We start from the raw sequence: 55726 nt of genomic DNA, 5'->3' as shown, positions 1-55726 counted from the left end.
GCGATTCGAGCGCGTAGCACTTGACCTGAGTGTCGTCGTCGAGCACGAATTTCGCGTACTGCTGGTCGAAGTTGCGCCAGTCGTGACGCGTGCCGAGCACCGTCAGGTAGTCGTTGCGCATGCGATCGGCGATCGCCTGGCCGTCGTACTTCTGCAGGAACGCGAGCACGGGCGCGTCCGGCGCGTCGATGCGCGCATGGCCGGTCGAATCGAACAGCTGCGGCTTGATCTGGAAGTACTCCAGATACGAGGGCGCCGGATAATTCGGGATCATGCTCGCGAGCTGGGCTGCGCGCGCCGCGTCGTTAGTACGCGAGGCTTCGCGAAGCTGGACGAAAATCTGGTCGTCGTTCGTGAGTTGCGAGATCGGAAGGGGCTTGACGGCCGAGGCAGTGCTGCAGGCCACGAGTGCCGCTGCGGCAAGCGCGATACTGGCCGCGCGATATACTCGAAAAAGGCGTTTTGACATCGTTGTTTCTGGAGCGCGAATTGGACCCAAGCATAGCATGCAACCCTGTCCCGGCAACGAAAAAGGCGCTGCGCCGGAGGTTGCTGGAAAGCCGTCTGCAAGCGGCTTCCGAGCCGGCGAAGAATGCCGCGCTCGGGCGTCGGATGCTCGACGCGCTGAAGCACTACGCGGTACGCAGCGCGGGATTCTACTGGCCGCTTGCCGGCGAGTTCGACGCGCGCGGCGCGATTGCGCTCTGGCTTGCCGCGGACTCGCACCACGAAGCCAGTCTGCCAATCATTAAAGAACGTGGCATGGCGCTCGAATTCCATGCCTGGACGCCCGCGACGCCGATGAAAGTCGGCCATCACAAGATTGCCGAGCCCACCTCGGGGCGCGTGGTGCTGCCCGAGCTGCTGTTCGTGCCCTGCGTGGGTTTCGACTCGGACGGCTACCGCCTCGGCTACGGCGGCGGCTATTACGACCGCACGCTGGCCGGCTGGCCGGCGGCGCACAAGCCGATCACGGTCGGCATCGCCTACGAAGCGTGCCGCACCGACACGCTGGAACGCGAGGCGCATGACATTGCGCTCGATCTGATCGTCACGGAGGCGGGGTTTCATCCGGCGCTGCCGGGCTGAACGCGCGATGCGCGGCGTGTGACGCGCCGGCGCTTGCGCGGTGTTTCGTCGTTACAGTGAAGCCGCCGCGCGCGCCGCCGTGTCGTACAGGCCCGACGCATTGCGCATCAACTGCGCGGCCTCGCCGATCTGCTGGTTGGTCAGGCCGCTTTCCTTGAGCGTCGAGATCAGGCAGTTTTCGCGCACCTCGCGATACTTCAGGCATAGTTCGCGGCCCGCGTCGGTTGCGGAAAAGAACACTTCCTTGCCGGTCTTTTCGCTTTTTACGTACCCTCTAGCTACGAGCTTTTTCAACGCGTACGTCGCGACGTGCGTGTCCTCGATGTTCAGCACGAAGCAGATGTCCGCGAGCTTCTTGCGGCGTTCGCGATGGCTCACGTGGTGCAGCAGCGACACTTCGATCGCGGTCATGTCCTTGTCGCCCGCCGCCGACATGCAGCGCACCATCCAGCGGTTGAACGCATTGCCTGCCATGATCAGCGCGTATTCGAGTTCCGAGAGTTCCGCGCTGCTCTCGGAGACGAGATGTTCCGACGAAACGATCTTGGTGGGATGACGCGTCATACGAGGTTCCCGTGACGAAAATGGGCTGGAAAAGTGTCGCAAGTGTACGACGATGCTCGCCACCGACGAGCCTGGCAAAAACGCTTATTGGTAAATCGTCAATATTTTATTGATAATGTACGCTCCAAACGTCGCCGACTCCGCGCCGGGCATGCGCCAACGCACCGCGCTGTCCGCCTCATCCTCCGACTCGATCCGGGCCGCCCAGTCATGAGCCAACCACGAATTTTTCCCCTCGGCGATGCCGCGCTCGTCTGCGAAGCGCCGCCGCCCGCCACGCTGGAGTGCCAGCAGCGCGTGTGGGCTGCGGCCGAAGCCGCGCGCGACTGGCCGCAGGTGCTCGAGGTCGTGCCCGGCATGAACAATCTGACGCTCGTGTTCGACCCGCTCTCGACCGACGCCGACTCGCTCGGCGAGCAGTTGCTGACGGCCTGGAACGCAGCGGCCAAAGCCGTCGCGCCCGGGCGCGACGTCGAGATTGCAGTGCAGTACGGCGGCGCATTCGGCCCCGATCTGCAGGCGGTCGCCGAACATACGGGCTTGAGCGCGCGCGAGGTCGTCGAACGTCATGCGGGCGGCGTCTACGTGGTGTTCTTTCTCGGCTTCCAGCCCGGCTTCGCCTATATGGGTGGGCTCGACACCGCGCTGCACACGCCGCGCCGCGCGTCGCCGCGGCTCGAGGTGCCGGCGGGATCGGTCGGCATCGGCGGCGAGCAGACTGGCATCTATCCGGCGGTGTCGCCGGGCGGCTGGCAGTTGATCGGCCGCACCGAGGTGCCGCTGTTCGATCCGGCGCGCCGTCCGCCCACGCTGCTGCAGCCCGGCGACCGGGTGCGCTTCACGATCGCGGGGATGCACGCATGATCGACGTGATCCGCGCGGGTCTCCAGACCACGATCCAGGACCTCGGCCGCCACGGCTATCGGCATCTCGGCGTCGCGATGGGGGGGGCGCTCGACCGGCTGTCGCTCGAAGTCGGCAACCGGCTGGTCGGCAACCGCCCCGACGCGGCCGGCCTCGAAATCACCTTCGGCCCGACCGCGCTGCGCTTTTTGCGCGCGACGCGCGTCGCGATCACGGGCACCGAGTTCGGCGCGACGCTCGACGGCAAACCCGTCTATTCGTTTTGGAGTCTGCCCGTGCAGGCCGGCCAGGAGCTCGTGCTGCACGCGGCGAAGCGCGGCATGCGCGGCTATGTCTGCGTGGCGGGCGGCATCGACGTGCTGCCGATGCTCGGCTCGCGCAGCACCGACCTTGCCGGCCATTTCGGCGGACTCGGCGGCCGCGCGCTCAACGACGGCGACCGTCTGCCGGTCGGCGCGCCGCAGCAGCGCGGCCACCTCGGCTTCACGCCCGAGGCGCCCGAGTTCGGCGTGAAGGCGCCCGCCTGGTGCAAGTTCGTGCTGGTCAACGAGCCGCTGCGGCGCGGTCGTCATCCGTCGGGCGTGCCGTGGGCCATACCGATCCGCGTGCTGCGCGGCCCCGAATACGACAGCTTCACCGCGGATGCACAGCAGTCGTTCTGGTCCGACGAGTGGCTCGTGACGCCGAACAGCAACCGCATGGGCTATCGCCTTGCCGGCACCGAGCTGAAGCGCACGCACAAGACTGACCTGCTGTCGCACGCGGTGCTGCCCGGCACGATCCAGGTGCCCCCGAACGGTCAGCCGATCGTGCTGATGAGCGACGCGCAGACCACCGGCGGCTATCCGAAGATCGGCGCGGTGATACAGGCCGATCTGTGGAAGCTCGCGCAGGTGCGCCTGAACGGTGCTGTCCGTTTCATCCCGACGACGCCCTACGAAGCGCGCCAGGCTTTGCTGGAAGAACGCACGTATCTGCGGCAGATCGATGCCGCGATCGCGATGCACGAAGAGCGTTGCGCGCGCCGCGTGGCGCTCGCGCCGCTGTGACACTAAGTAAAGGAATCCCCATGGAAATCGATCTGAACGCCGATCTCGGCGAAGGCTGCGGCTCCGACGAGGCGCTGCTCGACCTCGTGAGTTCGGCCAACATCGCATGCGGCTGGCATGCGGGCAGCCCCAACGCGATGCGCGACTGCGTGCGCTGGGCCGTGCAGAAAGGCGTGTCGATCGGCGCGCATCCGAGCTTCAACGATCCCGAGAATTTCGGCCGCAAGGAAATGGAGCTGCCGGCGGGCGAGATCTACGCGGGCGTGCTGTATCAGCTCGGCGCGCTGTCGGCGATCGCGCAGGCCGAGGGCGGGCGCATCGCGCACGTGAAGCCGCACGGCGCACTGTACAACCAGGCCGCGCGCGACGCGAAGATCGCTGACGCGATCGTCTCCGCGGTGCACGATTTCGATCCGTCCGTGGCGGTGTTCGCGCTCGCCAACAGCGGGCTCGTGAGCGCCGCGCGCAACGCGGGCCTGACCGCGATCGAGGAAGTGTTCGCCGACCGCGGCTATCGCGCCGACGGCTCGCTCGTGCCGCGCAAGGAGCCGGGCGCGCTGCTCGACGACGAGGACGAAGTGCTCGCGCGCACGCTCGTGATGATCCGCGAGCAGCGCGTGAAAGCCGTCGACGGACAGTGGGTGCCGTTGAACGCGCAGACCATCTGCCTGCACGGCGACGGCCCGCATGCGCTGGCGTTCGCGCGACGCATTCGCGGCGCGCTCGCCGACGCCGGCATCGAAGTGCATGCGGCGGCCGCCGCGCGCGTCTGAGCGTTCGCCTCACCGTCCTAGCCACTGCGCGCGTCGCTCCGATCCGGCGCGCGTGACCGATCCAGCGCCCCGCACCCATGCGGGGCGATTGCCAGCCGCGGCATCAATCGCGATGCCCGCTGCAAACCCACGGATGCCGACGCGCATTCACGGGGCAGGTAAAGAGAGTTCGACGCGGCCGCAGAGCCGCGGCAGCACGCCGGCGCATGAGGCCGCATGCACCAGTTCACGTCAGCCGCCACCCGCGGCGAAGTTGAATAGCCTCTTTGGAGATCCTGATGCAGACAACTGTCAGTCTATGGCCGCTCATCGGTGTGGCCGTCATCATCGTTGGCTTTCTGTTGCGCTTCAATCCGATGCTGATCGTGGCCGTCGCCGCGATCGTCACCGGTTTCGCGGCGCACTTCCCGCCGGAAAAAATCCTCGCGCTGATCGGCACCGGCTTCATCAAGACGCGCAACATCCCGCTGATCATCCTGCTGCCGCTCGCGGTGATCGGCCTGCTCGAACGACACGGCCTGCGCGAGCGCGCGCAGGCGTGGATCAGCAGCATCAAGGCGGCGACCGCCGGACGTCTGTTGATCGTCTATCTGCTCGTGCGCGAGCTGACCGCCGCGGTCGGCCTGACCGGGCTCGGCGGCCATCCGCAGATGGTGCGTCCGCTGATCGCGCCGATGGCCGAGGGCGCGACCGAGAACCGCTTCGGCAAGATCGGCGACGCGGTGCGCTTCCGGCTGCGCGCATTCTCGGCCGCAACCGACAACGTCGGCCTCTTTTTCGGCGAGGACATCTTCGTCGCGTTCGGCGCGATCGTGCTGATGACGACTTTCCTGAAGGAAGCGGGCATCGTCGTCGAGCCGATTCACGTCGCCGTGTGGGGCATTCCGACCGCGATCAGCGCGTTCATCGTGCATGGCTTCCGGCTCTGGCTGCTCGACCGCCGGCTCGAGCGTGAATTGCGCGGCAAGGCGCCGGGCGGCACTTCGACCGCGAAGGCGACCGCCGCATCGACGCCGCCGTCGGCCACGCGTGCTACCGGAGACGAAGCATGACCTTCACGATCACCTATCTGTTCTGGTTGCTCGGCATCGTGCTGCTGATCGTCGGCGGCATGATCGTCACGGACCGCGAGCATCCGCGCCGCCTCACCGCGGGCGGCTTCTGGATTCTTTACGCGCTGATCTTCCTGATCGGCGACCGGCTGCCGCCGGCCGTGGTCGGCGGCGCGGTAATCGCGATGGCGCTGATCGCGGGCTTCGGCGGCGTCACCGCGGGCAAGCCGAAGACGCTGTCGCTCGAAGCACGTCAGGCGAGCGCCGCGCGACTGCGCAACAAACTGTTCGTGCCCGCGCTGACGATTCCGGTCGTCACCGTGATCATCACGCTCGCGGCAAGCCATCTCGTGTTCGGCGGTGTGCCGTTGATCGAGAAGGCCAACGTCACGCTGATCGGCTTCGGTCTGGGCTGCGTGATCGCGCTCGCGATCGCCTGTGTGATCACGCGCGACACGGTCGGCCAGTCGATGAAGGAAGCGCGCCGCCTCGTCGATGCGCTCTCGTGGGCCGCGGTGCTGCCGCAGATGCTCGGCATGCTCGGTCTGGTGTTCTCGGACGCGGGCGTCGGCAAGGCGGTCGCGCACGTGACCACGTCGTATATCAGCCTCGAGTACCGCTTCGTCGCGGTGGCCGTGTACTGCATCGGCATGGCGCTGTTCACGATGGTGATGGGCAACGGCTTCGCCGCGTTTCCGGTGATGACGGGCGGCGTCGGCGTGCCGATCCTCGTCGGCGTGTTCCACGGCAACCCGGCCGTGATGGCCGCGATCGGCATGTTCTCCGGCTACTGCGGCACGCTGATGACGCCGATGGCCGCGAACTTCAACATGGTGCCGGCTGCGCTGCTCGAATTACCCGACAAGAATGCGGTGATCAAGGTGCAGATTCCGACGGCGTTGATGCTGCTGGTGATCAATATCTTTCTGTTGAATTTCTTGATGTTTTTGTAGGGCTGCTGACAAGCGCGTCGTTTTGACAACCGGGATGTGAGCAGACGCAGACGGTCTTGCGCCGATCAACTCGCCTCGACCACGAAGCCGTGCTGCCGCAATAGCTGCAGCACGCCCTTCGATCCGCCCAGATGCAATGCGCCGATCGCGACGAACAGCGGCTTGTTCGGCGCGGCGAGCTGCAACATTCTCGCGACGAAGCGGCGATTGCGCTCGTAGACGATCCGGTTGTCGATCGAATTGGAGACGCGCGGGTCGCGCGCGAGCTTCTCCGATTTGGCAGCCTGCCACGCGGCGATCGCATCGGCATCGCCGACCCGCCACAGCCGGTGCAGCGTGCGCACGTCCTCGACGTTCTGCGCGGGCGTCTGCACCAGATCCTGCGCGAGCATCTCCCGCTGCTGCGCGGCCGACAGTCCGGTGAACGCGCGCATCTGTTGCGCGAGCGTTTCGAGTCCGACGATCTTGCCGCGCGTCTTCAGATAGACGTTCTGCAACTGCGCTTCGGTGCCGTATTCCGTTTGCAGACCCGCAGACAGCGAGTCGTAGGTCTCGACCACCAGCGACGCGAGCCACGGCCGCATCTTTTTGATCGCATCGAGCGCGGCCGGGTTGCCGCGCAGCCGCAACGCGAGCTTGTGCCACAGCGGCTCGGGCAGCAAACCCGGCAGGCAGTCGTGCTTGCACACGCCGTACTTCGACACGTCGTCCTGCGACACCAGCAGCTCGTCGGGCGACAGTTCGAGCGCGAGCGTCGGCGACGCGGCGAGCGCCGCGAGGATCGGCGCGCGGAACGGCTGCCCCGCCGGATAGTCGGCGGGATCGCCGACGTGCAGCGTGCCGAGCACGTAGATCGTCGTACTGCCGCGCGTCGCGACATAGAACGGCATGCGCGCCGGTTGCTGGCGCACCGGGCCGCTCGCCGTGGTGCCGGGGACCGGGGGCGGCGCAATTGACGGCGGTGGCGGGCTTGGCGCCGTGACGGCAGGACGGGCCGCCTGGGCTGGCGCCTTGGCCGCCGCGCCGGCCGCGTGAGCGATGCAGGGTACGGCCGCGCCGACCGACAGCGCGCAGCCTACGCGAAATAAAGCGGACAGCGACGCGGGAAGAAATACGGAGAAAAAGGCGCGCGCGAGCGCATGAACAAACGCGCAGAGAAACGGGCGAAAAAACTTGCCGGCGAACCTTCCAGCAAATGCGCCGCAGGGCGCGGCGCCTCCCAGCGCACGCGCCCCGCGGCGCCGCGCGAAGGCGGCTATCCGGCCGCCCTCACACAAGCGGCGCGCAAGACGACGCGCCGCCACCACATCAGGCATCCACGTCCCCCACCTCTTCAGCGCGGTGACAGGAGACCAGGCGGCCATCCACTTCTCGCAGCTTCGGCTCCTCGCTGCGGCAGCGGTCGATCACGTACGGGCAGCGCTGATGGAAGGTACAGCCCGACGGCGGATTCAGCGGCGACGGCATTTCGCCTTGCAGCTTGATCTTGATCGTGCGGTCGGCCTCGAAGATCGACGGGGTCGCCGACATCAGCGCGCGCGTGTACGGATGACGCGGCTTCGAGAAGATGCGCTGCTTGTCGCCGAGTTCAGCGACGCCGCCGAAGTACATGACCATCACGTCGTCGGCGATATGCTCGACCACCGACAGGTTGTGAGAGATGAACACGTAGCTCGTCTTGAACTCGTCCTGCAGGTCCATGAACAGGTTCAGGATCTGCGCCTGGATTGAGACGTCGAGCGCCGAGACCGGTTCGTCGGCGACCACGATCTGCGGATCGAGGATCATCGCGCGCGCGATCGCCACACGCTGACGCTGGCCGCCGGAGAACATGTGCGGATAGCGCTTCGCGTGCTCGGGCCGCAGGCCGACCGTGCGCATCATCTGCGCGATGCGCTCGGCGCGCTCGGTCGCGCTCATCTGCGTGTTGATCGCGAGCGGTTCGCCGAGCGTCTGCTCGACGGTCTTGCGCGGATTGAGCGACGCAAACGGGTTCTGGAACACCATCTGCACGCGGCGCCTGAGCGCCGCGATCTTCTCGTGATTCGCGCCGGCCACGTCCTCGCCGTCGATCAGCAGGCGGCCCGCGCTCGGCGTTTCGATCATCGTCAGCTGACGCGCGAGCGTCGACTTGCCGCAGCCGGACTCGCCGACTACCGCCAGCGTCTTGCCGCGGTCGAGCGCGAACGACACGCCGTTCAGCGCCTTCACCGTGCCGTGCGCGAACATGCCGCGCTTGACCGTGTAGTAGCGCGCGAGCTGGTCGGCGACGAGCACGTGATCGCCAGTACGATCCGACTGGCGACGGGTTTCGGGTACTGCGCTCATCGGGCGCCTCCTTGCGTGTGAACGTTGGCGTCCTTCTCGAGGTTCAGCGGCTTGATGCAACGCACGCGCGTGAGCTCGGCGTGCGCGGGCAGCGGCGCGAGCGCGGGGCGGGCCTTCATGCAGTCGTCGACCACGTACTTGCAGCGCGGCGCGAACAGGCACCCCTTGGGCCGGTCGTCGCGGCCCGGCACCATGCCCGGCAGCGCCGCGAGCCGCACCGCGCCGACGTTGTGCTCGGGAATCGCGGCCAACAGCGCTTCGGTGTACGGATGATGAGGCGCGGCGAAGATGTCCGGCACCTTGTTCGTCTCGATCACCTCGCCCGCATACATCACGGCGACGCGCTGCGCGACCTCGGACACCACGGCCAGATCGTGCGAAATCAGCACGAGCGCCATGCCGCGTTCCTTCTGCAGGCGCATCAGCAATTCCATGATCTGCGCCTGGATCGTCACGTCGAGCGCGGTGGTCGGCTCATCGGCGATCAGCAGCTTCGGGTTGCAGGCGATCGCCATCGCGATCATCACGCGCTGGTTCATGCCGCCCGACATCTGATGCGGAAACGAGCCGATACGGTTCTTCGCGTCCGGAATGCCGACCTGATCGAGGAGTTCGAGCGCGCGTTTGTCTAGCGCGCTGCCGCGCAGGCCCTCGTGCAGCTTCAGCACTTCCTTGATCTGATAGCCGACCGTGTAGCTCGGGTTCAGGCTCGTCAGCGCGTCCTGGAACACCATCGCGATGTCCTTGCCGATGATCTTGCGGCGTTCCCTCGCGGAAGCCTTCAGCAGGTTCTTGCCGTCGAACGTGATTTCGTCGGCGGAGACCTTGCCGGGCGCGTCGATCAGGCCCATCAGCGCCATCATCGTCACGCTCTTGCCCGAGCCCGATTCGCCGACCACGCCGACCACTTCGCCCGGCGCGACGTCGAGATTGATGCGGTCGACCGCGGGCAGGCCACCGAAGTTGACCGCGAGATTGCGGATGGTCAGTAGATTGCTCATGGTCAGGCCATCCGTTTCAGTTTGGGGTCGAGCGCGTCACGCAGCCCGTCGCCGAGCAGGTTGATCGCAAGCACCGAGATCAGGATGGACAGGCCGGGCATCGTGACGATCCACCATGCGCTGTCGATGTAATCGCGCGCCGACGCGAGCATCGCGCCCCACTCCGCCGACGGCGGCTGCACGCCGAGGCCGAGGAAGCCGAGCGCGGCGGCATCGAGAATCGCCGACGAAAAGCCAAGGGTTGCCTGCACGATCAGCGGCGCGGTGCAGTTCGGCAGCACCTGCGAGAACATCAGCCGCAACGTGCTCGCACCCGCGACGCGTGAAGCGGTCACATACTCCTTCTGCAACTCGCCCTGGGCGGACGCGCGCGTCAGACGCACATAGCCCGGCAGCGCGACGATCGCGATCGCGAGCATCGTGTTGACGAGACCCGGACCGATGATCGCGACCACCGCGACCGCGAGCAGCAGCGACGGCAGCGCGAGCAGCACGTCCATGATGCGCATGATCGGCGTGTCGGCCCATTTCTCGAAGAACGCGGCGACGAGGCCGAGCACGACGCCCGGAATCAGCGCGAGGACCACCGAGACGAAGCCGATCCAGAACGACAGCCGCGCGCCGTACATCAGACGCGAAAGGATGTCGCGGCCCGCTTCGTCGGTGCCGAGAATGAACTTCCAGTTGCCGCCGTCGAGCCACGCCGGCGGGATCTTCACGGAGTCGCGGTATTGCTCGATCGGGCTGTGCGGCGCGATCAGCGGCGCGAAGATCGCGATGAAGACCAGCACCAGCACGATGATGCCCGCGCCGACCGCACCGCGGTTGCGCGAGAAGTTCGCCCAGAATTCGCGTGCCGCGATGCCGCGGCCGCTCGGCGGGGTAACCGCTTGGGGGACGGTGTTTTGAATGTCAGCCATCGTGATTTACCTCGTATGGCGAATGCGCGGGTTGAGCACGCCGTACAGCAGATCGACGACGAGGTTCACGACGATCACCAGCGTGGCGATCAACAGGATACCGCCCTGCACGACCGGATAATCGCGCCGGCCGATCGCGTCGATCAGCCACTTGCCGATGCCCGGCCATGAAAACAGCGTTTCGGTCAGCACCGCGCCCGCAAGCAGTGTGCCGACCTGCAGGCCGATCACGGTGACGACCGGAATCAGCGCATTGCGCAGCGCATGCACGACGATCACGCGTCCCGGCGACAGCCCCTTCGCGCGCGCGGTGCGGATGTAGTCCTCGCGCAGCACTTCGAGCATCGACGAGCGCGTCATGCGCGCGACGACCGCGAGCGGAATCGTGCCGAGCACGATCGCGGGTAGGATCAGGTGACTGAGTGCGGATTTGAACGCGCCTTCGTCGGTGGACATCAGCGAGTCGATCAGCATGAAGCCGGTCACGTGCGGAATGTCGTATTCGACCGCGATGCGGCCCGACACCGGCGTCAAGCCGAGCTTGACCGAGAACACCATGATGAGGATCAAGCCCCACCAGAAGATCGGCATCGAGTAGCCGGTCAGGGCGGTGCCCATCACGCCGTGATCGACCACCGTGCCGCGCCTCAGCGCCGCGAACACGCCCGCCGGCAGGCCGACGATCAGCGCGAACAGCATCGCGCAGAACGACAGTTCGACGGTGGCGGGAAAGCGCGCGAGGAATTCGCCCATCACGCTCGTGTTGGTGATGATCGAAGTGCCGAGGTCGCCGTGCACGGCGCGCGCGATGTAGTGGAAGTACTGCATTGGCAAGGGCTCGTCGAGCCCGAGGCGGTGCATCGCGGCCGCATGCATGGCCGGATCGACGCCGCGCTCGCCCATCATCACTTCGATGGGGTCGCCCGGGATCAGGTGAATCAGCGCGAACGCGAGGATCGTGATGCCGATGAACGTCGGTATCACCATGCCGATGCGGCGCAAAACGAAGCGGAACATGGTTCGCTCCCATGGTACTGGTGATGAAAAAACGCAACCGGCGACGAGGGCTCGTGACCCCGGTCGCCGGACCATTTCGACCAGTTTTTCTAACCGTGCGAAAAGTGTACTGTGTTGCGGCGTACTGTATTGCGGCCTACTGCGCGAACTTTACGATTACTTGACGCTGACGCCGTCGAAGCGCGCGTAGCCGAGCGGTTCGATGCGCATGTCGACCACCTTCTTGCTGACCGGCTGATAGACGGTCGAGTGCGCGATCGGCGAGAACGGCAGTTGCTGCGCGAAAATATATTGCGCTTCGCCGTAGATCTTCGTGCGCGTCGCCACGTCCGAAGTCGTGCGGCCCTTCTGGATCAGATCGTCGAACGGCTTGTAGCACCACTTCGAGAAGTTGTTGCCGTTGATCGCTTCGCAGCCGAGCAGCGTGCCGAGCCAGTTGTCCGGATCGCCGTTGTCGCCGGTCCAGCCGATCAGCATCGTGTCGTCTTCGCCCGCGTGCGCGCGCTTGATGTACTCACCCCATTCGTACGTGACGATCTTCGCCTTCACGCCGATCTTCGCCCAGTCCGCCTGGATCATTTCCGCCATCAGACGCGCGTTCGGGTTGTACGCGCGCTGCACCGGCATCGCCCACAGCGTGATGTCGAAGCCGTTCGGGTAGCCGGCCTTCGCGAGCAGATCCTTCGCCTTGGCCGGATCGTACGAGGCGGCCGGCAGGTTCTTGACGTACGACCATTGCGTCGGCGGCATCGGGTTCGTGGCCAACTGGCCCGCGCCCTGGTAGACCGACTCGATGATCGCCTTCTTGTTGATCGCCATGTCGAGCGCCTGACGCACTTCGAGCTTGTCGACCGGCTTGTGCGTCACGTTGTACGCGAGATAGCCGAGGTTGAAGCCCGGTTGCGACGGCATGTCGATGTTCGGCTCGGCCTTCAGCGGCGCGATGTCGGCCGGGCGCGGATAGCTCATCACCTGGCATTCGTCGCGCTTGATCTTCTGCACGCGCACGCCGGCATCCGGCGTGATCGAGAAGATCAGCTTCGAGATCTTCACCGCGCCCGGCTTCCAGTAGTCGGGATTGCCGTCGAAGCGGATCGTCGCGTCCTTCGTGTAGCTGCGGAAGATGAACGGACCGGTGCCGACCGGGTACTGATTGATGTCGGCAGCCTTGCCTGCCTTGAGCAGCTGATCCGCATATTCAGCCGACAGGATCGACGCGTATTCCATCGCCAGATTCTGGATGAACGGCGCGTTGACTTCCTTCAGCGTGAACTTGACCGTGTACGGGTCGACTTTCTCGACGCTCGTGATCAGCTTGTCGAGGCCCATGTCGGTGAAGTACGGGAACTGCACCGGATACGCCTTGCGGAACGGCTGGTTCGGGTCGAGCATGCGCTGGAACGAGAAGACCACGTCGTCCGCGTTGAATTCGCGCGTCGGCTTGAAGAACGAGGTGGTCTGGAACTTCACGCCATGACGCAGATGGAACGTGTAGGTCTTGCCATCGGGCGACACGTCCCACTTCTCCGCGAGGCCGGGCTCGACCTTGGTGCCGCCGCGTTCGAACTCGACGAGGCGGTTATAGACGGTGAACGTGTTGGCCGTGAAGTCGACGCCCGTCGTGTATTGGGCCGGATCGAAACCCGCGGGACTGCCTTCCGAGCAGTAAACGAGGGTTTTGTTCGGGATCCCAGCGGCCTGCGCGCTCGTGACGCCAAGCAGGGATGCCGCTGCGGCAGCGACGAGCGTGGACCTACGCGCGACGCGCAACAGATTGTTTTGCTTCATGTTTCCTCCAGGTTCAGGGCCGGCTTGCGCCGGCGTAGCGGGATATTACTTGAGCTTGGGCCGGCTACCAAGCGGAGCAAAATCCCTCTGTTGACGACAGGAAACACTTGCGCAAACGTTTTGCCGCGGGCCGGGCCGCCCGTTCGGGCCGCCCGGCGACGAATGCGGCGCAAAAAAACGCGCCGCGCCCGCTTATTTCACCCCAACCCCCAGGAATTGCGTCGGCCCGAACGGATCGATCTTGAAGCCCGTCACGTTCTTGCTGATCGGCTGATAGACGGTCGAATGCGCGATCGGCGTGAACGGCACCTGGTCCTTGAAGATCTCCTGCGCCTGCGTATAGGCCTTGGTGCGATCGGCCATGTTGGTGGTGCTGCGGCCCTGCTTGATCAGATCGTCGTAAGGCTTGTAGCACCACTTCGAGAAGTTGCTGCCGTTGACCGCGTCGCAGCCGAGCAACACGCCGAGCCAGTTGTCAGGGTCGCCGTAGTCACCCGTCCAGCCGATCAGCATCGCCTGATGCTCGCCGGCGTGCGCGCGGCGAATGTACTCGCCCCATTCGTACGTGACGATATTCACCTTGACGCCGATCTTCGCCCAGTCCGCCTGCAGCATTTCGGCCATCAGGCGCGCGTTCGGGTTATACGGGCGCTGTACCGGCATCGCCCACAGCGTCAGCTCGAAGCCGTCGGGGTAGCCCGCCTGCTTCAGCAGCGCTTTCGCTTTGTCGACGTCGTAGGGCGCGTCCTTCAGATTCTTGTCGTAGCCCCATTGCGTCGGCGGCATCGGGTTGGTCGCGGCCTGGCCCGCGCCCTGGTAGACCGCTTCGATGATCGCCTTCTTGTTGACCGACATGTCGAGCGCGCGGCGCACGAGCACGTTGTCGAGCGGTTTTTTGGTCGTGTTGTACGCGATATAGCCGAGGTTGAAGCCCACTTCGCTTGGCATCGCGAGCGACGCATCGGCCTTCACGGTGGGGATGTCGGCCGGGCGCGGATAGGACATCACCTGGCATTCGCCACGCTTCAACTTTTGCAGGCGCACGGCCGGATCGACCGTGATCGCGAAGATCAGCTTGCCGAGCTTCGCGACGCCCGGCTTCCAGTAGTCGGGATTGCCGTCGAAGCGGATCGTGTCGTCCTTCGTATAGCTGCGGAAGATGAACGGACCGGTGCCGACCGGGTACTGGTTGATGTCGGACGCCTTGCCGGCCTTCAGCAGCTGATCCGTGTATTCAGCCGACAGGATCGACGCGAACGGCATCGCGATCTGCTGCAGGAACGGCGCGTCGACTTCCTTCAGCGTGAAGCGCACCGTGTACGGATCGACCTTCTCGATTTTGGCGATGTTCTTCGCGAGACCGAGGTCGTTGAAATACGGGAAATTGACCGGATACGCCTTGCGGAACGGGTTCTCGGGATCGAGCATGCGTTCGTAGGTGAACACGACGTCGTCCGCGTTGAATTCGCGGGTCGGCTTGAAGTACGACGTGGTCTGAAATTTGACGCCGTGGCGCAGATGGAACGTATAGGTGAGGCCGTCGGGCGACACGTCCCACTTTTCGGCGAGTCCTGGCTCGATGTCCGTGCTGCCATGCGCAAATTCGACGAGCCGGTTATACACCGTGTACGAGCCGGCGGTGAATTCGACGCTGGTCGTGTATTGCGCGGTATCGAAGCCCGCCGGGCTGCCTTCGGAGCAGAACACCAGCGTCTTGTCGGGCAGCGTGGCCGCCTGCGACGCGGCGGGCGCGAGGCCGCTCGTGGCGACCGCGAGCGCGGCGAGAGCCGGCAGGCAGAACTGGTGAAGCGCGAACAGCCGGTGTGTCGCAGTCTTTCTTGTCACTGTCATATCGTCCTCCGCACAGCAGCCGGGTTAGCTGCGTTTCGATGATAGACAGCCCAAAAATGAGCTTCAACAGGGACTTACCACGCTATTTGGGACAAATTTGCGACCCATGCCAGACTGGCGGGGACCGCGCGGCCGTTGCAGCCGCGCGGGCATCGCAATTACACGGCGAGCCGTTCGCAGATCGCCTTGGTCGACGCGGCCGCGTTCAGCGTATAGAAGTGCAGACCCGGCACTTTCGCGTCGAGGAGCCGTTGACACAGAGCCGTCACCACGTCGAGCCCGAACGCGCGGATCGACTCGCGGTCGTCGCCGAAGCTCTCTAGCCGGCGCGCGATCCAGCGCGGCACTTCGGCGCCGCACATTTCGGAGAAGCGCATCAGCTGCGAGAAGTTCGTGATCGGCATGATGCCGGGCACGATCGGCACGTCGACGCCGAGCTGGCGCGCATCGTCGACGAAACGGAAGTACGCGTCCGCGTTGAAGAAGTACTGCGTGATCGCCGAGTTCGCGCCGGCTTTCACCTTGCGCGCGAAGTTTTCGAGATCGTGACGCGGCGAGCGCGACTGCGGATGGTATTCCGGATAGCCCGCCACCTCGATCCAGAACCAGTCGCCGAACTCGGCACGGATGAAGCTGACGAGCTCCGACGCATAGCGCAGCTCGCCGACCGCGCCCATGCCCGAGGGCAGATCGCCGCGCAGCGCGACGATATGGCGGATGCCGTACGCGCGGTACTCGTTGAGGATCGCGCGCAGGCTGTCCTTCGACGAGCCGATGCACGACAGATGCGGCGCCGCCTCGAGCCCTTCCTTCGCCATGTCGACGACGGTATCGAGCGTGCCTTGCTGGGTCGAGCCGCCGGCGCCGAACGTGACGGACACGAACTTCGGTTTGAGCGACACGAGTTCCGCGCGCGTCGCGCGCAGTTTGTCGATGCCTTCCTGCGTTTTCGGCGGGAAGAATTCGAATGAGAGTTCGATCGGATTCATAGTCAAAAAGGTCAACCGAGACTGCGGTTGCCGAAAATGAGCGCGGACAGTAGCCACGACACGATGCTGTACAGGATCGAGCCGAAGAACGCCGACCAGAAGCCCGACACCTCGAAGCCCTTCAGCAGCGACGCGCACAGCCAGAAGCACAGCGCATTGACGACCAGAATGAAGAGTCCGAGCGTGAGGATCGTGACGGGCAGCGTCAGCAGGATCAGCAGCGGCCGCAGCAGCGTATTGATGAGGCCGAGCACGATCGCGACGATCAGCGCGGTACCGAAACTACGGATATGGATCGACGGAACGATGTAGGTGATGATCAGCAGCGCGAGCGCGTTGATGAGCCAGGTCAGCAGCACGGTCATGTAGAACTCCTTGTAAGCACCTGTGCGGAGAAGATGTCCAGCAAACGAAAAGCCGCGCTGGCGAACAAAGCGGCGCATTGCGCGCCGCCCCGGGATCGGACCGTCAAGCTTTTACCGCCGCCCGCGTGGCCGGGCGCGCGAACGCGCGCATCGAGCCGCGGACGGCCGCGTGCTTAATAGCGGTAGTGGTTCGGCTTGAACGGACCGTTCTTGTCGACGCCGATGTAGCCGGCCTGCGCGTCGGACAGCACGGTCAGGTTCGCGCCGATGCGCGCCAGATGCAGACGCGCGACCTTCTCGTCGAGATGCTTCGGCAGCACGTACACCTTGTTTTCGTACTTCGCGCCCTGCGTGAACAGTTCGATCTGCGCGAGCGTCTGGTTCGTGAACGAGTTCGACATCACGAACGACGGGTGGCCCGTCGCGCAGCCGAGGTTCACGAGGCGGCCTTCGGCCAGCAGGATCACGCGCTTGCCGTCCGGGAAAATGATGTGGTCGACTTGCGGTTTGATGTTTTCCCACTGGTACTGACGGGTCGACGCGACGTCGATTTCCGAGTCGAAGTGGCCGATGTTGCAGACGATCGCGTTATGACGCATCGCCTTCATGTGATCGTGGTTGATCACGTGGTAGTTGCCGGTCGCGGTCACGAAGATGTCGGCCTTGTCGGCCGCGTATTCCATCGTCACGACGCGGTAGCCTTCCATCGCCGCTTGCAGCGCGCAGATCGGATCGATTTCGGTGACCCACACGGTCGCGCCCAGACCGCGCAGCGATTGCGCGCAGCCCTTGCCCACGTCGCCGTAACCGGCCACGACCGCGATCTTGCCCGCGATCATCACGTCGGTCGCGCGCTTGATGCCGTCGACGAGCGACTCGCGGCAGCCATACAGGTTGTCGAACTTCGACTTCGTGACCGAGTCGTTGACGTTGATGGCCGGGAACGGCAGGCGGCCTTCCTTCTCCATCTGGTACAGACGGTGCACGCCGGTGGTGGTTTCTTCGGTGACGCCCTTGATTGCCGCGAGACGCTTCGAGTACCACGTCGGGTCGATCTCGAGGTGCGCGGCGATCGACTTGTACAGCGCGACTTCTTCTTCGTTGGTCGGCCTGGCGATCACCGAGCGGTCTTTCTCGGCCTTCGAGCCAAGGATCAGCAGCAGCGTCGCGTCGCCGCCGTCGTCGAGGATCATGTTGGCGAACTCGCCGTTCGGCCATTCGAAAATGCGGTGCGAGAACTCCCAGTATTCATCGAGCGATTCGCCCTTGAACGCGAACACCGGCGTGCCGGCCTGCGCGATCGCGGCGGCGGCATGGTCCTGAGTCGAGAAGATGTTGCACGAGGCCCAGCGTACGTCCGCGCCGAGCGCGGTCAGCGTCTCGATCAGCACGCCGGTCTGGATCGTCATGTGCAGCGAGCCGGCGACGCGCGCGCCCTTCAGCGGCTGCTGCGCCTTGTACTCATCACGGGTCTGCATGAGGCCGGGCATTTCGGTCTCGGCGATCGTGAGTTCCTTGCGGCCCCAAGCGGCGAGCGACATGTCGGCGACAACGTAATCCAGCTTCTGGGAATCGATGACTGCGGCGTTCATCACGCCCTCCTTTCTAAGAAATTGACTAGAAATGTGACGTGAGCGCGGTTTGAGGCAGCGTTCGGATTCGCGCGATGCGCATTCCATGCTGCCAATTGAAGCCTTCGAGCCTGGCGGGCGGCCGGCGAATGCGGATTCGCGGTACCCGTCGCAACGCTCCTCGAAGACGAACGGCGATTGTAGCAAATCGAGATGACTTCGGCGCGTGCGGGATGGCGTGGCAGCGCGCTGGTTCAGATCGGCAGCAGCCCCAGCATCGGCGCGAGCAGCACCATGGCGACGCCGGCGATCATCATCGTCAGGCTGGACACCACGCCCTCCTCGCTGCCGAGCTCGCGTGCCTTCGCGGTGCCGACGCCGTGCGCGGCCGCACCGAACAGCGCGCCGCGCGCGAGCCGCGTGCGCAGCGGCACGAACGCGAGCACGATTTCGCCGAACAGCATGCCGCAGACGCCGGTCGCGATCACGAACAGCGCGGTCAGGTCCTTCGGCGCGTGAATCCTGTCGGACACGGCGAGCGCGAATGGCGTCGACACCGAACGCGTCATCAGGCTGCGCTGCAAGTCCGGCGACAGGTGCAGCAGCTTCGCGAGCATCAGCGAGCCGCCGACGCCGACCAGAATGCCCACCGTCACGCCGACGGACAGCGAGATCCAGTGGCGCTTCAACAGTGCGCGGTACTCGTAGATCGGCACGGCGAACGCGACCGTCGCGGGGCCGAGCAGCCACATCAGCCAGCGTGTGTCCTCGAAGTAAAGCGAATACGGAATGTGCGCGAGTACGACGATCGCGACGAGCGCGGCCGGCACCGTCAGCATCGGCGTGAGCCACGGCGAGCGCACGCGCGCATACAGCGCCTTCGACGCGAAGTACAGCGCGATCGTCAGCACGAGGCAGCCGGCCGCGATCAGGCGCGAGGCGTCGTCGGCCAACAGCGAAGCGAACGGGAGCGGGTTCATCGGCGCTCGTGCGACAGACTGCCTGCCTTACGCGCAACCCGCACGCGGCGCAGCGCGAAACGCCGTTCGACGCGCGCGGCCTGATCGACAGCGAACGCCACCGCGACCATCACCATCAGGGTGCCGGCGATCACCACCAGCGCGAGGCGCCAGCCGTCCGCGCGGAACAGGCCGCCGTATTGCACGGCGGCGACCGCCGCCGGAATGAAGAACAGCAGCATGTCGGACAGCAGCCAGTCCGCGCCGGCCTTGACCCAGCGCGGCGCGATACCTCCGCAGAACAGCAGCGCGAGCAGCGCGACGAGGCCGACCACGCCGCCCGGCACCGGCAGATGGAGCCGCCGCACGATGAAATCGGCGCCGATCCAGAGCGCCGCGATCGCGGCGCTTTGCACGGCGATGCGTGCGACACGGCCGAAGCCACCCGCGTCTCCACTTGAGCCGCCACCGGCGGGACGGGCGGAACGGGTGAAAACTGGCGCGGACATGACATCCCCTGGCTGGCGTGGAAGGCATTTAGTATGGGGCCCGCCGCGCCATAAATAAAATGACTTACAATCATCGAAACCATTCCGAACTGGAATTCTGGAGACCACGCTCATGGAACTCCGCGCGCTGCGCTATTTCGTCGAAGTGGTCCGTCGGCAAAGCTTCACCGTCGCCGCCGAGCAGATGTTCGTCACGCAGCCGACCATCAGCAAGATGGTCAAGTCGCTGGAAGACGAAATCGGCTCGCCGCTGCTGCTGCGCGACGGCCGCCAGATGGTTCTCACCGACGTGGGCCGGATCGTCTATCAGCGCGGCCAGGACGTGCTCGCCGCGCACGCGCAACTGCAGGCCGAGCTGAACGATCTCGACACGCTCGGGCGCGGTGAACTGGCAATCGGCATTCCGCCGATGGGCGGTGCGCTCTTCACCCCCGCAATCGCCGCGTTCCGCCAGCGCTATCCGAAGATCGAGCTGAAGCTGTTCGAGCAGGGCTCGCGCGCGATCGAAGCCGCGCTGATCAACGGTGAACTGGAACTGGGCGGTGTGCTGCAGCCGGTCGACCCCGACAACATCGACGTGCTGCCGATGTCGCGCGAGCTGTTGTGGCTCGTCGCGCGCGCCGGCTCGCGCTGGGATGCGTTGAACGAGGTGCCGCTCGCCCAACTCGCCGATGAGCCGTTCGTGTTTTACGGCGAAAGCCTCGCGCTGAACGACGTCGTGTTGAACGCATGTCGCGCGGCGGGATTTGCGCCCGCGATCGTCGGACGCAGCGCGCATTGGGACTTCATGGCGGCGCTGGTGCTGGCTGGCGTCGGCATCGCGCTGCTGCCCGCGCCCTATTGCCGGCGGCTCGATCCCGCGCAGTTCACCTGCCGCCCGGTCGTCGAACCGGAGATCCCTTGGGAGATGGCGATCGGCTGGCGCCGCAACGGCTATCTGTCGCACGCGGCGCGCGCGTGGCTCGACGTCGCGCGCGAAACGCTGCCGACACACGCCAGCGACGATTTCATACTCGGACCGGGGATCGGCTTTAACGGAATCACAGCGCCGCAAGGAGCTCTGCCACCCTCAGGCGAGTGACGGGCGGCGGCCGGCCGCCGGCCGCGTTACGCCGCTCGCGTTTGCCGACCTCCTTGCAAACGGCGATCAAACCGCCTGCGCGGGCGTGTCACCTGGGTTCGGGGGCGTCACCGTCGCCGACCTCCCCGCTCCGTCTCGCCGGCTCGTCGCGATCAACTCCGCCGCCCGTTCGCCGATCATCACCGTCGGCGAATTGGTGTTGCCGCCGATCAGGGTCGGCATGACCGACGCATCGACGATCCTCAACCCCGTCACGCCGCGCACGCGCAATTGCGGATCGACGACCGAGCGCGTGTCGCCGCCCATCCGGCAGGTCGCGACCGGGTGATAGATCGTGTCCGCGCGCTCGGCGATCGTCTGCCGCAGTTCCGCATCCGATTGCCCTGGCCGCGTGTACAACTCCTCGCCGCCGTGCAGCGCGAGCGACGGCGCGCCGAGAATGCGCCGCGCCATCTTCGCGCCCTCGACGAGCAGATCGAGATCGCGCGCATCGCTCAGAAAGCGCGGATCGATCAGCGGCGCGACACGCGCATCGGCGCTTGCGAGCGTCACGGTGCCGCGGCTATGCGGACGCAGCACGCATACATGCAGCGAATAGCCGTGGCCCCAGTGCATATGGCGGTTGTGATCGTCGACGATCGCCGCGCAGAAATGCAGTTGCAGATCGGGCCGCGCGAGCGTCGGCCGGCTCTTCAGAAAACCGCCCGCCTCGGCGACGTTGCTCGACAGCATGCCGCGCCCGTGGCACATGAAGGTCACGAATTGCGGCAGCATCCGCGCGATGCCGCGCACCGAGAAACCGGTGGGCTCGATCGACCTCACGCGCTTGTTGATCGTGAAATCGATGTGATCGATCAGGTTCTGGCCGACCTCGGGCGCATCGTGAAGCACGTCGATGCCGAGCGAGCGCAGATGCGCGGCCGGCCCAAGGCCCGAGCACATCAACAATTGCGGCGAGTTGAACGCCCCAGCGGCGAGCACGACCTCGGCGCGCGCCGCGAGCGTTTCGGTGCGGCCGCCGCGCACGATTTCGACGCCGCTCGCGCGCTTGCGGTCGAACACGACGCGCAGCACGGTCGCGTCGGCCATCGTGTGCAGATTCGCGCGCGGCCGGTCGTAGATGTACGCGCGCGCGACGCTGCAACGGCGCCCGTCACGTTGCGTGACCTGATAGAAGCCGATGCCTTCCTGATCCGCGCCGTTGAAGTCGTCGTTCGCTTTGTAGCCCGCTTCGAGCGCGGCCTGCACGAAGCGCCTGGAAAACGGATTCCTGAAGCGCAGATCGGACACGGTCAGCGGACCGGCCTCGCCATGCCACGCATCGGCGCCGCGCTCGTTGTCTTCGGCGCGGCGAAAATACGGCAGCACCTCGGCCCACGACCAGCCGTCGCAGCCGAGCCGCGCCCACTCGTCGTAATCGAGCGGATGGCCGCGCGTGTAAATCATCGCGTTGATCGCGCTCGATCCGCCGAAACCGCGTCCGCGCGGCTGATAGCCCTGGCGACCGGCGAGCCCCGGCTGCGGCGTGGTCAGGTAGCCGTAGTTGGTCTTCAGTCTATTCGGCACCACGGCCGCGACGCCGACCGGCATGTTCACCAACAGATTGCGCCCGGTATGCGGACCGGCCTCGATCAGCGCGATGGTCGCGTCGGGACAGCTATCCGCGAGACGGCTCGCGAGCGCGCAGCCGCCCGAGCCCGCACCGACGATGATGTAGTCGTATTGCATGCGCTCCTCCTGATGGGCCGCGTTGCTCGCGGACCCTGTCTCGTGCACACTTGTCTACGTGTGTTTTCTGCGCATTGTAGGGAGCGTATTGGGGCTGCGGCGGCTCCCTGACAGAACGATTCCTCTAAACGCCGGCGGCAACGCGCCCCTATGATGAAAGGCGCGTACGGCCCGCGCGCGGCTTCCAAACATGGCGCGACGCGCGTCCTCCTTCCGGCATGCGGCATCACGCGCGGCGCTCGAACAGATGCGACAAAGCGCATCGCGGATGCCGTCGGCAAAGCGGCGCACAATAAGCGAAAGCACGGAGACAGCAGATGGAACGGCACGGCTTCGGCCAGACTCACGAGGTGACGAATCAGGCACCGCCGCTCGCGGACTACAACCTGTTCGCGAGCGACGCCGCCTTGAGCGCGGCCGTCGATCGCGACGGCGCGAGCTGGCATCGCGAGGCGCTGCTGCGACACGGCGCGACGCTGACGACGCCCGACACGCTCGCGCTCGCGGAGCTCGCCAACCGTCATACGCCGGAGCTGGTCACGCATAGTCCGCGCGGCGAGCGCATCGACGCGCTCGAGTTCCATCCCGCGTGGCATGAACTGCTCGCGCTGCTGCGCCGCGAAGGGCTACACGCGCTGCCGTTCGCCGAGCCGCGAAGCGGCGCGATGGCCGCGCGCTGCGCCGGCTACTTCATGCATGCGCAGATCGAATCCGGCTCGCTGTGCCCACTGACGATGACATTCGCGAGCATTCCGGTGTTGCGGCGCGAATCCACGTTGTTCGATACGCTGCGCGACCAGTTGTACACACGCGAGCACGATCCGCGCGACGTGCCGCTCACGCAAAAGCGCTCGGCGATGATCGGCATGGGCATGACCGAGAAACAGGGCGGCTCCGACGTGCGCAGCAACCGGACGCGCGCCCATGCGTTCGACGGTGCCGGCGGACGGGGCGGCGCCTACCGGCTCGTCGGTCATAAATGGTTCTTCTCGGCGCCGCAGTGCGACGCCCATCTGGTGCTCGCGCGCACCGACACGCACGAGGGACTGTCGTGCTTTTTCGTGCCGCGCTTCGCGCCGGACGGCAGCAAGAACGCGGTGCAGATCCAGCGCCTGAAGGACAAGCTCGGCAATCGCTCCAACGCGAGCAGCGAAGTCGAATTTCTCGACGCGTACGGCGTGATGATCGGCGACGAAGGACGCGGCGTGCCGACCATCATCGAAATGGCGAGCTACACGCGGCTCGACTGCGTGATCGGCAGCGCCGCGCTGATGCGTGCCGCGCTCGTGCAGGCGGTCCATCATGCGCGGCATCGCAGCGCGTTCGGCCGGCACCTTGCCGAGCAGCCGCTGATGCGCAACGTGCTCGCCGATCTCGCGCTCGAATCCGAAGCGGCTACGGTGCTGTTCATGCGTCTCGCGCGCGCGTTCGAGGAATCCGCCGACGCGTCGTCGGCTTCATCGGCCGAACGCGCCTGGCGGCGCATCGTTACGCCTGCCGCGAAGTACTGGGTCTGCAAGCGCGCGCTCGAATTCACCGGCGAGGCGATGGAAGTCTGGGGCGGCAACGGCTACGTCGAAACCGGGCCGATGGCGCGCTTCTATCGCGAGGCGCCGGTCAACTCGATCTGGGAAGGCTCGGGCAACGTGATGTGCCTCGACGTGCTGCGCGCGATGGAGCGCGAGCCGCGGGCCGCGCAAGCGCTGTTCGCCGCCTGGCAGGACGTCGCGCGCGCGCATCCGGCGTTGGGCGCGGCACTCGCGCGCCTCGCCGCGACGCTGAACGGACCGGCCGAACAGCGCGAGGCGTCGGCGCGACGTATCGCGCAGCAGATCGTGCTGATCGCGCAGGCGACGCTGCTCGCGCAGCACGCGCCCGCCGGGGTCGCCGACGCGTTCATCGCGACGCGTCTCGCCGACGGCTGCGGCGAAAGCGGCCGCGTGTACGGCACGCTGCCGGCCACGTTCGATCACGCGGCGATCGTCAAGCGCGCCTTTCCCGCGTAAACGCGGCGGGCGCGCAAACCCCGAGCGCACCGCTCGCAACTCCGACTCAACCTCAAACCAAGATAAGCGCGCTCGACGCGCACGGTCATCCATCTGGGAGTGGACTCACATGAAGAACGATGTGCCGGAGGTCGCCGCGCTCCAAGCACTGTTGCGCGATCAACGTCATGCGTATCTGCGCGCGCCCTATCCGTCGTGGGACACGCGCGCGACGCATCTGCGCGCGCTGCGCAAGCTGATGCTCGACAATCGCGACGCGCTCGCCGACGCGATGCACGCGGACTTCGGCAATCGTGCGAAGGAAGAAGTGCTGCTCGCCGAATTCCTGCTCGTGAAGGAAGAGATCGACGCCGCGCTGCGTCACGGCAAGCGCTGGATGAAAGCGCAGCGCCGCCGCACCAACAAGTGGCTGCTGCCGGCGCGCGCGAAGGTGGTGCCGCAGCCGCTCGGCGTGGTCGGCATCATCGTGCCGTGGAATTATCCGGTGCTGCTCGCGGTCGGCCCGTTGATCAGCGCGCTGACGGCCGGCAATCGCGCGATCATCAAGATGTCCGAACTGACGCCGCGCACCTCGGCGCTATTCGAGCTGCTGATCGGTCAGACGTTCGCGCGCACTCACGTCGCGGTCGTCAACGGCGATGCGGCGCTCGCGGCCGCGTTCAGCGCGCTGCCGTTCGATCATCTGCTGTTCACCGGCTCGACGAAGGTCGGTCACGAAGTGATGCGCGCGGCGGCCGAGCATCTGACGCCGGTCACGCTCGAACTCGGCGGCAAGTCGCCGGCGCTGATCGGCGCGCATGCGCGTTTCGACAACGCGGTCGACAATCTGATCGCCGGCAAGACGCTGAACGCGGGGCAGACCTGTGTGGCGCCCGACTACGTGCTGGTGCCGCGCGGCAAGGAGCAGGCGTTCATCGAACGGGCGCGCGTGCGGATGGCGAGGATGTATCCGGACTTCGGGCAGAACCCGGATTACACGTCGATCATTTCTTCGCGGCACTTCGAGCGGCTCGAACGTCTCGCCGACGAAGCGCGGGCTGCGGGCGCGCAATTGCATGCGCTGACCAACGCGACGCCCGATGCCGGGAGCCGGCGCTTTCCGCTGATCGCCGTGACTGGCGCGCCGGACGAATGCGCGCTGATGCAGGAGGAGATTTTTGGGCCGCTGTTGCCGCTCGTGCCGTACGACACGCTCGACGACGCGATCGCGTGGATCAATGCGCGGCCGCGGCCGCTGGCGCTTTATCTCTATGCCGACGATGCGCGGACGGTTGAGCGTGTCACGCATGAAACGATCGCCGGCGGCATGGCGGTTAACGAGACGCTGATGCATCTGGCATGTGAGAGTTTGCCGTTCGGCGGGGTCGGGGCGAGTGGGATGGGGGCGTACCACGGGTACGAGGGGTTCGTTACTTTTTCCAAGATGAAGCCCGTGCTCGTGCAGGCGCGCTTGAATGCGCGCGGGTTGATTTCGCCACCGTACGGGAGACGCGTGAACGCGGTGTTGAAGTTGATGATGAGATTCTGATTTAGCCCCTGGGCGGGGTGAGGCCTTTTTTTGTCTTTGTTCTTTGCGGTGTTGGCCTTTCCTTGTTGTCTTATCGGTCTATTAGCGTTGCCCCTGTGCGGGGCGGCACCTACTTTCTTTGCTGCTGCAAAGAAAGTAGGCAAAGAAGACAGCTAAAACCGCCAACTCTTAAGCGGGTCCCTCGGTCTGCATGAGGTAGTGGTGCATCTGGAATCCGTGCTCCCGCACATTCCGCGCCAGTGACAAGGCAGTCACTCTTCCGGCGGCGCTACGCGCGCCGAAACCCCGTTCAAAAACCACCGGTTGTTTCGGCGCATCGCCGAGGCGCAGCCGACGGCCCCCGCTGCGCGGGCCAAACCATTGGTTTCCCTGGCAGACCCGTCCGCGACGCACGTAGTGCGGAGTGGGAGGGATGACGGCTTTGTCACGAACGGGGAATGTGCGGCGGCCTGGATTCCAGATGCACCACTACCCCTTCCAAGCCAGGGGACCCGCTTATGAGCTTGCGGTTTGAGCTGTCTTCTTTGCCTACTTTCTTTGCAGCAGCAAAGAAAGTAGGTGCCGCCCCGCACAGGGGCAACGCTAATAGACCGATAAGACAACAAGGAAAGGCCAACACTGCAAAGAACAACGACAAAAAAGCGCCCGCCCTGCCAAAGGGCAAACACACACCTTCAGTGATCCACAGTACTAGCACCGCCAGGCACATCAGTAGCAACAACATCAACCACATCCGGCGCGCCAGCGCCATTGCCCGTCTCAGCATCAGCCCCACTCTCGAGCCGATGCAACCAGGCCAGCAACTCGGCGACAGCCTGATAAAGCTGCGGTGGAATCCGCGCATCCAGATCGACTTGCATCAGCAGCGACACCATCTCGGGCGCCTCATGCACATACAGCCCAGCCTCCTTCGCGCGCTGCACGATCATCTCAGCGAGCAGCCCATACCCCTTGGCGACCAGACGCGGGGCGGGCTCGCCGCCATGAGCGTCATAAACAAGCGCGGCCGCGCTGCGACGTTGGGTGCGGCTCATCAGATATCCCAATCGAGGTCGTCGCGCGATGCGGCGCCCGACGCCGACGCCGTCGACGTGGCCACAGCCGCCGACGCCGACCGTGCATACGCGCCCGCGGCCTGCGCACCCGCCGCCGAGGTGCCCGCCGCGGTAGTACCAGGCACACCGCCGCCGATCTCGCGAATCGTCAATCCCTGCAACTCGAGCCCCGCCGCCGCGAGCCGCTGACGGAAATCGTCCCCCTGCATCGCGAGCCGCGCGGCGCCCCGCGGGCTCGCCTGCACGCGCGCGGCCAGCCGCGTGCCGGTCAGCGTCAGTTCGGCATCGACGGTGCCGAGCGTCGGCAGCGACAGCGTCAGGCGCGTGCGCCACGGCTGGTCGTCCTCGCTCGCGAGGCCGCCGCCGCTGCGGTCCCATTCGTCGCCATCCTGCTCGATCGTCCAGTCCAGACGCGCGCCGGGCCACGCCTCGCCGGTCCAGCGGAACTGTCCGGTCGCAAGCAGATCGAGCTGCTGGCGCACGAGCGGCACCGTCGCCGGATGCACCGCCGCCGCCATCGCCTGCGCGCTCTGCGACGAGCCGGCATCGGCCGCCTGAGACACGGCGCTGTGCAGCCCCGCGTGTGTGGACTGGCCATTCAGGTCGGACACCGAGCTGGCCAGCAGCTCGCCCGCGACGAGTCGCGCGGCCTGCGCGGTCAGGATAGACGGCATCGCGTGCATGGCAGGGTTGTTCTCGGCAACGTTCGGCGTGCCGCGTGGCGTTGCCTCGGCGGCTCCGTTCGCCGCAGCGGACCGCGCGCCCGCGTCGCCAGCGTCGGCGCTCCAGTCGGGAGGCAATTGAGAATCTGCGACGAGCTGGTTCTGCGCCTCGTTCGCCAGTTGGGCCGGCGAACGCTGGCCGACCAGCCACGCCGCGAGATGCGCCTCGTAGAACAGGCCGCTGTCGGCGACCGTCTGTTGCAGCGCGGCCGCGAGCGCCGCGACCGGCACTTCGGTCGCCGCCACGCTCGCGGTGGCGGCCGCGGTTGCGCTGGCGGCAGCGTTGGGATTGGTGTTGGTGTTGGCAGCAGCGGCGGAATCGCCGGCAGCGAAATTGACTGTCGCGGCACCCGCCGCATCGGTCAGCGGCAAGCTTTCGATGGCGACGTCGAGCGCCGGCGCGGCCGCCCAGATCGGCGCGCGGCCGAGCACCGCCGGTGTGGCCTCGCCGCCTGAGTGCGCAATCGCATTCAGCGTCAGCGCAACGGCCGACAGCGCGGTTTGCGCGGACGGCTGGGGCGCGGGCGTCACGTTCGCAGGCGCCGCGGGAACCGCGGTATCGACGCCGGCCGCGCCGGTCTGCGAGGTGGTCGCGGTTCCCGGCGCGATGCTGAGCAGGCTGTCGATCCGGCTCGACAGCACCGAAGCGAGGGCCGAATCGATTCCGTTCATGCCGGTTCCTTGGTCGCATCGGCGGCAACGCGCGCGATGCTCTGATTGCTCCGATCCTTCAGACGCGTGCGGCGTGGCGCCCGCTCACGCGCGCGCCCGCTCGCGCTCAGCGCGCCCCGTACAACTCCTTCAGCACGCGCGTCGACCGGCCGGCGAACAGCGCCGACAGATGCGCCATGCGCGGATTCGCGAGGTCGCGGATCGCGGCGTCGTCGGCGAGGATCTGGCGGATCAGCGCGTACTTGCGCAGGCGTTCGGCCTCGTCGAGCTTGACGCCCACGTCGGCTTCGCGCAGCGCTTCGACCAGCTGCCGATACTCTTCCTGCAAGTGCACCATGTCGTTCCACAGTGCACGACGGGCCGCCATCAGCATGCGGCAGGAGAGCGCCGCGATCGCCTCGTAGCGGGCAAAATATTCTGCGTTCGATGTCATCTCAGGCTTTCCGCGGCTGGCTGTGCTGCCATCCGCGCGATCTCCGGGGCTATCCCGATCCATGCCTCTTCGAGCGTCGCGAGCAGACGGTCCACTTCCACGAGCATCGCCTCGCTCTGATTGATATTGGCTTGCAACAGTCGACGCGCCATATAGTCGTACAAAGCGTTGAGCCGTTCGGCGATTTCGCCGCCCACCTCGAGGTTGAGCGACTGCTGCAGCCCGCTTTCGATGATCCGGATCGCCTTGCTGATCGCCATGCCACGCTCGGCCACGTTGCCCTGCTGCAAATGCATGCGGCTTTGCGCGATCGCCTGGCGTGCGCCCTGGTACAGCAACACGATCAGACGATGCGGACTTGCGCCCATCACGGATGTCTCGATACCGACACGCGCATACGCGTTGGCTCCAGCGTGCCCTTGGGAAAACATCGGCGCTCCTCCTCTTATACTGGCTGCGGTTAAGTCGTGGCGTGGCCGCGCGGCGCGTCGACGCGCCGGTCGCTGACCTGTAATTTGGTTATCGGATGCGCGACGACAAAGCTTTAGTCCGGTGTAAGGAGGATCGAAAGCGCCGCTGGGCGGGCCCGGGAAACACGGCACGAAGCCGCCGGCGCAAGCGCCGGCAGCGGCGTGCCGGATCGTCGGACGGGACTCGTGTGGACCTTCAGGCGGTCCTTCAGGCAGTCCTTCAGGCGGACACGCGCGATCCCGCTCAGATCGACATCTGCGCGATGTCGTTGTACGCGGCGACCAGCTTGTTGCGCACCTGCAGGCCGAACTGGAAGCCGATGTTGGCCTTCTGCATGTCGACCATCACGTCGTTCAGCGAGACGTTCGACGCACCGAGCTCGAACGCCTGCGACTCGCCGACCGCCTTCTGCTGGTCGCCGCTGATCTTGTCGAGCGAAGCCTTCAGCGCCGCCGCGAAGTTGGTGGGCGTCGCCGCGCCGGATTGCTCCGCCGCCGGGGTCGCGTCGCCGGCCGCCTGCGCCGCCATCGCCTGCATCTGTTGCAGCGCCGACGATAGCGCGTTCACGGGCATGGTCATGTTTTCTCCGTTGGATGTGCGATCGGACCGCCGGACGGTGTACCGATCTGGACGAAAGCATAGCAGCGGCTCCTCGCGGAAAGTCCCGAAACTAGAGGGAAAACCCGGCTCTATTCAAGCAATCGGGTTGAGCGGCGCTGCGGATAATTTCAAAGGTGAAAGTCTCTGTCCGTCCGCCCAGCCCCGGCGCGGCATCACGACAGAACGCCAAGGCATTCCCCGGAGAAACCCGACGCATGGATTCGTCAGCCAACTCGTTGATCAACCCCGACGCCCGTATGGGGCTCGCCGGCGCGCAGCCCGCTGCCGGTCAGGCCGGTAGCGGCCAGGCCGGCGGCATGGCCGACCTCGGTGGCCTCGGCGGCCTGGGAGGTATCGGCGGCAATTTCGGCCAGCGTCTGTCCGGACTCGCGCAGATGCGCGGCAACCCGCGCGCGCCGCTCGTGTTCGCGGTCGCGCTGCTGGTGGCGGTCGTCGCCGGCCTGTTCCTGTGGTCGCGCGCGCCCAGCTACAAGGTGCTCTACAGCAATCTGTCCGACCGCGACGGCGGCTCGATCATCACCGCGCTGCAGCAGGCCAATATTCCGTACAAGCTGTCCGAAAGCGGCAGCGCGATCCTCGTGCCGGCCGAGCAGGTCCACGAGATGCGCCTGCGCCTCGCATCGCAGGGGCTGCCGAAGAGTGGCTCGGTCGGCTTCGAGCTGATGGACAACCAGAAATTCGGCATCAGCCAGTTCGACGAGCAGATCAACTATCAGCGCGCGCTCGAAGGCGAACTCGAACGCACGATCGAAGCGATCTCGAGCGTCAAATCGGCGCGCGTGCATCTCGCGATTCCGAAGCCGAGCGTGTTCGTGCGCGACAAGGAAGCGCCGTCGGCGGCGGTGCTCGTGAACCTGTACCCGGGCCGCGTGCTCGACGAAGGGCAGGTCGTCGCGATTACGCACATGGTGGCCTCGGCGGTGCCGGAAATGCCGGTGCGCGGCGTGACGATCCTCGACCAGGACGGCAACCTGCTCACGCAGCCCACCAATGGCGGCGGACTCGATGCGACCCAGCTGAAGTTCCGCCAGCAGATCGAGCGCAACACCCAGCAGCGCATCGACACGATCCTCGCGCCGCTGTTCGGCGCCGGCAACGCGCGCTCGCAGGTCAGCGCCGACATCGACTTCTCGCACAGCGAGCAGACCTCCGAGAACTACGGCCCGAACGGCAATCCGCAGCAGGCCGCGATCCGCAGCCAGCAGTCGAGCAGCGCCACCGAAATGTCGCAAGGCGGCGCCTCGGGGGTGCCGGGCGCGCTGTCGAACCAGCCGCCGCAGCCGGCCTCCGCGCCGATCGTGGCGGGCAACGGCGCGAGCTCGGTCACCACGACGCCGGTCAGCGACCGCAAGGATTCGACCACCAACTACGAGCTCGACAAGACCGTGCGCCACGTCGACCAGCCGATGGGCGGCATCCGCCGGCTGTCGGTCGCGGTGGTCGTCAATTATCTGCGGGTCGTCGATCCGAAGGGTCACGTGACGATGCAGCCGGTCAGCGCCGACAAGCTCGCGCAGATCACCCAGCTCGTGAAGGACGCGATGGGCTTCGACGCGTCGCGCGGCGACTCGGTCAACGTGGTCAACAGCGCGTTTACCACCGAGCTCGACCCGAACGCCGACCTGCCGTGGTGGCGCACGCCCGACATGCTCGCGCTGTACAAGCAGATCGCGACGTACCTCGGCATCGGCGCGGTGGCCCTGTTCCTCTACTTCGTGATGGTGAAGCCGGCGCTGCGCCGCGCCTTCCCGCCGCCGCCCGAGCCGGTTGCCGCGCTGATGGCGCCCGACGAACCGGTGCTGCTCGACGGCATCCCGGCCGAGGAGCGCGATGGCGCGGTGGTGGAAATCGAAGCGGATAGCGAGCATCTCGCGCTCGAAAACGCGAAGCACAAATACGAGCGGAACCTGGAGTTCGCGCGCAGCATCGCGCGTCAGGATCCGAAGGTCGTAGCAACCGTCGTCAAGAACTGGGTGTCCGATGAGCGCTGAAGGCGTAGTGAAGAGCGCGCTGCTGCTGATGTCGATCGGCGAGGAAGAGGCGGCGCAGGTGTTCAAGTTTCTGGGCCCCCGTGAGGTTCAGAAAATCGGCGTCGCGATGGCGGCGCTGAAGAACGTCACCCGCGAACAGGTCGACGAGGTGCTGCAGGAGTTCGTGCGCGAGGCCGAGCAGCACACCGGCATGTCGCTCGATTCGAGCGATTACATCCGCTCCGTGCTGACCAAGGCGCTCGGCGACGACAAGGCCGGCGCGATCATCGACCGGATCCTGCAGGGCAGCGACACGAGCGGTATCGAAGGCCTGAAGTGGATGGACTCGGCGGCGGTCGCGGAACTGATCAAGAACGAGCATCCGCAGATCATCGCGACGATCCTCGTGCATCTGGACCGCGATCAGGCTTCGGAGATCGTCGGCTGTTTCACGGACCGGCTGCGCAACGACGTGCTGCTGCGGATCGCGACGCTCGACGGCATCCAGCCGGCCGCGCTGCGCGAGCTCGACGACGTGCTGACCGGCCTCTTGTCCGGCAGCGACAACCTGAAGCGCAGCCCGATGGGCGGTATCCGCACGGCCGCCGAGATTCTGAACTTCATGTCGAGCAACCACGAGGAAGGCGTCATCGAAAACGTGCGCCAGTACGACGCCGAGCTCGCGCAGAAGATCATCGACCAGATGTTCGTGTTCGAGAACCTGCTCGACCTCGAAGACCGCGCGATCCAGCTGCTGCTGAAGGAAGTCGAATCCGAAGCGCTGATCATCTCGCTGAAGGGCGCGGCGCCCGCGCTGCGTCAGAAGTTCCTGTCGAACATGTCGCAGCGCGCGGCCGAGTTGCTCGCCGAAGACCTCGACGCGCGCGGCCCGGTACGCGTGTCCGAAGTCGAGACGCAGCAGCGCCGCATCCTGCAGATCGTGCGCAACCTGGCCGAGAGCGGACAGATCGTTCTAGGCGGCAAGGCAGAAGATGCCTATGTCTGATCCGAACGCCCCGGCAAAGGAAAGCCTCTCGGCCTACCAGCGCTGGGAGATGGCGTCGTTCGACCCGGCTCCTCCGGCGCCGCCGCCGGCCGAACCCGAGTTCGACGAGCGCGCGTTCGAAGCCGAACTCGAGCACCGCCGCGAAGCCGCGCATGCACAGGGCGTCGCGTCCGGTCATGTGGCCGGCCAGGCGCTCGGCTATCAGGCGGGCTATGACCAGGGGCACGCGCAGGGTTTCGCGCAAGGCCAGGCCGAGGCGCGCGAGGAAGCGATGCGGCTCGCCGCGCTCGCCGAAACCTTCAAGAGCGCGCTCGATGGCGCGCAGCACGCGATCTCCGAAACGCTGATCGCACTCGCGCTCGACATCGCGCAGCAGGTCGTGCGCCAGCACGTGCAGCACGACCCGACCGCACTGATCGCGGCCGCGCGCGAGGTACTCGCGGCCGAGCCCGCGCTTGCCGGCGCGCCGGCGCTGATCGTGAGTCCCGCCGATCTGCCGGTCGTCGAGGCGTATCTGCTCGATGAATTGCAAACGCGCGGCTGGACCGTGCGCACCGACGCATCGGTGGAGCGTGGCGGTTGCCGCGCGCAGGCCGGCACCGGTGAGGTCGACGCGGGCATCGACACGCGCTGGCAGCGCGTCGCCGCCGCGCTCGGCAAGGTGAGCACGTGGTGAAGCCGACGCTCGACGAGATCCGCGCGAGCGATCTGACGCCGCTCGAACGCGAGCTCGCGTTGGCGTCGTTCGGCGCCGAGGCGCTGGCCGATGTCGAGTCGGCCGGTATTCCGCAGCCCCCGGATGCGGCATGGCACGCTCCTGCGAGCGCACATCCAGCGACAGGCGCGGCGGCGAGCCGCGAGTCCGCCGCGACGGACCACGCCGCGCGCAGTGCTTGCGCCGCTCACGCTCCGCACGCGCCGTCCTACGATCCCGCGCTCGACATCAATCCCCACATGCAGGCATGGCGCGGCCAGCTCGACGCGCTGCGCGCGCGCAACGCGATCGCGAAGCCGCTGCGCGCGTGCGGGCGTCTCACACGCGCGGCCGGTCTCGTGCTCGAAGCGGTCGGCCTGCGTCTGTCGGTCGGCGCCGAAGTGATGATCGAGTTGCCGCCCGGCAGTTCGCTGCCGATGGCCGAAGCCGAAGTGGTCGGCTTCTCCGGCGACAAGCTGTTCCTGATGCCGACCACCGAAGTGATCGGCCTGTTGCCCGGCGCGCGGGTCTTTCCGCTCGAAAGCGCGCCGATCGCCGACCCGCTCGCGGGCGCGAAGCGTCTACCGGTCGGCTGGGAATTGCTCGGCCGCGTGCTCGACGCATCCGGCCGTCCGCTCGACGGGCTCGGCCCGCTCGGCACGCAAAGGGACGCGCCGCTGTCCGCGCCGGTCATCAATCCGCTCAATCGCGAGCCGATTCACAAGGTGCTCGACGTCGGCGTGCGCGCGATCAACTCGCTGTTGACCGTCGGTCGTGGTCAACGGATGGGGCTGTTCGCGGGTTCGGGCGTCGGTAAATCGGTGCTGCTCGGCACGATGGCGCGCTACACCAGCGCCGAGGTGATCGTGATCGGCCTGATCGGCGAACGTGGCCGCGAAGTGAAGGAGTTCATCGAACAGATTCTCGGCGAGGAAGGGTTGGCGCGCTCGGTCGTGATCGCCGCGCCGGCCGACGTGTCGCCGCTGTTACGGATGCAGGCCGCCGCGTACTCGACCTCGCTCGCCGAATACTTCCGCGACCAGGGCAAGCACGTGCTGCTGCTAATGGATTCGCTGACCCGTTACGCGATGGCGCAGCGCGAGATCGCGCTCGCGATCGGCGAGCCGCCCGCGACCAAGGGGTATCCGCCGTCGGTGTTCGCGAAGCTGCCGGCGCTCGTCGAGCGCACCGGCAACGGACCGGCGGGCGGCGGCTCGATCACCGCGTTCTACACGGTGCTCACCGAAGGCGACGACCAGCAGGACCCGATCGCCGACTCGGCGCGCGCGATTCTCGACGGCCACATCGTGCTGTCGCGCTCGCTCGCCGAAGCCGGCCACTACCCTGCGATCGATATCGAAGCGTCGATTAGCCGGGCAATGACCGCGCTGATCGACGATAACCATCTGAATAAAACGCGTATGTTCAAGCAGATGCTGTCGCGCTATCAGCGTAACCGCGATCTGATCAACGTCGGCGCGTATTCGAGCGGGCGCGACGCGGTGCTCGATCGCGCGATCGCGCTGTATCCGCGGATGGAAGCGTTCCTGCAGCAAGGCTTTCGCGAGTGCGCGAACTTCCAGCCGAGCATCGACATGCTGAACGCGCTGTTTGCTTAGGGCCGAGGAGGCTGACGATGTCGAAACATTTTCCGATCAAGACGCTGATCGGTCTCGCGCAGGACGATGTGGATGCCGCCGCGCAGCGGCTCGGCCGCGCGCAGCGCGAGCGTAACGACGTACAGGCGCAACTCGATGCGCTCGTGCAGTACCGCGACGAATACTACGCACGCTTCATGGAGAGCGCGCAGTCGGGCATGCCGGCCGGCAACATGCGCAACTTCCAGGCGTTCATCGATACGCTCGATGCCGCGATCGAGCAGCAGCGCAGCCTGCTGGCGGCGGCGAGCGCGCGCCTCGAGGCGGCGAAGCCCGACTGGCAGCGCCACAAGCAGAAGCTCGGCTCGTACGAAGTGCTGCAGGCGCGCGGCGAGGCGGCCGAGGCGAAGGTTGCGGCGCGGCGCGAACAGCGCGACGCCGACGAATTTGCGGCGCGGAGTCTGCGCATGCGAGCCGACGGCGCATGAGGCCTTGCCTCGCGGCCAAAGCCTGACGGCACACCCGTTCGACCGATTCACAGGATTCTTTATGTCGCTTCTTTCACAGATCGGCTCCCAACTGAGCACGCTGCTCGACACGAGCGGCAATGGGTCGAGCAGCGCGTCCGCGAACGCCGCGGTCTCGAGCCCGTTCGCGCAGACCTTGCAGCAAAGCATCGACCAGCAGAACAGCGCGAATCAACAGCAGACCAGTTCAGCGACGGCGTCGCAAGCCTCGGCGCCGAGCGAGCCCAGTGCGCCGCCGCCCGCTTCCGCTTCCACGTCCGCTCCCGCTTCCTCGCAGCAGAGCGCGAGCGGCAGCCAGAACGGCAACGGCACAGCGAGCAACGCGGCGAGCAGCAGCGCGTCATCGCCGTCGTCCACGCCGTCGACGACACCGACGCAGCAGGCATCGAACAGCCAGACGACCGCGACGCAAGCCAGGCAGAAAGACACCAAGGCGCAAACCGACGCTGGCGCGCTCGCCGCCGCTGCGGCTGCCGCCCAGGCTCAGGCGCAAGCGCAGGCACAGGTCGTCGCCAACAACGCCGACTCGAACGCCACCACCACGACCGATGCCGCGAGCTCCGCCGCCGATGCGGTGAGCGCGCTGGCCGGCACGGCCACGAGCGCGCTCGCGGCGACCGCGGCAAGCAGGAAAGGCGCGGTCGATCCGAAGTCGCTGCAGGATGCGTTGCAGCGTGCGCTGTCCGCGCTGTCGAGCGGCCAGGGCGCGGTGCCCGCGGCCGCGCTTGCTGGCGGCGCGGCCGCAAAAGCCGCGAGCGTGTCGAGCGCGGCGGGCGGCTTGGGCAGCGCGAAAAACGGCCTGAACGGCACGTCGGACGACAAGACGCTCGCGAGCGGCCTGTTCGGCAACGGCAAGGGCGCCTCGACGACCCACACCACGTCAACGGCGACGGCTGCCGCGACCGCGCTGGCCGATCCGTCGGCAGCGAAGTCGGCCGCCGACGCGTTGAGCGCCGCGGCCGCGACGAGCGGCCAGGCGGACAACCTCGCATCGGTGCGCAGCGCGTCCGAGGCGGCGAACGCCGCGCTGGCCGCGACGCAGGCGGCAGCGAACGCCGCGAGCACGACGGCGGCAGCGCAGAGTACGGGCAATGCGAGCGCGGCGGCCGCCGCGAATGCGTTGACGCCGCAGGTCGGCACGAGCGACTGGGAAGACGCGCTGAGCCAGAAGGTGTTGTTTTTGTCGAATGCGCATTCGCAGAGTGCTGAGCTGACGCTCAATCCGAAGGATCTGGGGCCGTTGCAGGTCGTGTTGCAGGTGGCGGATAACCATGCGCATGCGCTGTTCGTTTCGCAGCACCAGTCGGTGCGGGAAGCGGTCGAGGCGGCGTTGCCGAAGCTTCGCGAGGCGATGGAGTCGAATGGGATTGGGCTTGGCAGCGCGAGTGTGAGTGATGGGTTTGCGCGGCAGAGCGGGCAACAGCAGCAGAGCGCTGGCGCGGGTGGGGGGAATGGGAAGAGGGGCAGTGGTGGTGGGGGCGCCCTTGCAGGGGACAGTTCCAGCGATGCCATCGGGAATGTTGCCGTGCGGCAGCAGGTTGGATTGGTCGATACGTTTGCCTGAAGCGAGGCGGGGCGCTTTTTTGTCGTTGTTCTTTGCGGTGTTGGCCTTTCCTTGTTGTCTTATCGGTCTATTAGCGTTGCCCCTGTGCGGGGCGGCACCTACTTTCTTTGCTGCTGCAAAGAAAGTAGGCAAAGAAGACAGCTCAAACCGCAAGCTCATAAGCGGGTCCCCTAGCTTGGAAGGGGTAGTGGTGCATCTGGAATCCGGGCCCCCGCACATTCCCCGTTCGTGACAAAGCCGTCATCCCTCCCACTCCGCACTACGTGCGTCGCGGACGGGTCTGCCAGGGAAACCAATGGTTTTGCCCGCGCAGCGGGGGCCCTCGGCTGCGCCTCGGCGGTGCGCCGAAACCACCAGTGGGTTTTGAACGGGGTTTCGGCGCGCGTAGCGCCGCCGGAAGAATGACTGCCTTGTCACTGGCGCGGAATGTGCGGGAGCACGGATTCCAGATGCACCACTACCTCATGCAGACCGAGGGACCCGCTTAAGAATTGGCGGTTTGAGCTGTCTTCTTTGCCTACTTTCTTTGCAGCAGCAAAGAAAGTAGGTGCCGCCCCGCACAGGGGCAACGCTAATAGACCGATAAGTCAGCAAGGAAAGGCCAAAAAAGCCAGAACAACGACAAAAAAAACCCAAAAACCAGAAACAGCCAGAAATAGCCAGAAATAGCCCTTCTTTTCGACCCATAGCGCCGCAGGCAAATCAACAACAATCACCCTAACCCTTACTAGGCCAGCAACAAGCTGGCAACCCAAATGGCAACCACGACCGCCCCGCAACAAGCCGCGCCCGCCTCGCCGGGCCCCATGAAGCGCATCATCCTGATCGTCCTCATTGCGCTGATCGCCGCGGGCGCTGCCGGTGCCGGCGTGTGGTTCTTCATGTCGAAGCGCGCACCCGCCGCCGTATCGGCCGAAGCCGCGCCGGCGCAATCCGCCGTGCCGCTGTTCTTCCCGCTCGAATCGATGACCGTCAACCTGCAATCGGACGACGGCCAGCAACACTTCCTGCGCATCGGCCTCACGCTCAAGCTCGGCGATGCCGCCACCCAGCAGGCGCTCACCGATCACATGCCGGAAGTGCGCAGCCGCATCCTGCTCGCGCTGTCGAACAAGCACCCCGAAGAACTCGCGCCGCTCGAAGGCAAGCGCGCGCTCGCCGAAGAGCTGAAGACGCTGATCACCGAACCGATTGACAAGGGCGTCGCACCGATCCGCGTGCAGGACGTGCTGTTCACCGAATTCGTCGTGCAGTGACGTGACGTTGTCAAGCGCTGCCATCATCAATCGCCAAGGGACGCACGAGGAATAAGCAATGGGCCACGAAGAGTTCATGTCCCAGGAGGAGGTCGATGCCCTTCTGAAGGGCGTCACCGGCGAATCCGACACGGAATCCGAGCAAAACGACCGCACGGGCGTGCGCCCGTACAACATCGCCACGCAGGAACGTATCGTCCGTGGCCGGATGCCGGGCCTCGAAATCATCAACGACCGCTTCGCGCGCCTGTTGCGCGTCGGCATTTTCAACTTCATGCGGCGCTCGGCGGAAATTTCCGTCGGCCCGGTGAAGGTGCAGAAGTACAGCGAGTTCACGCGCAACCTGCCGATCCCGACCAACCTGAACCTGGTCCACGTGAAGCCGCTGCGCGGCACGTCGCTGTTCGTGTTCGATCCGAACCTCGTGTTCTTCGTGGTCGACAACCTGTTCGGCGGCGACGGCCGTTTCCATACGCGCGTCGAAGGACGCGATTTCACGCAGACCGAGCAGCGCATCATCACGAAGCTGCTCAATCTGACGTTCGAGCACTACGCGGCGTCGTGGAAGAGCGTGCGTCCGCTGCAGTTCGAATACGTGCGCTCGGAAATGCACACGCAGTTCGCCAACGTCGCGACGCCGAACGAAATCGTCATCGTCACGCAGTTCTCGATCGAGTTCGGCTCGACGGGCGGCACGCTGCACATCTGCATGCCCTACTCGATGATCGAGCCGATCCGCGACATTCTCTCGTCGCCGATCCAGGGCGAGGCGATGGACGTCGACCGACGCTGGGTGCGCGTGCTGTCGCAGCAGGTGCAGGCCGCCGAAGTGCAGCTGAGCGCCGATCTCGCGCAGGTGCCGGTCACGTTCGAACAGATCCTGAACATGCGCAAAGGCGATGTTCTGCCGATCAACATCCCCGAGCACATCACCGCGAAAGTAGACGGCGTGCCGGTGATGGAATGCGGCTACGGAATTTTCAATGGTCAGTACGCGTTGCGGGTCCAGAAGATGATCAGCGCAGCCGACACGATGAAGGAAGGTGGATATGAGTGACCTGAACGCAAAGCCCGAGACCGATCTCGCGGCAGCCGAGCAACTCGCCGCCGGCGAGCTGTCCGCCGTGGAAGACGACGCGGCGATGGCCGACTGGGCAAGCGCGCTCGCCGAGCAGAACGGCAACGACGAAATCAACCCGGCCGCGGGCGCCGTGTTCCAGCCGCTGTCGAAGGCCGCGCCGACCTCGACGCACAACGACATCGACATGATCCTGGACATTCCCGTCCAGATGACGGTCGAACTCGGCCGCACCAAGATCGCGATCCGTAATCTGCTGCAGCTCGCGCAGGGCTCGGTCGTCGAACTCGACGGCATGGCCGGCGAACCGATGGACGTGCTCGTCAACGGCTGCCTGATCGCGCAGGGCGAGGTGGTGGTCGTCAACGACAAGTTCGGTATCCGGCTGACCGACATCATCACGCCGTCCGAACGCATCCGGAAACTCAATCGATGAAACGTTTGGCAGGTCGCGGCGTGCTGCTCGCGTCGCTTTTCGCGTCCACCGTCGCGTCCACCGTCGCGCACGCCGCCGACATGAACGCGGTCAACAACGCCGCGAAGATCGCCTCCGGTGTCGGCGCGGGTAGCGCGGTGCCGGCGCTCGGCGTCGGCGCGGTCCTGCAAACCTTCGTCGGGCTCGCGGTCGTGATCGGCCTCGTGTTCGGCTGCGCGTGGCTCGCCCGACGCTTCGGCCTGCAACCGGGCCAGCGCGGCGCTCTTGTGAAGACGGTCGGCGGCGCTTCGCTCGGTGGCAAGGAACGCGTCGCGGTGGTCGAGATCGGCGATACGTGGCTCGTGCTCGGCGCCGCGCCCGGCAACGTGCGGCTGCTGCATACGATGCCGGCGGGTGCCGTCGCGGCCGATACGGTTGCCGCTTCGCCTGCACCGCTTTCCGGCACTTTTGGTCAACGCTTTCGCGACGCCCTGAAGGGCGAAGTGGGCAAACGTTTCAACGCGCACCGCGGCGGGGATCGGTAATGCAGGTCAGTTTCAGGCAGTCAGCCTGGTTCTTCACGCTTACGCGCCGTGCGGGGCGGGCGCTCCCCGCAGCGCTTCAACTCGCGCTGCCGGCACTGCTGTTCGCGCTGCCGACGCTGTCTTTCGCGCAAACCGCCGGCCTGCCGGCGTTCACGACGAGCCCCGGCCCCAACGGCGGCACGACCTACTCGCTGAGCGTGCAGACGATGCTGCTGCTCACGATGCTGTCGTTCCTGCCCGCGATGGTGCTGATGATGACGAGCTTCACGCGCATCGTGATCGTGTTGTCGCTGCTGCGCCAGGCGCTCGGCACGACCACGACGCCGCCGAACCAGGTGGTCGTCGGTCTCGCGCTGTTTCTGACGCTGTTCGTGATGTCGCCGGTGCTCGATAAAGCCTATAACGAAGGTTACAAGCCGTTCTCCGAAGGCACGATGTCGATGGATCAGGCGGTGGCGCGCGGCGTCGCGCCGTTCAAGACCTTCATGCTGCGTCAGACCCGCGAAAGCGACCTTGCGCTGTTCGCGCGCATCTCGCACGCGGCGCCGATGCAGGGGCCCGAAGACGTGCCGCTGTCGCTGCTGGTGCCGTCGTTCGTGACGAGCGAGTTGAAGACCGGCTTCACGATCGGCTTCACGATCTTCATTCCGTTCCTGATCATCGACATGGTGGTCGCGAGCGTGCTGATGTCGATGGGCATGATGATGGTGTCGCCGGCGACGATTTCGCTGCCGTTCAAGCTGATGCTGTTCGTGCTCGTCGACGGCTGGCAGTTGCTGCTCGGCTCGCTCGCGCAGAGCTTCGTCTGATATTTTTTCGACTCCTTGTTCCTCAGGCACTCACGATGACACCCGAAGCAGTCATGACGCTGGCCCACCAGGCCATGTACGTCGGCCTCGTGCTGGCCGCCCCGCTGCTGCTCGTCGCGCTCGTCGTCGGTCTGGTCGTGAGCCTGTTCCAGGCGGCCACGCAGATCAACGAAAGCACGCTGTCGTTCATCCCGAAGCTGCTCGCGATCGCGCTCACGCTGGTGATCGCCGGACCATGGATGCTGACCACGATGCTCGACTATCTGCGCCACACGATCACCAGCATTCCGACGCTCGTCAACTGAGCGCCGCTGGCACGCCTGCCCTCCCCACTCCATGTTCACGGTCACCTACGCGCAACTGAACGTCTGGCTGACCGCGTTCCTGTGGCCGTTCGCGCGCATCGCCGCGCTGATCGCGACCGCGCCGGTGCTCGGCAACATGTCGCTGCCCTCGCGCGTGAAAATCGGTCTCGCCGCGTTCGCGACGATCATCGTCGCCCCGACGATCGGCGCGCTGCCGCAGGTCACCGTGTTTTCCGCGGCCGGCGTGTGGATTCTCGTCAACCAGTTCCTGATCGGCATCGCGCTCGGCGTGACGATGCAGGTCGTGTTCCAGGCGATCGACGCGACCGGCTACTTCATCGGCCTCGGCATGGGCCTTGGCTTCGCGACCTTCTTCGACCAGCAGGCGACCGGCTCGGGCGTCGTGATCTCACGCTACATGACGACGATCGCGACGCTGGTGTTTCTCGCCGTCGACGGTCATCTGCAGATGATCGCCGCGCTCGTGACGACGTTCCAGTCGGTGCCGGTGTCGGCGAACCTGCTCGCGCCGCACGGTTGGCAGACGCTCGCGAACTGGGGCGGCTCGATCTTCTCGGCGGGGCTGCTGCTCGCGTTGCCGGTCGTCGTCGCACTGCTGATCGCGAACCTCGCGCTCGGCATTCTCAATCGCGCGGCGCCGCAGATCGGCGTGTTCCAGATCGGCTTTCCGCTGACGATGCTGGTCGGCCTGCTGCTCGTGCAGCTGATGCTGCCGAACATGATCCCGTTCTTCGTGCGCTTGTTCGATAACGGCATCGATGAGATGGGACGGGTCGCGGCGGCGCTGGGATAACGCCGAAAATCGCGGACATAAAAAAACCGGCTCGCGCCGGTTTCTTTATTGCGCCGCCGGGAGCGGCATCAGCTGTTGATGTACTGGAACAGCGACATGTTCTGGATCTGCACGAACGCTTGCTGCGAAGCCTGCAAGGCCGCCTGCTCCATCGAGTACTTGCTGATCGTCGAGACCATGTCGGTCTGGGTCAGGTCCGCGAGATCGCTTTGCGTTTGCAGTGAGTTGGTCTCCGTCACCGTTTGCAGCGCCTTGACTTCCTGCTCGCGGCCGCCGACCGATGCCTGCACCGCGGTGACGTTGTTCAGCGTGTTGCCAAGCTGCGACAGGCCCGTATTCAACGCGTTCTGCAGGTTCGCCGAGGCCGCGGGGTTGCCGCTCACCGGCTGCTGGAGCGCGGCGATCATCGCGTTCAGGTTCGCGAACACGTTGGTGCCCGCCTGGTTGGCCGGCTGCACCGTGAATTTGTCGTTGGCCGCCGGCGTGCCTGTGATTTCGACGGTCTGGCCCGCGATCGTGATGTCCGAGCCCGCCGTGTACGGCTGCACCGTACCCGCGACGTTGGTCGTCGTGTCAGTGACCGTGTAGGTGAGCGAGCTGCCGCTGCCGCTGAACTGGATCTGGTACGAGTCCGCGTTCCCCGCGTTGGTCGGATCCTTGACCGACACCGCGCCGATCACGCCGCTGCCGGTATTGGCCGGGTCGCCCGAGGCGATCGGCTGCGCGTTGGTCGCGCCGACGCTCATGAACACCGACAGCCCATTGTCACCGGTCGAGACCGCGTTGCTATCGGTGACCTGCACGGTGCGCGTGCCCGTGTCGCCCGTATAGGTGACGTTGCCGGCCGCATCGGTCGTGAAGGCCTGGGTCGAATTCTGGAAACCGGCGAACAGCGCATTGCCCGAGCTGTCGCTCGCATTCGCGGAGGTGACGAGCTGGTCGCGCAGGGCGGTCAGCTGCGCGGCGATCGCCGTGCGGTCGGCGTCGTTCAAACTGCCGTCGCCGGCGCGCAGGCCTAACGTGTTCGCGCTTTGCAACGTCGTGATGACGCTGGAGAGCGTCGAGTCCTCGGCCTGCAACGACGTGAGCGCCGCGTTCTGGTTCGTCGTGTACTGCGACAGCGCGGACGCCGTCGAGCTGAGCTGCACGGCCTGCGCGGCGCCGAGCGGATTGTCGGCGGGCGTGCTCAGGCTCTCGCCGCTCGAGATTTCCTGATAGATCTGCGACAACTGAGCCTGCTGATTGCTCATGTTCGCGACGTTCATGCTGAAGTACTGCTGGGTCGAAATTCGCATGGTTCCGCCTTACGAGAAGATGCCAAGCAAAGTCTGGAACAGCGTCTGCGCCGTCTGGATGACCTTGCTGTTGGCCTGATAGAGCTGCTGGTACTGAAGCAGGTTGGCCGCTTCCTCATTGATATTGACGCCCGACACCGACTGCTGCGCCGACGTGATCTGCGTGACGAGCGTGCTTTGCGCGGTCGCCGAGGTCTGGATCTGCGTGGTCTGGTTGCCGATGTTGTTGACGTAGCTCGCGTACGCGCCCGTCAGCGTCGAGGTGCCGCCGTCGAGCGCCTGCGCCGAAGTCAGGTTCGACAGCAGTTGCGCGTTGCGGCCGTCGTTGGTCGCGCCGGTGTTCGGTCCGATCGTGAACGAGTCGCCGTTGGCGGGCGTGCCGCTGATCGTGACCGTCACGTTGTTCATCACGCCCGCGCTCGCCGAATTGCTCGGGTTGGTGATAGTCAGCGTCGCGCCCGAGCTCGGCGAGTATGGCACCGCGGTCGTCGCCGAGCTGATCGTGTACTGCGTGGACGGCGAGCCGGCGACTGTCACCACCGTGCCGACCGGGAAGCCGGTCAGGCCGGTGCCCGCGGTGTAAGTGATCGTCGAGGTGCTGGTCGGCGCGCTGTAGCCGGCAGATACCGTGCCTTGCGTGATCGTCCCGGTGCCGGTGTTCGACGTCGACGCCGACGCGAGCACCGGCGCCGCGGCCGCGATTGCCGACGCCGACGTGGTGGTCAGCGCGAAGCCGTCGAGCGCGCCGCGGGTCGGTTCGACCGAGAACGAGTCGCCGGCCTTCATCGTGCCGCTCGCGACCGAGAACTGCAGGCCGCCGATCGGGTTGGTCAGGTTCGCCGCCGAACCGACGATGCTGCCGGTCTGGTTGTCGGTCAACGTGTAGGTGCTGCCGTCGTACGACAGCGTGTAGTCGCCCGTGGTCGGCTGGGTCGCGTCGGCGAACGAGACGCCGAGCGTAGCGTTGCCGGTGTTCTGCGAGTTCGCGTACACGGTCGGCGAGCCGACCGTGAACAGCGCGCCGCCCGCGGTGCCGTTCAGCGTCAGGCCGAGTTCGTTCTGCGCATTGACCTGCGCGGCGAAGCTGGTCGCGATCGCGCCGAGTTGCGCCTCGGCCGGATCGAGCGTTTGCGAGCGGAATTGCAGCAGTCCGCCCAGCGTGCCGCCGGACACGCTCGTGTCGGACAGCGTCTGCGGCGTCGGTGTCGGCTTTGCCCCGGCCTGGCCGAGATACTGGACCGACAGCTCGCTCGGATCACCCGACGAAGTCGCCGTGCCGAGATTGAAGCTGTTGCCGGCCAGCACGAGCGGCTGTCCGCTCGACATGAACAGGCTATAGCTGCCGTTGTCCTGCACGACCGACACGCCGATCAGCTGGGACAGGTTCGACACCGCCTGGTCGCGTTCGTCGAGCAACTGGTTCGGCGGCTGGCCCTGGTTGCTCGCCTGCGTGATCTGCGTATTCAGCGACGCGATCTGCGCGGTGTAGGTGTTGATCTGCGTAACAGAGTTGCTCAGCTGCGTGTTGACGCTCGAGCGCAACTGGTCGTACTGCTGGCCCGCCGCGTTGATCTGGTTCGCGAGCGTCTGCGCGTCGCTGACCGCGGTCTGCCGCGTCGACACGCTCGACGCGTTGTTGGCGACGTTCTGCAGCCCGGTGAAGTAACCGCTGATCGCGCTCGCAATCCCGGCGGTCGGACTGCCGACGAGGTTGTTGAGCTGGGTGATCATCGTGTTGTACGCGGTGAGCGCGCTGCTCGACGACTGCGCGTTGTTCAGCTGGGTCGTCAGGTACTGGCTGTACGCGCGCGTCACGGTGTCGGTGGAGACGCCCATCGGCAGGTAGCCGGAGCCGGTATACGTGCCGCCCGTCTCCGAATACACCGGGGTTTCCATCGTATAGCCGGGTGTCGACGCGTTGCTGATGTTCTCACCAGTCGTCGTCAAACCCCACTGGGCCGCGTTGAGTCCGCTAAGGCCGATATTCAACAGATTGCTGGACATGCGTCATCCTGAAGGGCGGCATCGCAGACATGCCACCGCGTTAGTGGAACATCCTCTTTAACGGCCCACCGTGCGAAAAATTGAGGGCCATGCCATTTCGTTTGCGCTCGCCGCGATGTCGATGTTTGCGCGACGTTGCCGCGCTGTTGCCTCCGACGCGAGTGCAACGTTTGCTTCGTCGGCCAAAGCGTTCGCGCGGTGCCGGGCGTCGCGCGCACGGCACCGCGCGTTGGCTCGCCGCTCAGCGCGCCAGCGAGCGGCGCTTCATTTCGAGCTGCGTGATCAGCCGCTGCAGCGTGTTTTCCGCGCTGCCCGGCAGCGACAGGAAACGGAAGCCGAGCTGATAGCGCTGCGTGCCGTTCGGCAGCGCGAGCGAGCGATGCGACACGAGCTGCAGATCGAGCGACAGACGGCCGAGCGCGCCGAGCGTGAGCTCGCAGTCCATCAGGCGCGCGCCCATCGGCAGCGCGGCGACGCGCAGGTCGGTCGTACGCATCCCGACGCCGCCGAGCGACAGGTCGTGCACCTCGAAGCGGAACGTGTCGCCCTCAGGCAGGCGGCCCGTACACATGAACGGGTCGAGAATCGGCGCGGCGACGCGGAAGTACTCGCGGCGCTGCACGTAGAACAGCACCTCGGGGAAGTCGGCCTCGAACGCCGGCATTCCCTCGAAGCGCGTCTCGCGTGGCGTCGGGGTCGTGAACTCGACGCGCACGCCGTCGGGCGACGCGTGGAACTGGCAGCGCGGCGCGTTGAGCAGCCCCTTGTTCTGATCGGCGAGCGCGCCCCAATCGAAGGTGAAGGTGCGCTCGCGCACGTCGACGTCGAGCAGGCGCGTGACGATCTGCCCGCCCGCATATTCGACGGTGAGGAAATCGCCGCGATTGACGATATTGCGCAGCTGCACGCCGATTTCCAGCGGATTGCGGCGGCCGAAATCGGAAGCGCTCTCGTTTTGCGGGACGTGCGGCTGACCGTTCGTGTCAGTCAGGCCGTTCGACTGGTTCATATCCATGGGCTTGCCGGTAAGCATGTTCTTGCGGGCACGTGCCAGGGCCTAGCCATGGACTCTGAGGGTCTTCATGCAAAGCCGCGACACACGCGTTCGACCGGACCTTACAGCGCTATTCCGGTATCGGGTCTAACTCGTTAGCGGCAGCATCGAGCCAAAATTTAGGGGCTCAATTTAAATATTCGCCGGAAAATTTCGCGCAAACGTTAAAAGCGTATCTGCCCTATTTTCCGCGACCTTGCTCGCCCCGGACCCTGCGGAGCTTTTTACCGATGCCGGTTTTTCTGCTGCTTTTATCGCCGCTTTTACCGACACCTTTAAAGCCGCTTTAATGCCCGTCGCGTGCGTTATTTTTAATCAGCCCATTTTCTGCATGATCGACAGCAGCTTTTTCGCGTAATGCGGATCGGTTGCATAACCGGCGCGCTGCATGCCGTTCGCAAAACCGTTCACGTCGCGCGACGAATTGATCACCTGCGCGTAACGCGGATTGCTCTTCAACATGCTCGCGTAATCGGTCATCGCTTCCTGGTACGAGTCGTACGCGCGGAATTTCTCGACCGTGCGCTGCGGCTTGCCGTTCACGTACTCGGTCGTGACCGTCGACACGGTCTTGCCGGTCCAGTCGTTGCCCGCCTTGATGCCGAACACGTTGTGGCTCGTCGAGCCGTCGGCCTTCTTGATCTCGCTCTTGCCCCAGCCCGATTCGAGCGCGGCCTGACCGATGATGAAGCGCGCCGGAATGCCGGTCGCCGCGCTCGCGGCCTGCGCCGGCGTGGCGAGCTTGTCGACGAAGGCGTCGACCTTCGACGAGCTGCCGTCGCCGCGCACCGGTGGCGTCAGCGCGCTATTGGCCGAGTAGGCGCGGCCGAGCCCGAGCTGACCGTTGGCCTGGGCGTTGCCGTAGGCACGCGCGAGCGCGTTGAGCGCCGCGCTCTGGCCTTCGTCGCCGCCGCTACCGCCGCCGAGCGCGTTGGCCATGCCGGCGAGACCACCCGCCGCGCCCGCGCCGTTCGCGCCACCCACCTGCATGCCCTGGTTGCGCATCAGTTGCTTGAGCATCGCGTCGGCGACGCCGATGCCCTTCTTCGACAGCTGCTGCGCCATCTGCTGATCCATCATCGACGTGAACGTCGCCGTGTCGTGCGAATCGAACGGACCGTCCTGCGGCGTTGCATCGCGCATGCTCTTCAACATCATCTGCGTGAACACGGCGTCGAACTGCTGCGCGGCCATCTTCATGCCGGCTTGCGGCGAGGCCTTCGCCTGCGCGCTGAGTGCGCCGAAGCCCTGCACGTCGAGCGCGAACCGGCTGGTCAGATCGTTGGCGGAGTTGACGCTATTGGTCGTATCGGAATTCATCTCGCGTGCTCCTTAGATGATTTCAAGGTCGGCGCGCAATGCGCCGGCTGCTTTCATGGCCTGCAGAATCGACATCAGATCCGCGGGCGTCGCGCCGAGCGCGTTGAGCGCTTTCACCACTTCGGCGAGGTTCGCACCGGCGTTCACGAGTTTCAGCGAGCCGTTGTCCTGCTTCATCTGGATCTGCGACTGCTGCGCGACCACCGTGCGGCCGTTCGAGAACGCGCCCGGCTGGCTCACCACCGGCTGCGTATTGATCACGACCGACAGATTGCCGTGCGCGACCGCGCAGTTCTGCAGCGTGACCATCTGGTTCATCACGATCGAGCCGGTGCGGGCGTTCAGGATGACTTTCGCGGCGGCCTGCCCGGGCCGCACTTCGAGGTTCTGCAATTGCGCCATGAACGAGACCTGCTGCTGCGGATCGGCCGGCGCGCGCAGCTGGATCGTGCGGCCGTCGAGCGCGGTCGCGGTGCCGCTGCCGAACGCGTTGTCGATCGCCGCGACGACGCGCTGCGTGGTGTCGTAGTCCATGTCGTTCAGGTCGAGCTGCATGGTGCCCGCCTGCGACACCGCCGTCGGCACCGAGCGCTCGACGATCGCGCCGCTGGTGATGCGCCCCGCGGCGAGCTGGTTGACCTGCACCCTGCTGCCGTTCGCGCTCGCGCCCGCTCCGCCCACGGCGACGTTGCCCTGGCCGAGCGCATACACCTGGCCGTCGGCGCCCTTCAGCGGCGTGAGCAGCAGCGTGCCGCCGCGCAGGCTTTTCGCATTGCCGAGCGACGACACCGTGATGTCGATCGCTTCGCCCGGCCGCGCGAACGGCGGCAGCACCGCGGTCACCATCACCGCGGCGACGTTCTTCAACTGGATGTTCGACAGCGACGACTGCGAGTTGCTGGAGCCCGCCGCCTGGTTGTTGATCGAGATGCCGAGGTTCGCGAGCATGTTCGCGAGCGTCTGCGTCGTGAACGGTGTCTGCGTGGTCTGGTCGCCGGTGCCGTCGAGGCCGACCACGAGGCCGTAGCCGATCAGCGGGTTGTCGCGCACGCCCTGGATCTGCACGAGGTCCTTCAGGCGCTCCGCGTGCGCCGGCGTCGCGGCCGGCAGCGCCGCGCAGGCGAGCGCGACGAACATCAGTGCGCGGCCCGCGCGCGACAGCGTGTTGAAGACGGTACCCATGATCACCACGGCGCCACGTTGAGGAAGAACCGCTGCAGCCAGCCCATGGTCTCCGCTTCGTTGATGTAACCCTTCGCGGAGTATTCGATTTTCGCGTCGGCGACCTGGGTTGAGTACACGGCGTTCAGACTCGAAATCGTGTTCGGATTCACGACACCGGAAAAGCGCACGAATTCATTACCCTGATTGATCAGCATCTGTTTCTCACCGCTCACGATCAGGTTGCCGTTCGCCTGCACGCCGGTCACGGTCACGGTGATCGTGCCGTTGAACGTATTCGACGCGTTCGCGCCGCCGGTACCGGCAAAGCCGTTGGCGCCGGTCGCGTTCAGGTTGGTCTTGGCGAACAGGCCGCCGAGAAAGCCCGCGGTCGGCACGCTGAAGTTCGTGCTGCCGTTGCGGCTCGCATTCGCGCCCGAGTTCTTCGTCGCGTTGATGTTCTCGGCGATCACGATCGTGATGATGTCGCCTACGTTGCGTGGCCGCTGGTCTTCGAACAGCGGCCGACCCGCGTAGCCCGGGTTGTAGATCGAGCCCGGCGCCTGCGCCTGCGGCGGCAGCGGCGGCACCGCGTTCATCGGCTGCTGGGTGATCGGTTCCCTCGGCAGTTGGGCGCAGCCGCCGAGCGCGGCGAGCAGCGTGAGCTGCACGAGCGCCTCGGCCGTGCGCGAATGAACCGGAGTGCGAGTGGAGTGCGACATCATCGTTTACCGCCTTAAATTTCCAGTCCTCAAACCTGCATCTGGCTCAAGGTCTGCAGCATCTGGTCGGAGGTCGTCACGGCCTTGCTGTTGATTTCGTACGCGCGCTGCGTCTGGATCATGTTCACCAGTTCCTGCACGACGTTCACGTTCGACGCTTCCACGTAACCCTGGTTGAGCGTGCCCGCGCCGTTCAGACCCGGCTGCGACACGTTCGGCGCACCCGACGACGCCGTCTCCGAGAACAGGTTCTCGCCCTTGGCGTCGAGGCCGGCCGGGTTGATGAAGGTCGCGAGCTGCATCGTGCCGAGCTGCTGCGTATTGCTCGAGTTGGCCACGGTGATCGACACCGCGCCGTCGCTGCCGATCGTCAGCGAGGTGGCATTGGTCGGGATCGTGATCGCCGGAATCACCTGGTAGCCGCTCGACGTGACGAGCTGACCCTGCGCGTTGGTCTGGAACGAGCCGTCGCGCGTGTAGGCGGTCGTGCCGTCGGGCATCTGCACCTGAAAGAAGCCTCCGCCGTTGATCGCGACGTCCTTCGAGTTGCCGGTCTGCTGCAGGTTGCCCTGCGTGTACAGACGCTCGGTCGCGACCTGTTGCACGCCGGTGCCGAGCTGGATGCCGGACGGCAGTTCGGTTTGCTGCGTCGAGTTCGCGCCCGGCTGGCGGATGGTCTGGTACAGCAGATCCTCGAACACCGCGCGCGAGCCCTTGAAGCCGTTGGTGCTGACGTTCGCGAGGTTGTTCGAGATCACGTCCATCTGCGCCTGTTGCGCATTCATGCCGGTGGCGGCGATATACAGTGAGCGGTTCACTTATGGTTCTCCAATGTCGGGCGGAGTTGGCGCTTTAGCGCTTACTCCGGCCCCATGCAAAGCGGTCTCGGAGCGCGCCTCGAAGGGCGCCCCGCGGCAATCCGTTAGCTGAAGCTGAGCAGCTGGTTGGCGGACTGATCGTTCTTGTCGGCGTTTTCCAGCAACTGCGTCTGCATCTGGAACTGGCGCGCGTTGGTGATCATCGAGACCATCGCGCTGACCGGATTCACGTTGCTGCCTTCGAGCGACGCCGGCGCGAGCGTCACGGTCGGATCGGCGTCGGCGGGATTGCCGTCGGCGGTGCGAAACAGACCGTCATCGCCGCGCGTGAGCGACTGCGGATCGGGATTGACCAGCTTCAGCTGATCGACGGTGACCACAGCGGTGGGCGGATCGCCCGGCGTCAATGCCGACACCGTGCCGTCCTTGCCGATCGTGATCTGCGCGCCCGGCGGCACCGATACCGGCCCGCCGTTGCCGAGCACGACCTGATTGGTCGCGTTCACGAGCTGGCCGTTTTCGTCGATGTGCAGATTGCCCGCGCGCGTGTAGGCCTCGTTGCCGTCGGCGGTCTGCACCGACAGCCAGCCCGGCCCCTGAATCGCGACGTCGAGCGGATTGCCCGTCTGCTGGATCGGCCCCGGCGTGTAGTCGGCGCCCGGTGTCGACGACAGCACGAAGGTACGGGTCGTGTCGTCGTTGATCGCGCTGCCGTCGCCGAACGACATCGGCACGGCGCGGTAGGTTTCGAGCTGCGCGCGAAAGCCCGTGGTCGACGCGTTCGCGAGGTTGTTCGCGACGATCGCCTGCTGTTCGAGCGCCTGCGCGCTGCCCGACATCGCGGTGTAGATCAGCCGATCCATGAAGAACTCCTGTTCGCTTACAGGTTGATCAGGGTCTGGTCGACGGCCTGCTGGGTCTTGATCGTCTGCGCGTTCGCCTGATAGTTGCGTTGCGCGGTGATCAGGTTGACCAGCTCGCTCGTCAGATCGACGTTCGAGTTCTCGACCGCGCCGCCTTGCAGCACGCCGTGATTGGTCGAGCCCGGCGTCGAGATCTGCGCGACGCCCGAGGCAGCCGTCTGGCCGTACTCGTTGTTGCCGAGGTCGACGAGGCCGTTCTGGTTCGAGAAGTTCGCGAGCACGATCTGGCCGAGCGCCGCGGTCTGCCCGTTCGAGTAGTTGCCCGTCAGCGTGCCGTCGGAGCCGACCGTGAAGCTCGTCAGCTGGCCCGCCGCGTAGCCGTCGGTCGACAGGCTGTTCACGCCGTCCTTGCCGCCGTACTGCGTGGTGCCGGCCATGTTCAGCGTGACGTTCTGCGGCGTGCCCGAACCGTCGGTGGTCGGGATCGACATCGTGAACGCGCCGAGCGTCGCGGTCGCGAGGCCGGTCGTCGCGTCGGTCGTGCTGACCAGCGTGCCCGACGAGTTGAAGTTCGCCGTGCCGATCAGGGAAGCGGTGCCGGTCGACGGGCCCGCGTACACGTTCCACGTGCCCGAGCCCGTCTTCGCGAAGTACATATTGACGGTCTGCGAGCCGCCGAGCGTGTCGTAGACGGTCGTGCTCGTCGAGTAGTTGTAGGTCGACGAGCTGTTCTGGTTGAACGTGGTCGGGTTCTGCGTGATCGTGTAGCTGTCGTTGGCCACCGGCGTGCCGCTGAACGTGATGCTCTCGCCGTTGCCGAGCGTGATCGCGGTGCCGGCCGTGTAGGGCTGCGACGCCGTGGTCGTGCCGAGCGTGTTGTCCGTGACCGTGTAGGTGGTCGGGCTCGTGAAGTTGATCGTGTACTGGTCGGTGTTGGTGCCCGCTGCCGCGTTGGTGATCGTCGCGCCGGTCGTGTTCAGCGTGCCGGCGTTGGTGCCGCCCGGCGTCGCGGTCGGCGCGCCGAGCATGATGTTGTCCTGCGCGTTCAGGTTCAGGCCCGCGGTGATCGAGGTGGTCGCCTGCGGCGCGATGTTCGCGGTCGGCACCGTCAGCGGCACGGTCTGCGCGGTGTTGACGATGCCCGCGCTATTGGCCGCGTAGCCCATCAGATCGAGGCCCTGCGCGTTCGTGATGAAGCCGTTCTTGTCGAGCTGAAACACGCCGTTGCGCGAATAGGTCAGCGTGCCGTTGTTCGACATCTGGAAGAAGCCGTTGCCGTTGATCGCGACGTTCAGCGCCTGGTTCGTCGTCGTGAGCGTGCCTTGCGAGAATTGCTGCTGCACTTCGGAGAGTTGCGTACCGATACCGATCTGCTGGCTCGTCGCGGTCGCGACCGAATTGGCGTACATGTCGGCGAATTCCGCGGTGCCGCTCTTGAAGCCGACGGTGTTGGCGTTGGCGATGTTGTTGCCGATCACGTCGAGATCGCTCGACGACGCCGACAGACCGCTCAAACCTGTTTGGTAACTCATGACGTACTCCGTATCTGTAAAGTCGTAACTGAATGGATCCGGACTACAGGATCGCTGCGACGCCGGTCAGGTCGACCGTCGAGCCGTTCGACAGCACGAGGCCCGGCGTGCCGCTGCTCTGCTGGACGACGCTTTCCACCGTCGCGCCGGTGAGCGTGGTAGCCGTCGCCTGCTGGCCGTTGATCGTGCCTGTCGCGGTGATCGTGTAGGTGCCGTCGGGGAGCGTGTTGCCCGCCGAATCGGTCGGCGTCCAGCCAACCGGAATCGTGCCGGCCGACTGCTTGCCGAGATCGAGCGTGTTGACGATCGTGCCGGCCGAGTTCTTCACGACGATCTGCAGGTCGCTGACGGAGTTCGCGAGCGTGACGCCGAACTCGTTCGTCTGGCCGCTCGCCACGGTGATCGAGTTGCCCGGTGCGAGCACGGTCGAACCGATCAGCAACGCGGCCTGCGATTGCTGGCCCGCCGACAGCTGCGTCGACAGCGAGGAGAGCGACGTATTGAGCTGGCTGATGCCCTGCACCGTGCTGATCTCGGCGAGCTGCGAGGTCATCTGCGAGCTGTCCATCGGATTGGTCGGGTCCTGGTTCTGCATTTGCGCGACGAGCAGCTGCAGAAAGGTGTTCTGCAGGTCCGCCGCCGACGTGCCCGACGTGCTGCTCGACGTGCTGCTCGTCGAGCTGGTCGCGCTCGAGCTGCTGCTCGTGCCGTTCATCGTGTCGAGCAGCGTCTGCGAAACGGTCGTGCCGCTGCCGCCGATCGTGGTGTTGGTGGTCAAGGCTCTCTCCTCAGGTTCCGATCGTGAGCGTTTTCAGCATCAGGGTTTTGGCGGTGTTCAGTGTTTCGACGTTGGCCTGGTACGAGCGCGAGGCCGAGATCATGTTGACCATCTCCTGCACCGGGTCGACGTTGGGCAGCGTCACGTAGCCGTTCGCGTCGGCGGCCGGATTGCCGGGCTCGTACGCGGTCTTCATCGGCGACGGATCGTCGACCACGCCCGTCACCTGCACGCCGCCGACCTGCTGGCCGGAGCGCGTGCGCGCGCCGCCGAGCGGGCTCACCGCGAACACGACCTGCTTGGCCTTGTACGGCTGACCGTCGGGGCCCGTCGTGCTGTCCGCGTTGGCCAGGTTCGACGCCGTCACGTTGAGCCGCTCCGACTGCGCCGACATCGCGGAACCCGCGACACCAAAAATGTTCATCAGGGATGGCATGTTTCCTGACCTCTCCTGCCGGTTCGCACCGGCTTTACGTTAAGTCCCGTAGCGTTTCTGTTCGTGCGCGCATGCTGCCTGTGTTCAGCTGCTATGCGCCCTGCCTGGGTGCCGTGCGGCGTGCAGGGCTTACGACGAGCCCGACGTGATCGCCGACAGCATCGTCTTGATCTGGTTCGACACGACCGTCATACCCGACTCGAAGTGCACCGTGTTGTCGGCGAACTGCACGCGCTCGGTGTCGACGTCGACCGTGTTGCCGTCGAGCGCCGGCTGCAGCGGAATCCGGTATTGCAGGTTGCCGTAATCGTCGGGGCTGCCGCCCGTCGCCGTCAGCGTGGCCTTGCCGCTCATGTGGCCGGCCTCGGTCGTGTTCATCGACATGCCGCTCGTCACGCCCGCGGGTTGCGTCATCGCGAGCGTCGAGCTGTTCGATGCGCCTTGGCCGGCGGTGCTGCCGCCCGTCTTCTTCAGCGCGCCGGCGAGCGACGACGCGAAGTCGATATCGCGTGCCTTGTAGCCGGGCGTGTCGGCGTTCGCGATATTCGACGACAGCAGTTCCTGCCGGTATGCGCGCACATCCATCGCCTGCCGGCCGAATGCGAATTCGGCATCGAGCTTGTCCAGCATCGGAATCTCCCGAGAACGTTTCCAAGGCCGTCCCGTGTGCGCATCGTGAGAGACACGCGGCGGGCGCGAAGGCCTTTTTGCATGTGATGCATCTTATGGGCCGCGCGCAAGCGGCAATCGGACGAATAACCGGGAAAGGGGGCTTCTATTCAACGTTTGCGCGAAAGCGGCGCTCACTAGAATGCAAGGCGTACCGATGCATTCGATGGAGACCCGCGATGGACCAGCCCACCAACACCTTGCCGCAGCCGGCGAGCGGCACGACGATGCGTCGCGTGGGGGGTGTCCGGGTCGATGAACGGGGCGATGGTTCGGAGGGCGCGCTCGCCCAGCCGGTGCCGCGCTCTTTCTCGCGTTGCCTTGCGCATTGCCTGACGCGGGCCGCGGTATGGGTTGCGGGCGGCATCGTGTTGCTGCCGGCCACGACCCAGGCGCAGGATGCGGGCGGCCCGATCGTGATTGCCGGGCCCGCCGAGAAAAATCCCGCCGCGCTGAACGATCTCGCGCAACGGATTCAGACGCCGGCGCAGCGCAGCGCGTCGGCGGCGTCGCTCGCGGCGGCGACCGCACAGT

The 55726-nt window shown here is 65.8% G+C and carries 55 protein-coding genes and 1 riboswitch (2 of these 56 cut by a window edge); of the genes, 23 read left to right on the top strand and 32 right to left on the bottom strand.

Annotation, left to right across the window (positions count from 1 at the left end):
- On the bottom strand, positions 1-469 hold the 5' end (the start) of the coding sequence (locus tag OKW35_RS10080; protein ID WP_429356280.1) for a transglycosylase SLT domain-containing protein. 1499 nt of this gene lie to the left of the window's left edge; 469 of the gene's 1968 nt are visible here — the first part of the coding sequence; the start codon lies at positions 467-469; its stop codon lies beyond the left edge, outside the window.
- 20 nt (positions 470-489) lie between these two features.
- Here OKW35_RS10080 and OKW35_RS10075 point away from each other — a divergent pair, with 20 nt between their 5' ends.
- Positions 490-1089 (top strand): 5-formyltetrahydrofolate cyclo-ligase, encoded by a 600-nt coding sequence (locus OKW35_RS10075; protein WP_429490405.1) that lies wholly within the window; start codon positions 490-492, stop codon positions 1087-1089.
- 51 nt (positions 1090-1140) lie between these two features.
- Here the strand turns inward: OKW35_RS10075 and OKW35_RS10070 are convergent, their stop codons facing one another.
- Positions 1141-1653 (bottom strand): winged helix DNA-binding protein, encoded by a 513-nt coding sequence (locus OKW35_RS10070; protein ID WP_018418717.1) that lies wholly within the window; start codon positions 1651-1653, stop codon positions 1141-1143.
- 210 nt (positions 1654-1863) lie between these two features.
- On the opposite strand from OKW35_RS10070, the gene pxpB reads away from it, so the two are divergent.
- From pxpB to OKW35_RS10045, 5 genes are all read left to right on the top strand, one after another.
- A complete protein-coding gene (pxpB, locus tag OKW35_RS10065; protein WP_429551801.1) occupies positions 1864-2517 on the top strand; it encodes a 5-oxoprolinase subunit PxpB in 654 nt (217 codons plus the stop codon).
- Positions 2514-3566: a biotin-dependent carboxyltransferase family protein gene (locus OKW35_RS10060; RefSeq protein WP_429551800.1), complete on the top strand. Its 1053-nt coding sequence runs from the start codon at positions 2514-2516 to the stop codon at positions 3564-3566. Before pxpB ends, OKW35_RS10060 begins: the two co-directional genes overlap by 4 nt.
- A 20-nt stretch (positions 3567-3586) precedes the next feature.
- Positions 3587-4339, top strand: a complete 753-nt coding sequence (gene pxpA, locus OKW35_RS10055; RefSeq protein WP_429356283.1) for a 5-oxoprolinase subunit PxpA — start codon at positions 3587-3589, stop codon at positions 4337-4339.
- A 278-nt stretch (positions 4340-4617) separates the two neighbouring features.
- On the top strand, positions 4618-5391 hold the full coding sequence (locus OKW35_RS10050; protein ID WP_429551799.1) for a DUF969 domain-containing protein: 774 nt from the start codon (positions 4618-4620) through the stop codon (positions 5389-5391).
- The gene (locus OKW35_RS10045; protein ID WP_187612724.1) at positions 5388-6344 is read left to right on the top strand and encodes a DUF979 domain-containing protein; all 957 of its coding nucleotides are present in this window, start codon (positions 5388-5390) and stop codon (positions 6342-6344) included. Before OKW35_RS10050 ends, OKW35_RS10045 begins: the two co-directional genes overlap by 4 nt.
- A 65-nt stretch (positions 6345-6409) precedes the next feature.
- On the opposite strand, the gene OKW35_RS10040 is transcribed toward OKW35_RS10045, so the two are convergent.
- The 12 genes from OKW35_RS10040 to OKW35_RS09985 all read right to left on the bottom strand — a co-directional run bounded on the left by OKW35_RS10040 (position 6410) and on the right by OKW35_RS09985 (position 19642).
- A complete protein-coding gene (locus tag OKW35_RS10040; RefSeq protein ID WP_429551843.1) occupies positions 6410-7660 on the bottom strand; it encodes a TraB/GumN family protein in 1251 nt (416 codons plus the stop codon).
- Complete coding sequence (locus OKW35_RS10035; RefSeq protein ID WP_090802569.1) at positions 7653-8672, bottom strand: peptide ABC transporter ATP-binding protein; 1020 nt, start codon at positions 8670-8672, stop codon at positions 7653-7655. Before OKW35_RS10035 ends, OKW35_RS10040 begins: the two co-directional genes overlap by 8 nt.
- Positions 8669-9673, bottom strand: a complete 1005-nt coding sequence (locus OKW35_RS10030; RefSeq protein ID WP_184034804.1) for an ABC transporter ATP-binding protein — start codon at positions 9671-9673, stop codon at positions 8669-8671. The genes OKW35_RS10035 and OKW35_RS10030 overlap by 4 nt, the downstream gene beginning before the upstream one ends.
- Before the next feature lie 2 nt (positions 9674-9675).
- The gene (locus OKW35_RS10025; protein ID WP_090802566.1) at positions 9676-10593 is read right to left on the bottom strand and encodes an ABC transporter permease subunit; all 918 of its coding nucleotides are present in this window, start codon (positions 10591-10593) and stop codon (positions 9676-9678) included.
- 6 nt (positions 10594-10599) lie between these two features.
- Entirely contained in the window at positions 10600-11610 is a 1011-nt protein-coding gene (locus OKW35_RS10020) for an ABC transporter permease subunit (protein WP_429551798.1), read from the bottom strand.
- Between the two features lie 156 nt (positions 11611-11766).
- Complete coding sequence (locus OKW35_RS10015) at positions 11767-13398, bottom strand: ABC transporter substrate-binding protein (protein ID WP_090802563.1); 1632 nt, start codon at positions 13396-13398, stop codon at positions 11767-11769.
- A gap of 192 nt (positions 13399-13590) precedes the next feature.
- The gene (locus tag OKW35_RS10010; RefSeq protein WP_429551797.1) at positions 13591-15249 is read right to left on the bottom strand and encodes an ABC transporter substrate-binding protein; all 1659 of its coding nucleotides are present in this window, start codon (positions 15247-15249) and stop codon (positions 13591-13593) included.
- Between the two features lie 158 nt (positions 15250-15407).
- The gene (metF, locus tag OKW35_RS10005; RefSeq protein ID WP_184035098.1) at positions 15408-16238 is read right to left on the bottom strand and encodes a methylenetetrahydrofolate reductase [NAD(P)H]; all 831 of its coding nucleotides are present in this window, start codon (positions 16236-16238) and stop codon (positions 15408-15410) included.
- Between the two features lie 11 nt (positions 16239-16249).
- Positions 16250-16603 (bottom strand): phage holin family protein, encoded by a 354-nt coding sequence (locus tag OKW35_RS10000; RefSeq protein ID WP_090805530.1) that lies wholly within the window; start codon positions 16601-16603, stop codon positions 16250-16252.
- Between the two features lie 173 nt (positions 16604-16776).
- On the bottom strand, positions 16777-18195 hold the full coding sequence (gene ahcY / locus OKW35_RS09995) for an adenosylhomocysteinase (RefSeq protein WP_184065849.1): 1419 nt from the start codon (positions 18193-18195) through the stop codon (positions 16777-16779).
- A 33-nt stretch (positions 18196-18228) separates the two neighbouring features.
- Positions 18229-18363: riboswitch (S-adenosyl-L-homocysteine riboswitch) on the bottom strand.
- Between the two features lie 65 nt (positions 18364-18428).
- A complete protein-coding gene (locus OKW35_RS09990; RefSeq protein WP_429347396.1) occupies positions 18429-19154 on the bottom strand; it encodes an LrgB family protein in 726 nt (241 codons plus the stop codon).
- Complete coding sequence (locus tag OKW35_RS09985) at positions 19151-19642, bottom strand: CidA/LrgA family protein (RefSeq protein WP_429356288.1); 492 nt, start codon at positions 19640-19642, stop codon at positions 19151-19153. Before OKW35_RS09985 ends, OKW35_RS09990 begins: the two co-directional genes overlap by 4 nt.
- A 112-nt stretch (positions 19643-19754) precedes the next feature.
- Here OKW35_RS09985 and OKW35_RS09980 point away from each other — a divergent pair, with 112 nt between their 5' ends.
- Positions 19755-20723: a LysR substrate-binding domain-containing protein gene (locus tag OKW35_RS09980; protein WP_429356289.1), complete on the top strand. Its 969-nt coding sequence runs from the start codon at positions 19755-19757 to the stop codon at positions 20721-20723.
- A gap of 66 nt (positions 20724-20789) precedes the next feature.
- Here the strand turns inward: OKW35_RS09980 and OKW35_RS09975 are convergent, their stop codons facing one another.
- Positions 20790-22451, bottom strand: coding sequence for a GMC family oxidoreductase (locus tag OKW35_RS09975; protein ID WP_429551796.1), 1662 nt, complete (start codon positions 22449-22451; stop codon positions 20790-20792).
- A 317-nt stretch (positions 22452-22768) separates the two neighbouring features.
- On the opposite strand from OKW35_RS09975, the gene OKW35_RS09970 reads away from it, so the two are divergent.
- Positions 22769-24457: an isovaleryl-CoA dehydrogenase gene (locus OKW35_RS09970; RefSeq protein ID WP_429551795.1), complete on the top strand. Its 1689-nt coding sequence runs from the start codon at positions 22769-22771 to the stop codon at positions 24455-24457.
- A 109-nt stretch (positions 24458-24566) separates the two neighbouring features.
- Positions 24567-25985: a coniferyl aldehyde dehydrogenase gene (locus OKW35_RS09965; protein WP_429551794.1), complete on the top strand. Its 1419-nt coding sequence runs from the start codon at positions 24567-24569 to the stop codon at positions 25983-25985.
- A gap of 674 nt (positions 25986-26659) precedes the next feature.
- Here the strand turns inward: OKW35_RS09965 and OKW35_RS09960 are convergent.
- The 5 genes from OKW35_RS09960 to fliE all read right to left on the bottom strand — a co-directional run bounded on the left by OKW35_RS09960 (position 26660) and on the right by fliE (position 29917).
- Positions 26660-27019: an EscU/YscU/HrcU family type III secretion system export apparatus switch protein gene (locus OKW35_RS09960; protein ID WP_429408045.1), complete on the bottom strand. Its 360-nt coding sequence runs from the start codon at positions 27017-27019 to the stop codon at positions 26660-26662.
- Entirely contained in the window at positions 27019-28434 is a 1416-nt protein-coding gene (locus OKW35_RS09955; RefSeq protein ID WP_429551793.1) for a flagellar hook-length control protein FliK, read from the bottom strand. Before OKW35_RS09955 ends, OKW35_RS09960 begins: the two co-directional genes overlap by 1 nt.
- Before the next feature lie 106 nt (positions 28435-28540).
- A complete protein-coding gene (locus OKW35_RS09950) occupies positions 28541-28867 on the bottom strand; it encodes a flagellar protein FliT (protein ID WP_429551792.1) in 327 nt (108 codons plus the stop codon).
- Positions 28864-29298 (bottom strand): flagellar export chaperone FliS, encoded by a 435-nt coding sequence (gene fliS / locus OKW35_RS09945; protein WP_090802543.1) that lies wholly within the window; start codon positions 29296-29298, stop codon positions 28864-28866. Before fliS ends, OKW35_RS09950 begins: the two co-directional genes overlap by 4 nt.
- A 283-nt stretch (positions 29299-29581) precedes the next feature.
- Entirely contained in the window at positions 29582-29917 is a 336-nt protein-coding gene (fliE, locus tag OKW35_RS09940; protein WP_090802541.1) for a flagellar hook-basal body complex protein FliE, read from the bottom strand.
- A 236-nt stretch (positions 29918-30153) separates the two neighbouring features.
- Here fliE and fliF point away from each other — a divergent pair, with 236 nt between their 5' ends.
- The 13 genes from fliF (at position 30154) to fliR (ending at position 42540) form a co-directional block, all read left to right on the top strand.
- Positions 30154-31950 carry a flagellar basal-body MS-ring/collar protein FliF gene (gene fliF, locus OKW35_RS09935; protein ID WP_429356295.1) on the top strand — a complete coding sequence of 599 codons (1797 nt, stop codon included), beginning with the start codon at positions 30154-30156 and terminating at the stop codon, positions 31948-31950.
- Positions 31940-32935, top strand: coding sequence for a flagellar motor switch protein FliG (fliG, locus tag OKW35_RS09930; RefSeq protein ID WP_018418745.1), 996 nt, complete (start codon positions 31940-31942; stop codon positions 32933-32935). Before fliF ends, fliG begins: the two co-directional genes overlap by 11 nt.
- A complete protein-coding gene (gene fliH, locus OKW35_RS09925) occupies positions 32922-33611 on the top strand; it encodes a flagellar assembly protein FliH (RefSeq protein ID WP_429551791.1) in 690 nt (229 codons plus the stop codon). Before fliG ends, fliH begins: the two co-directional genes overlap by 14 nt.
- A complete protein-coding gene (gene fliI / locus OKW35_RS09920; RefSeq protein ID WP_429356296.1) occupies positions 33605-35248 on the top strand; it encodes a flagellar protein export ATPase FliI in 1644 nt (547 codons plus the stop codon). The genes fliH and fliI overlap by 7 nt, the downstream gene beginning before the upstream one ends.
- Positions 35249-35265: 17 nt before the next feature.
- Entirely contained in the window at positions 35266-35715 is a 450-nt protein-coding gene (fliJ, locus tag OKW35_RS09915; RefSeq protein WP_090802535.1) for a flagellar export protein FliJ, read from the top strand.
- A 61-nt stretch (positions 35716-35776) separates the two neighbouring features.
- Positions 35777-37318, top strand: coding sequence for a flagellar hook-length control protein FliK (locus OKW35_RS09910; protein WP_429551790.1), 1542 nt, complete (start codon positions 35777-35779; stop codon positions 37316-37318).
- A 755-nt stretch (positions 37319-38073) separates the two neighbouring features.
- The gene (gene fliL, locus OKW35_RS09905; protein ID WP_429551789.1) at positions 38074-38574 is read left to right on the top strand and encodes a flagellar basal body-associated protein FliL; all 501 of its coding nucleotides are present in this window, start codon (positions 38074-38076) and stop codon (positions 38572-38574) included.
- A gap of 58 nt (positions 38575-38632) precedes the next feature.
- The gene (gene fliM / locus OKW35_RS09900) at positions 38633-39631 is read left to right on the top strand and encodes a flagellar motor switch protein FliM (RefSeq protein ID WP_184065889.1); all 999 of its coding nucleotides are present in this window, start codon (positions 38633-38635) and stop codon (positions 39629-39631) included.
- Positions 39624-40088, top strand: coding sequence for a flagellar motor switch protein FliN (gene fliN / locus OKW35_RS09895; protein WP_090802529.1), 465 nt, complete (start codon positions 39624-39626; stop codon positions 40086-40088). Before fliM ends, fliN begins: the two co-directional genes overlap by 8 nt.
- A complete protein-coding gene (gene fliO, locus OKW35_RS09890) occupies positions 40085-40612 on the top strand; it encodes a flagellar biosynthetic protein FliO (protein WP_429551788.1) in 528 nt (175 codons plus the stop codon). Before fliN ends, fliO begins: the two co-directional genes overlap by 4 nt.
- On the top strand, positions 40612-41421 hold the full coding sequence (fliP, locus tag OKW35_RS09885) for a flagellar type III secretion system pore protein FliP (protein ID WP_184069741.1): 810 nt from the start codon (positions 40612-40614) through the stop codon (positions 41419-41421). The genes fliO and fliP overlap by 1 nt, the downstream gene beginning before the upstream one ends.
- A gap of 35 nt (positions 41422-41456) precedes the next feature.
- Positions 41457-41726 carry a flagellar biosynthesis protein FliQ gene (gene fliQ / locus OKW35_RS09880; protein ID WP_090802525.1) on the top strand — a complete coding sequence of 90 codons (270 nt, stop codon included), beginning with the start codon at positions 41457-41459 and terminating at the stop codon, positions 41724-41726.
- A 31-nt stretch (positions 41727-41757) separates the two neighbouring features.
- Entirely contained in the window at positions 41758-42540 is a 783-nt protein-coding gene (fliR, locus tag OKW35_RS09875; RefSeq protein WP_090802523.1) for a flagellar biosynthetic protein FliR, read from the top strand.
- Positions 42541-42608: 68 nt separating this feature from the next.
- On the opposite strand, the gene flgL is transcribed toward fliR, so the two are convergent.
- The 12 genes from flgL to flgB form a co-directional block, all read right to left on the bottom strand.
- Positions 42609-43835 (bottom strand): flagellar hook-associated protein FlgL, encoded by a 1227-nt coding sequence (flgL, locus tag OKW35_RS09870; protein WP_429551787.1) that lies wholly within the window; start codon positions 43833-43835, stop codon positions 42609-42611.
- Between the two features lie 9 nt (positions 43836-43844).
- On the bottom strand, positions 43845-45839 hold the full coding sequence (gene flgK / locus OKW35_RS09865; protein ID WP_429356302.1) for a flagellar hook-associated protein FlgK: 1995 nt from the start codon (positions 45837-45839) through the stop codon (positions 43845-43847).
- A 241-nt stretch (positions 45840-46080) separates the two neighbouring features.
- Complete coding sequence (locus tag OKW35_RS09860; protein ID WP_184065917.1) at positions 46081-46854, bottom strand: flagellar brake protein; 774 nt, start codon at positions 46852-46854, stop codon at positions 46081-46083.
- A 354-nt stretch (positions 46855-47208) separates the two neighbouring features.
- Positions 47209-48213: a flagellar assembly peptidoglycan hydrolase FlgJ gene (gene flgJ, locus OKW35_RS09855; protein WP_184065931.1), complete on the bottom strand. Its 1005-nt coding sequence runs from the start codon at positions 48211-48213 to the stop codon at positions 47209-47211.
- A 12-nt stretch (positions 48214-48225) separates the two neighbouring features.
- On the bottom strand, positions 48226-49395 hold the full coding sequence (locus tag OKW35_RS09850; RefSeq protein ID WP_026225507.1) for a flagellar basal body P-ring protein FlgI: 1170 nt from the start codon (positions 49393-49395) through the stop codon (positions 48226-48228).
- Positions 49396-49397: 2 nt separating this feature from the next.
- Entirely contained in the window at positions 49398-50096 is a 699-nt protein-coding gene (gene flgH / locus OKW35_RS09845; RefSeq protein WP_184066049.1) for a flagellar basal body L-ring protein FlgH, read from the bottom strand.
- A gap of 29 nt (positions 50097-50125) precedes the next feature.
- A complete protein-coding gene (flgG, locus tag OKW35_RS09840) occupies positions 50126-50914 on the bottom strand; it encodes a flagellar basal-body rod protein FlgG (RefSeq protein WP_187612742.1) in 789 nt (262 codons plus the stop codon).
- A 104-nt stretch (positions 50915-51018) separates the two neighbouring features.
- Positions 51019-51777 (bottom strand): flagellar basal-body rod protein FlgF, encoded by a 759-nt coding sequence (gene flgF / locus OKW35_RS09835; protein WP_090802512.1) that lies wholly within the window; start codon positions 51775-51777, stop codon positions 51019-51021.
- A gap of 17 nt (positions 51778-51794) precedes the next feature.
- Positions 51795-53309: a flagellar hook protein FlgE gene (locus OKW35_RS09830; RefSeq protein WP_429408028.1), complete on the bottom strand. Its 1515-nt coding sequence runs from the start codon at positions 53307-53309 to the stop codon at positions 51795-51797.
- Between the two features lie 43 nt (positions 53310-53352).
- Complete coding sequence (locus OKW35_RS09825; RefSeq protein ID WP_429551786.1) at positions 53353-54087, bottom strand: flagellar hook assembly protein FlgD; 735 nt, start codon at positions 54085-54087, stop codon at positions 53353-53355.
- Positions 54088-54097: 10 nt separating this feature from the next.
- A complete protein-coding gene (gene flgC, locus OKW35_RS09820; protein WP_026225509.1) occupies positions 54098-54523 on the bottom strand; it encodes a flagellar basal body rod protein FlgC in 426 nt (141 codons plus the stop codon).
- A 129-nt stretch (positions 54524-54652) separates the two neighbouring features.
- A complete protein-coding gene (gene flgB, locus OKW35_RS09815) occupies positions 54653-55153 on the bottom strand; it encodes a flagellar basal body rod protein FlgB (protein ID WP_090802505.1) in 501 nt (166 codons plus the stop codon).
- Between the two features lie 218 nt (positions 55154-55371).
- Here flgB and flgA point away from each other — a divergent pair, with 218 nt between their 5' ends.
- A protein-coding gene (gene flgA / locus OKW35_RS09810; protein WP_429551785.1) for a flagellar basal body P-ring formation chaperone FlgA crosses the window boundary here: on the top strand, positions 55372-55726 show its beginning. It continues 1112 nt past the right edge of the window; the window shows 355 of its 1467 coding nt (coding positions 1-355); its start codon is at positions 55372-55374; its stop codon lies beyond the right edge, outside the window.

This window comes from Paraburkholderia sp. MM5477-R1, from assembly GCF_050436385.1.
GTDB classification, from domain to species: Bacteria; Pseudomonadota; Gammaproteobacteria; order Burkholderiales; family Burkholderiaceae; genus Paraburkholderia; species Paraburkholderia tuberum.
The sequence above is the reverse complement of the archived record's forward strand: the minus strand, read 5'-3'. Positions and strand labels throughout refer to the sequence as shown.

Bases quoted from the DNA above. Each gene is read 5' to 3' on its own strand.
- OKW35_RS10070 (WP_018418717.1), bottom strand. From the start codon at position 1,653: ATGACGCGTCATCCCACCAAGATCGTTTCGTCGGAACATCTCGTCTCC.
- pxpB (WP_429551801.1), top strand. From the start codon at position 1,864: ATGAGCCAACCACGAATTTTTCCCCTCGGCGATGCCGCGCTCGTCTGC.
- OKW35_RS10060 (WP_429551800.1), top strand. From the start codon at position 2,514: ATGATCGACGTGATCCGCGCGGGTCTCCAGACCACGATCCAGGACCTC.
- pxpA (WP_429356283.1), top strand. From the start codon at position 3,587: ATGGAAATCGATCTGAACGCCGATCTCGGCGAAGGCTGCGGCTCCGAC.
- OKW35_RS10050 (WP_429551799.1), top strand. From the start codon at position 4,618: ATGCAGACAACTGTCAGTCTATGGCCGCTCATCGGTGTGGCCGTCATC.
- OKW35_RS10045 (WP_187612724.1), top strand. From the start codon at position 5,388: ATGACCTTCACGATCACCTATCTGTTCTGGTTGCTCGGCATCGTGCTG.
- OKW35_RS10040 (WP_429551843.1), bottom strand. From the start codon at position 7,660: ATGCCTGATGTGGTGGCGGCGCGTCGTCTTGCGCGCCGCTTGTGTGAG.
- OKW35_RS10035 (WP_090802569.1), bottom strand. From the start codon at position 8,672: ATGAGCGCAGTACCCGAAACCCGTCGCCAGTCGGATCGTACTGGCGAT.
- OKW35_RS10030 (WP_184034804.1), bottom strand. From the start codon at position 9,673: ATGAGCAATCTACTGACCATCCGCAATCTCGCGGTCAACTTCGGTGGC.
- OKW35_RS10025 (WP_090802566.1), bottom strand. From the start codon at position 10,593: ATGGCTGACATTCAAAACACCGTCCCCCAAGCGGTTACCCCGCCGAGC.
- OKW35_RS10020 (WP_429551798.1), bottom strand. From the start codon at position 11,610: ATGTTCCGCTTCGTTTTGCGCCGCATCGGCATGGTGATACCGACGTTC.
- OKW35_RS10015 (WP_090802563.1), bottom strand. From the start codon at position 13,398: ATGAAGCAAAACAATCTGTTGCGCGTCGCGCGTAGGTCCACGCTCGTC.
- OKW35_RS10010 (WP_429551797.1), bottom strand. From the start codon at position 15,249: ATGACAGTGACAAGAAAGACTGCGACACACCGGCTGTTCGCGCTTCAC.
- metF (WP_184035098.1), bottom strand. From the start codon at position 16,238: ATGAATCCGATCGAACTCTCATTCGAATTCTTCCCGCCGAAAACGCAG.
- OKW35_RS10000 (WP_090805530.1), bottom strand. From the start codon at position 16,603: ATGACCGTGCTGCTGACCTGGCTCATCAACGCGCTCGCGCTGCTGATC.
- ahcY (WP_184065849.1), bottom strand. From the start codon at position 18,195: ATGAACGCCGCAGTCATCGATTCCCAGAAGCTGGATTACGTTGTCGCC.
- OKW35_RS09990 (WP_429347396.1), bottom strand. From the start codon at position 19,154: ATGAACCCGCTCCCGTTCGCTTCGCTGTTGGCCGACGACGCCTCGCGC.
- OKW35_RS09985 (WP_429356288.1), bottom strand. From the start codon at position 19,642: ATGTCCGCGCCAGTTTTCACCCGTTCCGCCCGTCCCGCCGGTGGCGGC.
- OKW35_RS09980 (WP_429356289.1), top strand. From the start codon at position 19,755: ATGGAACTCCGCGCGCTGCGCTATTTCGTCGAAGTGGTCCGTCGGCAA.
- OKW35_RS09975 (WP_429551796.1), bottom strand. From the start codon at position 22,451: ATGCAATACGACTACATCATCGTCGGTGCGGGCTCGGGCGGCTGCGCG.
- OKW35_RS09970 (WP_429551795.1), top strand. From the start codon at position 22,769: ATGGAACGGCACGGCTTCGGCCAGACTCACGAGGTGACGAATCAGGCA.
- OKW35_RS09965 (WP_429551794.1), top strand. From the start codon at position 24,567: ATGAAGAACGATGTGCCGGAGGTCGCCGCGCTCCAAGCACTGTTGCGC.
- OKW35_RS09960 (WP_429408045.1), bottom strand. From the start codon at position 27,019: ATGAGCCGCACCCAACGTCGCAGCGCGGCCGCGCTTGTTTATGACGCT.
- OKW35_RS09955 (WP_429551793.1), bottom strand. From the start codon at position 28,434: ATGAACGGAATCGATTCGGCCCTCGCTTCGGTGCTGTCGAGCCGGATC.
- OKW35_RS09950 (WP_429551792.1), bottom strand. From the start codon at position 28,867: ATGACATCGAACGCAGAATATTTTGCCCGCTACGAGGCGATCGCGGCG.
- fliS (WP_090802543.1), bottom strand. From the start codon at position 29,298: ATGTTTTCCCAAGGGCACGCTGGAGCCAACGCGTATGCGCGTGTCGGT.
- fliE (WP_090802541.1), bottom strand. From the start codon at position 29,917: ATGACCATGCCCGTGAACGCGCTATCGTCGGCGCTGCAACAGATGCAG.
- fliF (WP_429356295.1), top strand. From the start codon at position 30,154: ATGGATTCGTCAGCCAACTCGTTGATCAACCCCGACGCCCGTATGGGG.
- fliG (WP_018418745.1), top strand. From the start codon at position 31,940: ATGAGCGCTGAAGGCGTAGTGAAGAGCGCGCTGCTGCTGATGTCGATC.
- fliH (WP_429551791.1), top strand. From the start codon at position 32,922: ATGCCTATGTCTGATCCGAACGCCCCGGCAAAGGAAAGCCTCTCGGCC.
- fliJ (WP_090802535.1), top strand. From the start codon at position 35,266: ATGTCGAAACATTTTCCGATCAAGACGCTGATCGGTCTCGCGCAGGAC.
- OKW35_RS09910 (WP_429551790.1), top strand. From the start codon at position 35,777: ATGTCGCTTCTTTCACAGATCGGCTCCCAACTGAGCACGCTGCTCGAC.
- fliL (WP_429551789.1), top strand. From the start codon at position 38,074: ATGGCAACCACGACCGCCCCGCAACAAGCCGCGCCCGCCTCGCCGGGC.
- fliM (WP_184065889.1), top strand. From the start codon at position 38,633: ATGGGCCACGAAGAGTTCATGTCCCAGGAGGAGGTCGATGCCCTTCTG.
- fliN (WP_090802529.1), top strand. From the start codon at position 39,624: ATGAGTGACCTGAACGCAAAGCCCGAGACCGATCTCGCGGCAGCCGAG.
- fliO (WP_429551788.1), top strand. From the start codon at position 40,085: ATGAAACGTTTGGCAGGTCGCGGCGTGCTGCTCGCGTCGCTTTTCGCG.
- fliP (WP_184069741.1), top strand. From the start codon at position 40,612: ATGCAGGTCAGTTTCAGGCAGTCAGCCTGGTTCTTCACGCTTACGCGC.
- fliQ (WP_090802525.1), top strand. From the start codon at position 41,457: ATGACACCCGAAGCAGTCATGACGCTGGCCCACCAGGCCATGTACGTC.
- fliR (WP_090802523.1), top strand. From the start codon at position 41,758: ATGTTCACGGTCACCTACGCGCAACTGAACGTCTGGCTGACCGCGTTC.
- flgL (WP_429551787.1), bottom strand. From the start codon at position 43,835: ATGCGAATTTCGACCCAGCAGTACTTCAGCATGAACGTCGCGAACATG.
- flgK (WP_429356302.1), bottom strand. From the start codon at position 45,839: ATGTCCAGCAATCTGTTGAATATCGGCCTTAGCGGACTCAACGCGGCC.
- OKW35_RS09860 (WP_184065917.1), bottom strand. From the start codon at position 46,854: ATGGATATGAACCAGTCGAACGGCCTGACTGACACGAACGGTCAGCCG.
- flgJ (WP_184065931.1), bottom strand. From the start codon at position 48,213: ATGAATTCCGATACGACCAATAGCGTCAACTCCGCCAACGATCTGACC.
- OKW35_RS09850 (WP_026225507.1), bottom strand. From the start codon at position 49,395: ATGGGTACCGTCTTCAACACGCTGTCGCGCGCGGGCCGCGCACTGATG.
- flgH (WP_184066049.1), bottom strand. From the start codon at position 50,096: ATGTCGCACTCCACTCGCACTCCGGTTCATTCGCGCACGGCCGAGGCG.
- flgF (WP_090802512.1), bottom strand. From the start codon at position 51,777: ATGGATCGGCTGATCTACACCGCGATGTCGGGCAGCGCGCAGGCGCTC.
- OKW35_RS09830 (WP_429408028.1), bottom strand. From the start codon at position 53,309: ATGAGTTACCAAACAGGTTTGAGCGGTCTGTCGGCGTCGTCGAGCGAT.
- flgC (WP_026225509.1), bottom strand. From the start codon at position 54,523: ATGCCATCCCTGATGAACATTTTTGGTGTCGCGGGTTCCGCGATGTCG.
- flgB (WP_090802505.1), bottom strand. From the start codon at position 55,153: ATGCTGGACAAGCTCGATGCCGAATTCGCATTCGGCCGGCAGGCGATG.